Source organism: Staphylococcus sp. 231237_7MaSpsaltlick (genome assembly GCF_043107035.1).
This window is the reverse complement of record NZ_JBICNX010000015.1, coordinates 1-57,671: the sequence shown is the minus strand read 5'-3', so window position 1 is coordinate 57,671 and position 57,671 is coordinate 1. Positions and strand designations below refer to the sequence as shown.

Here is a 57,671-nt window from a genome sequence, read left to right as displayed (position 1 = left end):
AAGTTATATTATGGGTATAAAGGTAATAGTCATATTCACATATCAGGTGGTACATTTGATATGAATGGTTTCAATTATCCATATAATAATACAACGATGTGCATGGGACACGCAGAAGATATTCAAATACAAAATGTAACTTTTAAAGATGTTGTAGGAGGACATTGTTTAGATGCTTGTGGTATCAATGGATTGTATATCAATAATTGTGAGTTTTTAGGCTTTAGAGATTTAGATGGAACGCGATTTTTCTCTGAAGCAGTTCAGATAGATATACAGGTGCCGGGTGCTTTTCCTAAATTTGGTGCTACAGATGGAACGATTACTAAAAATGTAATTATAGAACACTGTTATTTTGGTAATTCAAATACACCAACAATGCAAACTTGGAATCGTGCAATTGGCTCACACGCCAGTCGCTATGATCAATATTATCAAAATATTCATATTCGCTATAATACATTTGATGGCTTGAATCAATATGCACTTACACCGCTGAAATCAAAAGATACATATATTCATCATAATATATTTAAAAATTGTGCAGGTGGTATAAGATTTTTAGCAGTTAAAGATGGTAAAAATGCCAAAGATTTAAAAGGTAAAGAACAGGGGACGCAAGCTGGTAGCAATTTGAATATATATCAGAACAGTTTCATTGGAAAAATGAGTAAAGAGTCAATACGCATTCAAAGTTATAATAATGTGAAACATCAAACCGTGCTCATAGCTGATAATAGTTTTAAGGACTCGTCACAAAGCATACACTTACAAGATATAGCATCATTAATCCTGTTTAATAACAAAGATAGTGATATTAAAATAAAAAAAGTCCGTGTGGAATGATTATATTTTTGAAATAGAATCATAAATATTCTTTATGTAAGTGATTAAAAATACTAACCCTATTTAAAATATATTATGTTATACTCTAATAAATTATTATGAATATTCAGATAATAATTAAAAGGGGGAAGACATCGTGAATGATTTAAATAAAGGGGATATGAGACGATCACAATATTTGACGTTTTTTTCAAATAAAAAGGAAAAGAAGTCATATAATGCAGGCCAATTAACAGGTTTAATATTGGGGCCATTGTTATTTGCTTTAACATTATTGCTATTTCACCCAGATGATTTATCGGTTAAAGGCATTTATGTGTTAGCAATTACACTTTGGATAGCTACTTGGTGGATTACTGAAGCGATACCTATCGCTGCAACCAGTTTGTTACCATTGATTTTATTACCGATAGGGCATGTGTTGAATCCAGAAGAAGTTTCAGCTCAATATGGTAATGATATTATTTTCTTATTCTTAGGTGGTTTTATTTTAGCTATAGCGATGGAAAGATGGAATTTACATACTCGTGTTGCTTTATCTATTATTAATACACTTGGTACAAGTACTGGGAAGATTTTATTAGGCTTTATGATTGCTACTGGATTTTTATCAATGTTTGTTTCTAATACAGCAGCCGTGATGATAATGATACCTATTGGTCTTGCGATTATAAAAGAAGCAAATGAATTAAAAAGCCAAAATACTAAACCGGAAAGTATATCTAAATTTGAACAATCTCTTGTGCTTGCAATTGGTTACGCAGGAACAATTGGGGGACTAGGTACATTGATCGGTACACCGCCTTTGATAATTTTAAAAGGACAATACCAATCAGCATTTGGGGAAGAAATTAGTTTTGCTAAATGGATGATTATTGGTGTGCCAACAGTAATTGTATTACTCTTCTTAGTTTGGATATATATTCGTTATATTGCATTTAAACATGACATGAAAGAATTACCTGGTGGCCAAAAATTAATTAAAGAAAAATTAAGCGAACTAGGTAAAATGAAATATGAAGAAAAAATTGTTTCAGTTGTATTCTTACTTGCAAGCTTTTTATGGATTAGCAGAGAGTTTTTATTAAAGAATTGGTCAGTTACTTCTGAAGTCGCGGATGGCACAATTGCAATGTTTATATCCGTGTTGTTATTTCTTATTCCTGCTAAAAATAAAGAAAAACATAAGAGAATTATAGATTGGGAAGTCGCTAAAGAATTGCCATGGGGTGTTTTAATACTGTTTGGTGGTGGTTTAGCTTTAGCAAAAGGTATTTCAGAAAGTGGATTAGCAAATTGGCTTGGTGAACAATTGAAATTAATCGAAGGCGTAAGTCCATTAATTATTGTCCTTGTAATTACCATATTTGTTTTATTCTTAACAGAAATAACATCTAATACAGCAACGGCTACAATGATTTTACCTATTTTGGCGACACTTTCTGTTGCAGTAAATGTGCATCCATTATTACTTATGGTACCTGCAGCTATGGCTGCTAATTGTGCGTATATGTTACCTGTTGGAACGCCACCAAATGCTATTGTGTTTGGTACAGGTAGGATAAGTATCAAGAAAATGGCATCTGTAGGATTTTGGGTCAATTTATTAAGTATAGTTGTAATTGTTATGGTCGTGTATTTCTTAGTACCACCAGTGTTAGGTATTGATGTTACCAAACCGTTACCATTGAAATAATAAAATAAGCGTCATTTATAACATATAGAAGGCATAGCATATCAAAGTTACTTACTGTAACTTTATGGTATGGTGTGCCTTATTTTTATGACATGTTTATGGTAATTGTATTTAGTTTATAAATGACAACTGTTCAAAATACTGTGAAATAGGCATTACAATATCGATAAAGTCAGAGGAGACGATGTCGATATTGTAATGCCTATTTATTACTGGATAAGTTATTATTTTGAATATAAACAGCTCAGATTAATAGCGTAGTTTTCATAGTCTAATTTAATAATGAATTAGGGAGAGTATTATTCATGAAGTTGTACTAATTCAATTTATTAAATGAACCTATTATAGTAACTTGGAAGTCTAAAGTATTGAGAATTTTAATTACTTTGGATAAATCTTCTGTTATTGGCGTGTCTGCTTGGACAAAAAAATGATACATGCCGAGTTGCGTTTTTAATGGTCTAGACTCTATCCAAGATAAGTTAATATTAAACAAGACAAATGTGTTTAATATACTTGCTAATAACCCTGGTTTATCGAACTGAGGGGTTATTAGTAACATAGTATCGCTAGCATTTTCGATATGACTAGGTTGGTTACTAACAACTAAAAAGCGAGTAACGTTGTGTGGATAATCTTCAATATTTTGTTCTATAGGCGTGTAACCATATGTTTCTCCACTGCCAAGTGGCGCAATAGCGCCGATACCGTTGCTAATCATATCTAAGCTTTTAATTGTGCTATCCACATAATCAATATCGAAACCATGTGATTGGATATATTTACTAGTTTGACTAATGGCAGGTCCAATAGAATATACTGTTGAAATATCGTGAACAGAAGCGCCATCAATACCATATAGTGCAAATTGAATATCTAAATGTAACTCGCCTTGCGCGTAAATATTTTGTTGTGTTAATGCATCTGCGACAATATTAATAGTACCTTCTATTGAATTTTCAATTGGTACAACTGCTACGCTATCGTCATCTTCAGATACAGCAGCGACTACTTCGTATAAATTAGATTTTGATACATAATCTATGTCTGTTTCTGGTTGATATTGTGTTGCAGCTAAATAAGAAAATGTTCCCTTTGGACCTAAATAATAAAGTTTCATTTGACGTGACCCCTTGTTTATATATGTGTGATAGATTCATTAATGAAATGGACAGCCAGTAGCTTCTGTTTTTTTATAAAAGAAGTTAGGTTCTTTCATAATATTTTTATATCCATGATGATAATTAGACGCTAATGTGGGTGACAGGGAAGGAGCTAGCCATGACCATTTGCCAGTAACCTCTCTACCATTTCTTGTTTCATTTAATTCAAATCTTTCAAATTGTTTTGATGCAGTGAGATGATCAACGATAGATACCCCAGATTTTTTAAATGAGTGATAAACCGCATAGTTCAATTCGACAAGTGTGCGATCTTTATTGAAAGAATTATTCTTTAGTGTACCAAATTCAAAAGCTTCTGCAACACTTTCTAATAAATTATAACGATAAGAATCTGTGAAGTTACGTACAGCTATTTCATTTACCATATACCAGCCATTAAATGGTGCAGTTGGATATGTAACACCGCCAATCTTTAAATCCATACTTGATATGATGGGCACCGCGTACCATTTTAATCCAAGCTGCTGTAATTTTGGAAAACGATCATGTTCAATAGCAACTTCTTTAATTAAATGAGATTGATATTCATGATATTTCATTGCACCATCCGGCATTTTATAAATTAAAGGTAAAATATCGAAGTCAGTATGTGAACCGTGCCAGCCAAGACGTTCAGCAAGTTGAGTAACGCTTCTTTCTGCGGGATCGCCCATACCTTCGTAACCTGCATATCTAATTAATTGATTATTAAATATTTGAGGAGGATTATCCTTTGAAAAGATTGTGATATAAGGTTTTATTTTTCCATTATTTGTTGCTGTTGCAATATGATTTTCTATTGCATCAATAAAGTCATTTTCAGATTGTATGTGTCTTGCATCAACAACCGTTAATGAATCCCAAAAAAATCGTCCAATACAGCGATTAGAATTACGCCAGGCCATTTTTGTTCCATAAGTTAATTCTTCAACAGTATGTTCATAAGTACCAGTTGATTCGATGGCATATTCAATTTCTTTAATTCTATTTGAAATACTTTGCTCATCATAGTTTAATTCTTTATACATTGTTTCGATGAATGATTTGGCTTCTTTTAACATATAAACACCTCAATAAAGATTATAAATCATTTTTTAATTTTTATAATCTTATATCATACAAATGTCACGACATTGTCGTTAGCCATGTCACATTTTAAACAAATTTAAATCATATATTAAACTGTATATGTAAAAAATATAATCTTATATTAAATTTTCCAGTATATTTAAGTCCTCTTTCATGTGCTATCAAGCTTTCATTTATGCTAAACTAATGGAAAAGCCGATTGGAGAGATGGTTGTGTACCAATTTGAAGACGATACGTTAGTATTGCATAACGATTTATATCAAATAAATATGGCAGAAAGTTATTGGAATGATGGGATTCATGAACGTATGGCAGTATTTGATCTATATTTTAGAAATATGCCATTTGATAGTGGCTATGCTGTTTTTAATGGATTGAAACGTGTCATCGATTACATTAATAGTTTTCACTTCTCAGAGTCAGATATCGATTATTTAAAATCTATTGGTTACCAACAAGATTTTCTAAGTTATTTGAAAAATTTAAAATTTACCGGCAATATTCGTTCAATGCAAGAAGGGGAACTTTGTTTTGGTAATGAACCATTATTGAGAGTCGAAGCACCTTTAATACAAGCACAGTTAATAGAAACAATGCTTTTAAATATTGTTAATTTCCATACATTGATAACAACTAAGGCGAGTAGAATTAGACAAGTAGCACAAGAAGATATGTTAATGGAATTTGGTACCCGCCGAGCACAAGAAGCGGATGCAGCATTATGGGGAGCTAGAGCTGCCTATATTGGAGGATTTAATTCTACAAGTAATGTACGAGCAGGTAAGCTATTTGGTATTCCTGTTTCAGGAACGCATGCGCATGCCATGGTACAAACATATGGCGATGAATATATTGCTTTTAAAAAATACGCTGAACGTCATAAAGATTGTGTGTTCTTGGTTGATACGTTCCACACATTGAAATCTGGTGTGCCGACTGCAATTAAAGTTGCTAAAGAATTAGCTGACAAAATTAATTTTGTTGGTATTCGTTTGGACTCTGGAGATATAGCATATTTATCGAAAGAAGCACGTCGTATGCTAGATGAAGCTGGTTTCCCTGATGCTAAAATTATCGCTTCAAACGATTTAGACGAGCAGACAATTACGAGTTTGAAATCACAAGGTGCAAAAGTCGATTCGTGGGGCGTCGGAACAAAACTTATTACTGGTTTTGATCAACCTGCATTGGGCGCAGTTTATAAATTAGTTGCAGTTGAAGATAGTAATGGTGAATACGTGGACCGTATTAAACTTTCTAATAATGCTGAAAAAGTTACAACACCAGGCAGGAAAAATGTTTATCGTATTATCAATAAAAAAACAAATAAAGCTGAAGGCGACTATATTACGCTCGATTACGAGGATCCATATGCAGAATCACCTTTAAAACTTTTCCATCCAGTTCATACCTATAAAATGAAATTTATAAAAACATTTACCGCAAAAGATTTACATCATGATATTTTTAAAAATGGCCAATTAGTTTACGAAATGCCAAATGAGAGTGAGGCGCAAGCTTATCTAAAAAACAGTCTTGATTACTTATGGGATGAAAATAAACGTCATTTAAACCCACAAGAGTATCCAGTAGATTTAAGCACAGCGTGTTGGGAAAATAAACACAAACGTATTTTTGAAGTTGCTGAACATGTTAAAGAGATGGAGGAAGAAAATGAGTAACCTACAAGATATCGTTGTTAGAGAAATGAAAGTGAAACCTGAAATCGAAAGTAAACTTGAAACAAAGCAAATCATTCACTTTATAAAAAGTTATGTACAATCCCATTCATTTGTACAAGCATTAATTTTAGGAATTTCAGGTGGTCAAGATTCGACATTAGCTGGAAAGTTATGTCAAATGGCAGCCGAAGAATTAAGAGAAGAAGGCAATCCATGTAAATTTATAGCTGTTAAATTACCTTATGGTGAGCAAAAAGATGCTACAGAGGTTGAAGATGCATTATCCTATATTCAACCTGATGAAATCATAACTGTAAATATTAAACCAGCAGTGGATCAAAGTGTGCAATCGCTTAAAGATGCTGGAATTACTTTGACAGATTTTCAGAAAGGGAATGAGAAAGCTAGAGAGCGTATGAAAGTGCAATTTTCAATCGCTTCTAACAAAAAAGGCATCGTAGTAGGTACAGATCATTCTGCCGAGAATATAACTGGTTTTTACACTAAATACGGAGATGGAGCTGCAGATATTGCACCTTTATTTGGCTTAAATAAAAGACAAGGTAAGCAATTATTAAAATACTTAGACGCGCCTAAACATCTTTATGAAAAAGTGCCGACTGCTGATTTAGAAGAAGATAAGCCTCAGTTACCTGATGAAGAAGCGTTAGGTGTAAGCTATAATGATATCGATGATTATTTAGAAGGTAAATCAGTGCCTAGTGACGCAAAGTCTACAATTGAAAATCACTATATTAAAACCGCACATAAAAGAGAATTAGCATATACGAGGTATACTTGGCCGAAAAATTAAGTGAGTTTCCAATATTTTTAGTGACAAAATAAAAAGATGTTGGTAAAATTACTTGAATTTAATATCAGAAAGGAAAATGGTCATGTCAGTGATAACATCTAATCCATGGTTAATGGTTTTAGCGATTTTTATTATAAACGTTGCTTATGTAACTTGTCTTACAATGAGAACGATATTAACACTTAAAGGTTATCGCTACGTAGCTGCACTTGTCAGCTTTTTAGAAGTTCTTGTGTATGTCGTTGGACTAGGCATGGTAATGTCTAGCTTAGATCAAATTCAAAATGTATTCGCGTATGCATTTGGATTTTCAATTGGAATTATTGTGGGTATGAAAATAGAAGAGAAATTAGCGTTAGGTTATACTGTCGTTAATGTCACTTCATCTGAATATGAATTAGATTTACCACGACAATTAAGAGATTTAGGTTACGGTGTAACGCACTACACAGCTTATGGTCGTGACGGAAATCGCTTAATATTACAAATTTTAACACCACGACGCTTTGAATTTAAGTTAATTGAGACCATTAAACAAATAGATGAAAAAGCATTTATCGTAGCGTATGAACCTCGTACAATTCACGGAGGTTTCTGGGCGAAAGGTGTTAGAAGTAAAAAACTCAAACAATATGATACGGATGAAGTTGAAAGTATATGAAAAAGCAGCAAAAATTTAAAGTCGAAGAAAATGAGACAATCCAAGATTGTTTACAACGCATGAGAAACGCGGGTTACACACCTGTAAAACGCTTCGAAAAACCTGTTTATAAAGAAAATAAAGATGGAACTTTCGAGCTGTATAAACAAGAGATAGAATTTGTTGGTAAAATTTTATAATAAAGATTGGCAAACCGTTATGGGAATACGCGTCCATAACGGTTGTTTTTATTGCCATATAAATTTTTTATGCAGATAATTGAAAAGGTTTATACTTTTCATAGGAATTCTGTTAAACTAATAATGAAAAGGTTAAACACGAACTTTTATTTAAATTTATGTTTTAATGTACATGTTTTAAGGCGTAATATTAACAAAATTTATGTATGATAGGAGCTTATTTCAATGATTGAACGTTATTCTAGAGAAGAAATGTCTAATATTTGGACTGATCAAAACCGCTATGAAGCGTGGTTAGAGGTAGAAATACTTGCATGTGAGGCATGGAGTAAATTAGGAGATATCCCCGCGGAAGATGTAAAAAAAATACGTCAAAATGCTAAAGTTGATGTAGCGCGTGCGCAAGAAATTGAACAAGAAACACGTCATGATGTTGTGGCATTTACTAGACAAGTATCAGAGACACTTGGTGAGGAACGTAAATGGGTCCACTACGGCCTAACATCAACAGATGTTGTAGATACTGCATTAAGTTATGTTATTAAACAAGCGAACGATATTATTGAAAAAGATTTAGAACGTTTTATTGAAGTATTGGCGAAAAAAGCAAAAGACTATAAGTATACATTAATGATGGGACGTACCCATGGCGTGCATGCTGAACCAACAACATTTGGTGTTAAGATGGCATTGTGGTACACAGAAATGAAACGTAATTTAGAACGTTTTAAACGTGTAAGAGAAGAAATAGAAGTTGGTAAAATGAGTGGTGCTGTAGGCACTTTTGCGAATATCCCACCAGAAATAGAAGCATATGTTTGTGAACATTTAGGTCTAGATACAGCGCCAGTTTCCACACAAACATTACAACGTGATCGCCATGCTTATTATATTGCGACGCTTGCTTTAATTGGTTCATCAATGGAAAAATTCGCTGTAGAAATCCGTAACTTACAAAAAACTGAAACTCGTGAAGTAGAAGAAGCATTCGCAAAAGGTCAAAAAGGGTCATCTGCAATGCCTCATAAACGTAATCCAATCGGTTCAGAAAATATTACAGGTATCGCACGTGTGATTAGAGGTTACGTAACAACTGCTTATGAAAACGTACCATTATGGCATGAACGTGATATTTCACATTCATCTGCTGAACGTATTATGTTACCAGATGTTACAATTGCATTAGATTATGGATTAAATCGTTTTACTAATATTGTAGAAAGATTAACGGTATTTGAAGATAATATGCTCGATAATATAGATAAAACATTTGGTTTAATCTATTCACAACGCGTATTACTTGCCTTAATAAATAAAGGTTTGGCTCGTGAAGCTGCATATGATAAAGTACAACCAAAGGCCATGGAATCTTGGGAAACGAAGACACCATTTAGAACTTTAATTGAACAAGATGAGTCAATTACTGAGTTATTAACTAAAGAAGATTTAGATGAATGTTTCAATCCGAAACACCATTTAAACCAAGTAGATACGATTTTCCAAAGAGCTGGTTTAGAATAATTGAATTTTTCAAGTGAAATCGTTACACTTTAATGTATTAGTACGTTAAACTGAGATTAAATTGAAAAATACAGGGGTTGTTTTAAATGCAAATAGAAAAACTAAAAGGGAAAGCATTAGATGAATTATTTGATGCTATTTTAACACTAGAAAATAGAGAAGAATGTTATCAGTTTTTTGATGATTTATGTACTGTTAATGAAATTCAGTCATTATCACAGCGATTACAAGTAGCAAAAATGATTAAACAAGGCTATACGTATGCAACTATTGAACAAGAATCTGGTGCATCAACTGCAACTATTTCACGTGTGAAAAGATCATTACAATGGGGTAATGATGCTTATACGATGATTCTAGAGCGCATGAACATAGAAACGGCCGATTAACGATTTCATAAAGTATAAAATAAAAGAATAGGCTTACAAGAGCTAACGACAAGGATATTTAATACCTTGTCGTTAGTTTTTTTGTTGTTTACTTTGAAACAAAGTAATACGGAAATGTAATAGAAATACCCTCTTTTAAATATACGTATATTTTAAATGTTTATAAAAATAAAGTAGGGTAATTGATAGATAACAACAAAATAAATATAGTGATAGTTATTTGAAAAACTATTGGAATTGAGTGAAAGGAAGTAACTTTATGATTAAAAAATTGTTGTTTGGCCTAATAATGCTATTATTACTAAGCTTTATATTTGGTATTGCTTTGGTAGTATTTTCGAATTCATACACACCATCAATGTCTAATATTGTAAAACCTAAGAATGCCTTGCCAATTATTAATAAAACAGAAGGCGTTACACAGGTGAACGGCCACGTGATTGTCAATAAAAAATATAAACTCCCCCCACAATACCAACCAGGTGAAGATAAAATCGCGAAACGAAATTTTAATAAATTATTAGTTAAAGGTGAAGATGCCCAGTTAGATTTAAAATTTTCTAGTGGTTATAGAAGTTATAAAGAACAACAAAAAGTAATGAAAGACTATGTAGAAAAAGACGGTGAAAAAGTTGCGCGTCAATACACTGCAAAACCAGGAGAATCAGAACACCAAACAGGCCTTGCATTTGATGTTGGTACCAATAAGCCACTAGACGATTTTCATAAAGATTTTGAGAAAACACAAGAAGGTCGATGGATAAAACGACATGCTTCAGATTATGGCTTTATTATTAGATATCCAAAAGGACAATCACATGAAACAGGCTATGCATACGAAGCGTGGCATCTTCGTTACGTCGGTAAAACACTCGCCAAAATTATTGATGAACAAGATACCAATTTAGAAAGTTACTATCGTTTAAATGAAAAATGAAATTAAAATCAACAAATCGCTGCGAAAATTCGGGGCGATTTTTTTACATCATTTTAGAACTCATAGCATAAAAATGATATAATCAAATGTATGCTAAAAGAAGGAGTAACATGTTATGAATGAGATTAAAAAGTGGAAACATATTTTTAAATTAGATCCTGCAAAATCAATCAGTGATAAGGATTTAGAGAGAATTTGTAGATCTGGCACCGATGCTATTATGATAGGTGGTACAGATAATGTTACCGAAGATAACGTTTCACACTTGATGAAAAAAGTTAATGCTCATTCCGTACCGCTAGTTTTTGAATTTTCAAACTTAGAGAGTATCGTGCCAGGGTTTGATTTATATTTTATACCTACAGTGTTAAATAGCAAGGATGTAAAGTTTCATAATGGTATGCTCTTAGAAGCACTGAAAAATTATGGGTATTTAATCGATTTTGAAGAAATAGTGTTCGAAGGTTATGTTGTACTAAATCCCGATTGTAAAGTGGCGACATTAACACAAGCCAACACACATTTAACAACAGAAGATATTGAAGCATATGCCCAAATGATTAATGATATTTATAAATTACCAGTTATGTATATCGAATATAGTGGTGTTTATGGAGAGATTGATATGGTAAAAGCAGCAGCTGATTCATTATCTAATACACAATTATTTTATGGTGGTGGTATTAATGATTATAAAGAAGCAGAAGCAATGGCTTCAGTAGCTGATACAATCATCGTCGGCAACATTATTTATGAAGATATAAACAAAGCACTAAAAACAGTTAAGATAAAGGAGACACATAAATGAATGCATTAGTTAATAAAATGAATGACGAACAAAGCCAGGCAGTACGTACAACAGAGGGCCCATTACTTATAATGGCAGGCGCGGGTTCAGGTAAGACACGTGTCTTAACACATCGTATTGCTTACTTGTTAGATGAAAAGGGAGTGTCTCCGTATAATGTTTTAGCGATTACTTTTACAAATAAAGCAGCTAAGGAAATGAAAGAACGTGTCCAAACTTTAGTTGGTGAACAAGCTGAAGTGATTTGGATGTCAACATTCCACTCCATGTGTGTGAGAATTCTTAGAAGAGACGCAGATCGTATTGGTATTGAAAGAAACTTTACGATTATTGATCCAACTGATCAAAAATCAGTTATTAAAGATGTTTTAAAAAATGAAAATATAGATAGTAAGAAATTTGAACCTAGAATGTTTATAGGCTCAATTAGTAATTTGAAAAATGAATTAAAGACACCTGAAGATGCGCAAAAAGAAGCAAATGACTACCATTCACAAATGGTTGCGACTGTATACAAAGGTTATCAACGTCAACTTTCAAGAAATGAAGCGCTAGACTTTGATGATTTAATTATGGTGACCATCCGATTATTTGAACGTGTTCCAGAAGTGTTGGATTACTATCAAAATAAATTTCAATACATACACGTGGATGAATATCAAGATACGAATAAAGCACAGTACACATTAGTGAAATTATTAGCATCAAAATTCAAAAATTTATGTGTAGTAGGAGATTCTGACCAATCGATTTACGGTTGGCGCGGGGCAGATATCCAAAACATTTTGTCATTTGAAGAAGATTATCCTGAGGCAAAAACAATTTTCTTAGAACAAAATTATCGTTCTACTAAAAATATATTAAATGCAGCTAATGAAGTTATTAAAAATAATTCAGAACGTAAACCTAAGGGATTATGGACAGGCAATACAGATGGCGATAAAATTCATTACTACGAAGCGACAACTGAACGCGATGAAGCAGAATATGTTGTACGTGAAATCATGAAACATCAACGAAATGGCAAGAAATATCAAGATATGGCAATTCTATATCGTACCAATGCACAGTCACGTGTACTGGAAGAAACCTTTATGAAATCTAATATCCCTTATACTATGGTTGGAGGACAAAAGTTCTACGACAGAAAAGAAATTAAAGACTTATTGAGTTACTTAAGAATTATTGCAAACAGTAATGACGATATTAGCTTACGCCGTGTTATTAATATTCCAAAACGTGGCATTGGCCCGTCTTCGGTAGATAAAATTCAAGCTTATGCTGTTCAAAATGATTTGAGTATGTTTGATGCTTTGGCAGAAGTTGATTTTATTGGTTTATCGAAAAAAGTAACACAAGAATGTATTACTTTTTATGATACGATGCAAAATATCATCAAACAGCAAGAGTTTTTAGAAATTACAGAGATTGTAAATGAAGCGTTAGAAAAATCTGGTTATCGCGAAATGTTAGAGCGTGAACAAACATTAGAATCGAGAAGTAGATTAGAAAATATTGATGAGTTCATGTCTGTACCAAAAGATTATGAAGAAAATACGCCGTTAGAAGAACAATCTTTGATAAACTTCCTAACTGATTTATCATTAGTTGCTGATATAGATGAAGCACAAATTGAAAATGGTATAACATTGATGACAATGCACTCTGCTAAAGGTTTAGAATTCCCGATTGTTTTTATAATGGGTATGGAAGAGTCGTTATTCCCGCATATTAGAGCAATTAAAAGTGATGACGAACATGAAATGCAAGAAGAAAGACGTATCTGCTATGTGGCTATTACACGTGCAGAAGAAACATTATATTTAACACACGCAACATCAAGAATGTTGTTTGGTAGACCACAGTCTAATATGGCATCTAGGTTCTTAAGAGAAATCCCTGAAGATTTACTAGAAAATGAAACTAAACGCAACGCTTCTACGCAAAGTCAAGGAAATCGTTTCCAATCAGCTACAAAGCAACCAGCTAAAAGAGCACATAGCCAAAAAACTACTACATCAAGAAAATCTCAAGCAACAACTAATTGGAATGTTGGAGATAAAGTGATGCATAAATCTTGGGGTGAGGGTATGGTTAGTAATGTGAAGGAAAAAAATGGTTCAGTAGAATTAGATATTATCTTTAAATCAGAAGGGCCGAAACGATTATTAGCACAATTCGCACCAATTGAGAAGAAGGGGGAGTAACAAGTGGCTGATTTGCAATCACGTGTAAATGATTTACATGATTTATTAAATCAATATAGCTATGAATATTATGTTCAAGATAACCCATCTGTACCTGATAGTGAGTATGATAAGTTATTACACGAATTAATAGATATTGAAACAACTCATCCTGAATATCGCACAGAGGATTCACCTACAGTGAGAGTGGGTGGAAGTGCACAATCAACGTTTGAGAAAGTGCAACACGACACCCCTATGCTCAGTTTAGGTAATGCATTTAATGAGGAAGATTTAAGGAAGTTTGACCAACGTATACGTGATAACATTGGTGATGTGGAATATATGTGTGAATTAAAGATAGACGGTTTAGCTGTATCATTAAAATATGAAAATGGAAGATTTGTCCAAGGCTTAACACGCGGGGACGGTACTACAGGCGAGGACATAACAGAAAACTTAAAAACTATTCACGCCATCCCTTTAAAAATTAATGAACCTAGAACATTTGAAGTTCGTGGTGAAGCATACATGCCTAGAAAATCATTTTTTAATTTGAATGAAGCTAAAGCAGAAAATGATGAACAGCCCTTTGCAAATCCAAGAAATGCAGCTGCAGGCTCACTAAGACAATTAGATTCAAAACTTGCTGCTAAACGTAAATTAAGCGTCTTTCTATATAGTGTGAATGATTTTACGCAATTTAATGCAGATACTCAGAGTGAAGCATTAGATGAGTTAGATCAATTAGGATTTAAAACAAATCAAGCACGCCAACGTGTACAAACGATAGATGAAGTGCTGGCATATATTGAAAAATGGACAGAGCAACGTGAAGATTTGCCATATGATATTGATGGTATTGTAATTAAAGTGAATGCTTTAGAACAACAAGAAGCACTTGGATTTACTCAAAAATCTCCGCGTTGGGCAATTGCATATAAATTCCCTGCAGAAGAAGTAATAACAGAGCTGTTAGATATTGAGTTAAGCATCGGTAGAACGGGTGTTGTGACCCCAACTGCAATATTAGAACCAGTAAAAGTTGCTGGTACAACTGTTTCCCGCGCTTCGTTACATAATGAAGATTTGATACATGAGAAAGACATTAGAATTGGTGACAGTGTCGTCATTAAAAAAGCTGGAGATATTATCCCTGAAGTTATCAAGAGTGTGCTAGATAGACGTCCTGAAAATGCAGAACAATACCATATGCCGACGCATTGCCCGAGTTGTAATCATGAGTTAGTAAGGATTGAAGGTGAAGTTGCATTACGTTGTATCAATCCGAAATGTCAAGCTCAGTTAGTAGAAGGGTTAATACATTTTGTTTCGAGACAAGCTATGAATATTGATGGTTTAGGAACAAAAATCATTCAACAATTGTACGAAAATGAACTGATTAAAGATGTAGCAGATATTTTCTATCTAACGAAAGAGGACCTAGAGCCACTTGATCGCATGGGTGAGAAAAAAATCGATAATCTGCTTAAAGCTATTGAGCTAGCGAAATCTAATTCTCTTGAACAACTACTATTTGGATTAGGTATAAGACATCTAGGAGTAAAGGCTAGTCAAGTCATTGCAGAGAAATATAGTACAATGGATAAGTTGTTTGATGCTACAGAAGAAGATTTGGTAACAATCCATGATATTGGTCACAAATTAGCACAATCAGTAGTAACTTATTTAGAAAATGAAGATATCCGTGCTCTAATTGAAAAATTAAAAGTTAAAAATGTTAATATGACTTATAAAGGTGTTAAGACAAGTGAATTTGAAGGGCATCCTGAATTTAAAGATAAAACAATTGTCCTTACAGGTAAATTGTATCAAATGACACGAAATGAAGCATCCAAATGGTTGGCGTTGCAAGGTGCAAAGGTAACTAATAGTGTGACTAAAAGTACAGATTTAGTTATTGCTGGTGAGGACGCTGGATCTAAGCTAACTAAAGCAGAAAAATTCGGTACAGTAGTTTGGTCTGAAGAAGACTTTGTTCAGAAACAAAAAGAAATTGAGGGATAGAGGAGATAATGCATGAAAAGAACGATAATATTATTCATTTCAGCAATTTTTGTATTATCAGCGTGTGGTCAAAATGAAGAAAAACCAAAAGAAAAATCTAATGATAATGAACAACAAGAATCGGGTTCTGTAAAAGAAATCGCTACAGACAAAAATGTACAAGGTGATAATTACAGAACAATTTTACCTTTTAAAGAAAGTCAGGCTCGAGGATTATTACAAGATAATATGGCTAATAGCTATAATGGAGAAGACTTTGAAAATGGGCTTCTAGATTTAAGTAAAAGTGTGTTTCCAACAGACGAATATTTATATCAAGATGGCCAATACTTAGATAAAGATACAATTAATGCATTCTTAAGTCCAAAGTATACAAAAGCAGAAGTAGATAAAATGGATGAAGACGAGCGTAAAGAGAAAAAAGCAAATGAGAATTTAGGGCTTAACCCTTCTCATAATGGTGAAACAGACCCTGAAAAAATTGCTAAAAATTCACCAGCCTATTTATCTAATATTTTAGAGCAGGATTTTTATGGTAGCGGTGATACTAAAGGTGAAAAAATTAAAGGCATGACAATAGGCTTAGCTATGAATAGTACATACTATTATCAAAAGGAAAAAGATGGCGAAACTTATAGTAAAGATTTAGATGATAAAGAAATTAAAAAACAAGGTAAGCAAATGGCTGGCGAAATTTTATCTAGAATTCGTGAGCATAAAGAATTGAAAGATATACCAATTCATTTTGCTATATACAAGCAAACTGGTGAAAATTCAATTGTACCTGGCGAGTTTATTACTGGTACAACTGTCGAAGAAGGCAAAACTCGCATCAATGACTGGAAAGATATTAACCAAAAAACAGCCTTATTACCTTCACAAGAAGCAGACGATTTAGATGAAAACTTGAACAACGATTTCAAACAATTTAATGATAATTTACAAACTTATTTTAATAACTTTACTCAAGCAGTAGGAACGGTTAAATTTGATAAAAAAGAAGCAAAACAATTATCTGTCGATGTACCAATCGATTATTATGGTAAAGCAGAAACAATTGGTATCACACAGTATGTGACAGAACAAGCAGAAAAATATTTTGATGATATTGATGAATATGAGATCCATATAAAGGATGGTAATAACCCAAAAGCCTTAATTAGTAAATCAAAAGATGATAAAGAGCCACAAGTTCATATTTATAAAAATAATAATTAGTAAATAGAATATATTGAATTAACGCCCTGCAAGATTGTCAATTTATGTCAATCTTGTAGGGCGTCTTTATATCATATAAATAATTTAAAAGTGTTTATTCTTTAATAATTTGTTTGACCTTATTGAGATCTTTTTCGACAAAATCTCCAGGTTTTTTAGTATATTTACTTACTAGGTAAGTAACAAGCACACTTGCAAAGAAACCAGGAATTATTTCATACATACCGAATATTTCGTTGATAGTAGCTAAAGGTTTTATCCAAGCAATCCAAATAATAACGACTACTGCGCCTGTAATCATTCCAGATAAAGCCCCTGCATGTGATAAACCTTTCCAGTATAACGAGAAAATAACTAAAGGACTGAAAGCAGCGCCAAATCCTGCCCAAGCATTTCCAACTAAATTTAAAATAGTATCGTTTGGAGACCAAGCAATCCAAATAGCAACAATAGCTACTAATAATACAGATAATCTGCCAACTAGAACGAACTCCTTTTCATGTTCTTTAGCTTTATCTTCGCCGCGAATTAATTTATAAAAATCTTCAGTTAATGAACTAGAAGTTACAAGTAATTGAGATGATATTGTACTCATGATTGCTGCCAATATCGCTGCTAATAAGAAACCACCTACAAGTGGGTGGAATAAAATCTGACTCATAACTATAAATAGCGTTTCAGGGTCTTCTAATTGAATATTGCGTTCAGAAATAAAGGCAATACCAGTAAGTCCAACTGCGACAGCGCCTAACAAACCTATAACCATCCAACTAATTCCAAGTCGTCTTGCTTTAGGTAATAGTTTATGTGTCTTAATAGACATAAACCTAACGATGATATGTGGCTGGCCAAAATAACCTAAGCCCCAAGCAAACAATGAAATAATACCTAATACTGTCGTACCTTTAAATAAATTCATATTTGTCGGTTTCATTTCAGCTACTTGTCTAAACGTATCTAAACCGCTGAGCTCTATAAGAGCAACAATCGGTACCATAACCATAGCAATTAACATGATAACTCCTTGGAAGAAGTCTGTAATAGAAACAGCTAAATAACCTCCAAAGAAAGTATAAAATATGACAATAGCTGCTACTATAATAAGCCCCCAATGATAGTTCATGCCAAAAGCGCTTTCGAATAATTTGCCACCTGAAACAAAACCTGAGTGTGTATATAAAGTGAAAAAAACTACGATAATTAAACCAGAAATAATTTTTATATAATTATTTTGGTCATTAAGCCTATTTTTGAAAAAATCTGGCAAAGTAATCGCATCACCTGCGAGTTCAGTATAAACTCTCAACCTAGGGGCTACGACAAAGTAGTTCACATATGCGCCTAAAGATAGACCAATTGTTATCCACATTGCTGAAAGACCAGTGCTATACACAGAGCCAGGTAACCCCATAATCATCCAACCACTCATATCCGATGCACCTGCTGAAAGAGCAGTGACATAAGGACCAATACTTCTGCCTCCAAGCATAAATTCACTTAAATTTCCTGTAGACTGTTTATATCCATAGTAACCAATAACGAGTAGTATAATGAAATATATTACAATCATAATATAAGTCTGCCAACTCGCCTGAACTTGGTTGGCTAATGAAGTGCCCAAAATCAGCATGGTTCATCATCTCCCTTTGTCTTTATCTATTAATTTGTTGTACATGAATGATTATACAATAAAATTTATAAATAGAGTAGTGCTATTTTAAATTATAACAATATATTGCTTTTCACAATATATTGTTAAGCGCTTACAAATTTGTATTGTAATGATACACTTACTATAAATTTTTGTGATTTATTATGCATTCTAAATATAAGGAAAGTATAGATAAGGTAAATGAATATATTGAAAATTAGATATTAAATAGCACAACTAGAGAAATTAAATCGCTTTAATTTGCGTATATTGTTGAAAAACTTAGATTTTTGGGCGGAATTTTGGTACAATTTTGTAATGAATGAGTAAAAAGGAGGCTTTTATTAATGGCTAAAGTTACACGAGAAGAAGTTGAACACATCGCTAATTTAGCAAGACTTCAAATTACTGAAGATGAATCTGCAGAAATGCAAAACACTTTAGAAAGTATTTTAAACTTTGCTAACCAAATAGATACAGCGGATACAAGTAACATTGAACCAACATATCATGTACTAGATTTACAAAATGTGTTACGTGAAGATAAAGCAATCGAGGGCATTCCCCAAGAACTTGCATTAAAAAATGCTAAAGAGACGGAAGATGGACAATTCAAAGTACCATCTATCATGAATGAGGAGGACGCTTAAGATGACGATCCGTTATGAATCTGTGGAGAATTTAATCAGCTTAATCAAAAACAAAGAAATAAAGCCATCACAAATTGTTAGTGACATTTACGATGCAATTGAAGAAACGGATCCAACTATTAAATCATTTCTTGCGTTAGATAAAGAAAATGCAATTAAGAAAGCACAAGAACTTGATGAATTACAAGCTAAGGATCAAATGGAAGGTAAGTTATTTGGTATACCTATGGGAATTAAAGATAACATTATCACCGAAGGCGTGGAAACAACTTGTGCTAGTAAAATGCTAGAAGGATTTGTACCGATTTATGAATCAACTGTAATGAATAAATTACATAATGAAAATGCGGTGCTTATCGGTAAATTGAATATGGATGAATTTGCAATGGGTGGTTCAACAGAAACATCTTATTACAAAAAAACAGTAAATCCATTCGACCATACTGCGGTTCCAGGTGGTTCATCTGGTGGCTCAGCAGCAGCAGTGGCAGCAGGTTTAGTACCTTTTAGTTTAGGATCAGATACTGGTGGCTCAATCCGTCAACCAGCTGCGTACTGTGGTATCGTAGGTCTGAAACCAACATACGGACGAGTGTCTCGTTTTGGTCTTGTTGCATTCGCATCGTCATTAGATCAAATTGGCCCATTAACACGTACGGTAAAAGATAATGCATTAGTGTTAGAAGCTATTACAGGCGTTGACGAAAATGATTCAACAAGTGCTCCAGTTGAAGATGCTGATTATACAGCTGATATAGGAAAAGATATAAAAGGACTTAAAGTAGCTTTACCAAGTGAATATTTAGGTGACGGCGTATCTAATGAAGTTAAAGCTTCAGTAAAGGAAGCGGTCGAAACACTTAAATCATTAGGTGCAACAGTTGAAGAAGTTTCCTTACCTAATACGAAGTATGGTATTCCATCTTATTATGTTATTGCATCATCAGAAGCATCATCAAACTTATCTCGTTTTGATGGTATAAGATATGGTTATCATTCACCTGAAGCTAATTCATTAGAAGAGTTATATAAAATGTCTAGAAGTGAAGGGTTCGGTGACGAAGTTAAACGTCGTATCTTTTTAGGTACATTTGCATTAAGCTCAGGATATTATGATGCTTTCTACAAAAAATCACAAAAAGTTAGAACTTTAATTAAAAATGACTTTGATCGTATTTTTGAAAATTATGATGTTGTAGTAGGCCCTACTACACCAACTACTGCATTTAATTTAGGTGAAGAAATTGATGATCCACTTACAATGTATGCAAATGATTTACTAACAACTCCTGTAAACTTAGCAGGATTACCGGGTATCTCTGTACCATGTGGACAATCAAATGGTCGACCAATTGGCTTGCAATTTATCGGTAAACCTTTTGATGAAAAAACATTGTACCGTGTCGCTTACCAATACGAAACACAATTCAATTTTCATAATGAATACGAAAAATTATAAGGAGTGGAAATCATGCATTTTGAAACAGTTATTGGGCTAGAAGTCCATGTTGAGTTGAAAACAGATTCTAAAATGTTCTCATCATCACCAGCGCATTTTGGAGCGAAACCGAACTCAAATACAAATGTAATTGACCTTGCATATCCTGGTGTCTTGCCAGTAGTAAATAAACGTGCAGTTGATTGGGCTATGAGAGCATCAATGGCATTAAATATGGAAATTGCTACGGAATCAAAATTTGACCGTAAAAACTATTTCTATCCAGATAATCCAAAAGCATATCAAATATCTCAGTTCGACCAACCAATTGGTGAAAACGGCTATATTGATATCGAGGTTGATGGAGAAACAAAACGTATTGGTATCACACGTTTGCACATGGAAGAAGATGCTGGTAAATCAACTCATAAAGATGGTTATTCTTTAGTAGATTTAAATAGACAAGGTACACCATTGATTGAAATTGTATCTGAACCAGACATTCGTTCTCCGCAAGAAGCGTATGCATATTTAGAAAAATTACGTTCTATTATTCAATACACAGGCGTTTCTGATTGTAAGATGGAAGAAGGTTCGCTACGTTGTGACGCTAATATTTCTTTACGTCCATATGGCCAAGAAGAATTTGGTACAAAGGCAGAACTTAAAAACTTAAACTCCTTTACATATGTCCGTAAAGGTTTAGAATATGAAGAAAAACGCCAAGAAGAAGAATTATTAAACGGTGGAGAAATCCTTCAAGAAACGCGTAGATTTGATGAATCAAATGGTAAAACATTATTAATGCGAGTTAAAGAAGGTTCTGATGATTATCGTTACTTCCCTGAACCAGACATTGTTCCTTTATATGTTGATGATGAATGGAAAGAACGTGTGCGCCAAACAATTCCAGAATTACCAGATGAAAGAAAAGAAAAATATGTTAACCAATTTGGTTTACCAGCATATGACGCGCATGTACTTACACTTACTAAGGAAATGTCAGATTTCTTCGAAGGTGCTGTAGCACAAGGTGCTGACATCAAATTGACTTCTAACTGGTTAATGGGCGGGGTGAATGAGTATTTAAATAAAAACCAAATTGAGTTATTAGATACTAAGTTAACTCCTGAAAACTTAGCTGGTATGATTAAATTAATCGAAGATGGCACAATGAGCAGTAAAATTGCTAAAAAAGTATTCCCAGAACTTGCTGAAAATGGCGGAGATGCCAAACAAATTATGGAAGATAAAGGTTTAGTCCAAATCTCTGACGAGGCGACACTTCTTAAATTTGTAAATGAAGCATTAGATAATAATGAGCAATCAATTGAAGACTATAAAAATGGTAAAGGTAAAGCGATGGGCTTCTTAGTTGGTCAAATTATGAAAGCTTCAAAAGGTCAAGCAAATCCACAATTAGTTAATCAATTATTGAAACAAGAATTAGATAAAAGATAATAGTTAGCACATAAGTGTTTATAATTACTAAATTATTATGTGTGTTAAAACTATGACTAGCAGTACAGGCTGAGACAATTTAATTGTCTCAGCCTTAATCATTATATTGGTAGTAACTTAAAGTTCCACTCCCAATTTATAAATACTTCGTTCTATATTTTCTTTAAAATTTAACCTAAAATGCTTTTATCATCTATGTAAATCATTTAATATAGGTAATGAGTATACGAAGTTGAGGGATAAATTATGAGAAAACGAGCTAGAATCATTTATAACCCAACATCTGGAAAAGAACTTTTTAAACGTACATTACCAGATGTTTTAATTAAATTAGAAAAAGCAGGCTTTGAAACAAGTGCTTATGCAACTGAAAAAGTCGGAGATGCTACAACAGAAGCGACACGTTGCTTAGAACAAAATTACGATGTACTTATAGCTGCAGGAGGCGATGGCACTTTAAATGAAGTCATTAATGGTATAGCAGAAAAAGCCAATAGACCGAGTTTAGGTATCATTCCAATGGGCACTGTTAATGATTTTGGTCGTGCGTTACATTTACCTACTGACATAATGAGCGCCATTGACGTCATCATTGAAGGTCACATTACGCGTGTAGATATAGGGAAAATGAATAGTCGCTATTTTATTAATTTAGCTGCAGGAGGACAATTAACCCAAGTCTCATATGAAACACCGAGTAAATTAAAATCCATCGTTGGACCGTTTGCATATTATATAAAAGGTTTTGAAATGTTACCGCAAATGAAAGCAGTAGATATCCGCATTGAATATGATGATGAATTATTTCAAGGCGAAGCGCTTTTATTTTTACTTGGCCTGACAAATTCGATGGCAGGTTTCGAGAAATTAGTACCCGATGCGAAATTAGATGATGGTTATTTTACTTTAATTATCGTTGAAAAAGCGAACCTTGCAGAGCTTGGTCATATAATGACTTTAGCATCTAGAGGTGAGCATACAAAACATCCAAAAGTCCATTATAAGAAAGCGAAATCTATAAGCATTTCATCCTTTACTGATATGCAACTTAATGTAGACGGTGAGTATGGTGGCAAATTACCCGGTAACTTCTTGAATTTAAAACAACACATTGAAGTGTTTACACCGAGTGACATACAGAACGAAGAAATAGTTGAACAATAAAATATATAATAAACTACGAGGTTAGGTCAGTCTATAAATATTCCTAACCTCTTTTAGTGTGGGGTGAAATAATGAACGCAATTCAAAAAAACGAAGTCGTAGAGGGGAAAGTTGTAGATTTAACACATGAAGGTCATGGTGTTGTTAAATTCGATCGTTATCCTGTTTTTGTTCCTAATGCGTTAATTAATGAAGTAATTGAATTTAAAGTGATTAAAGTGAAAAAGAATTTTGCTATAGGTAAATTAATAACTATTAAAGAACAAAGTGAATCTCGGGTAGAACCACCATGTATATATTATTATAAATGTGGTGGTTGCCAATTACAGCATATGACTTATCAAGCGCAATTAGATATGAAAAAAGAACAAGTAATAAATTTATTCCAACGTAAAGCAGGATTTAAAGATGTTGTGATACATGATACAGTCGGGATGGATAATCCTTGGTATTACAGAAATAAATCCCAAATTCCAGTAGGTAAAAATAATGAGCATGAAGTAATAACCGGATTTTATCGTCAACGTAGTCATGACATAATCGATATGGATGAATGTTTAATACAGGACAGTTTACATCAAGACGTAATAAACAAGGTTAAAGCATGGTTTAATGAACTTAATGTTAGCGTTTATAATGAACGTCAAAAACAAGGCTTAATGCGACATGTTGTCATTAGGACTGGGCACCACTCAAGAGAATTAATGGTTATATTTGTCACAAACGGTAAAAAATTTAAACAAAGTGACATCATAACAGATAGATTAATTGCTACCTTTCCGGAAATTGTCAGTATTAAACAAAATATAAATACGACACATTCTAATGTGATTATGGGAAATGACTCATATACTTTATATGGAAAAGATGAGATTGAAGATACATTATCTGATGTTACATTTAAAATAAATGACCAATCATTTTATCAAATTAATTCAATACAAACTGAAAAATTATATCAACGCGCTATAGAATATGCAGAACTACAAGGTGAAGAAGTTGTGCTTGATACGTATTGCGGGATTGGAACTATTGGATTATACATGGCTCCGAAAGCGAAACATGTTTATGGTGTTGAAGTTGTTCCTGAGGCAATTAAAGACGCACAGTTAAATGCGACTATAAACCAATTCGAAAATACTACTTTTGTCTGTGGCAAAGCTGAAGAAGTTATCTTAAAATGGGAATCGGAAGGAATTAAACCAGATGTAGTAATGGTTGATCCACCTCGCAAAGGGTGCGACGAAACATTTTTGGAAACATTATTAGAATTAAAACCCAAAAAGATTGTCTATATTTCCTGCAATCCATCCACACAACAACGCGATGCTCAATTACTAGCACAACATTATAAATTAACGCAAATCACACCAGTAGATATGTTCCCACATACGACACATGTTGAAACTGTTGCACAATTTGAACGACTTTAAGTTTAACCCATTAGATTAATGTGATGTTTTGTTATATATAGTAATTGTGAAATTAATTAATTAGTTGTTTACTGAGTATTGCAGATTATTGCAAGTTGAGTAAGTTTGTTAAAATTTAATTACAAGCAACTAACTTTCTTGAAAAGCCCTTTATTAGTGGAGATAATCGTTGTATACTCTAGGTAATAACGAATGACATGGAGGGTTGACTGATGTTCAAAATTGATTTGTTTTCGAGCAAAAAGGCGCTTGAAGGCTTTATCTTATTTCAATTTACAATTGTGATGATTAGCATTTTAGTATCTTATAAATTGGCTTATTCAATGACACATATTATTGAACAGAATATTGTTTTAAATTTGCTGCTTGGTATAATAGGTTTTGCAGTTGTATACTTCTTACATGAATTTATTCACAACGTTATGTTTCGAATATTTTCAAAAGGTAATAAACCTACATATCGTATTCGGTTAGGTTTAATGACAACACATATGCCAAATGTTTATTTCAAAAAATGGCAGTACATCAGCATCATGTTAGCTCCATTAGTCATCATTACAAGTGCATTATTAATACTATTTTCTTTCTTTGCATATTCATCACTTATATTTATTGCATGTTTCCATATAGGATATTGTGTGTTGGATTTGTACTTTCTATCAGGCGCATTCAATAAAAATGTGCAATTGATTGAAGACACCGAAGATGGTATTATATTTTACACTAAAGCTTCAGTCCAGGAGTTACAAACAGAAGCAAAATAGCATATATTTAATATAAATCATTTTTAATTAAAGAGTTAGGATTCTAGTATTAAAATATATATTGACGATACGTTCAGTATTTATTTCAATAACTAGGACTAGCTCTTTTTTAATGAGCAAATTTGAAGAATTAAAATATAGTAAATTGTAAGATATAAGTAATAGAAAGAATTAATACTAGCATAAAAAGAGGAGGTGAGGTAATTGTCAGAGAGAAGAATTATTCATATTGATATGGACTATTTTTTTGCGCAAGTTGAAATGAGGGATAACCCTAAATTAAAAGGGAAACCAGTTATTGTAGGTGGTAAAGCAAGTGGTAGAGGCGTTGTTTCTACAGCATCTTATGAAGCAAGAAAATATGGTGTCCATTCTGCAATGCCCACCGCTCAGGCACATAAACTTTGTCCTAACGGATATTACGTGACGCCTCGATTTGAAGCTTATAGAGAAGCATCAGAACTAATTATGAATATCTTTAAAAGTTATACTGACATAGTTGAACCACTTTCATTAGATGAGGCCTATCTAGATATTACACACCTTGTTAGACCGGATTTACCTGCTTCTCATATTGCACAATATATACGGAGAGATATTTTTGAAGCGACACAACTTACTTCTTCAGCAGGTGTTTCTTACAATAAGTTTCTAGCAAAGTTGGCTAGTGGAATGAACAAACCGAACGGCTTAACTGTAATTGATTACCACAATGTACACAAGATATTAATGGAGTTAGACATTGGTGACTTCCCAGGTGTTGGAAAGGCTTCGAAGGGAAAAATGCATGAGCATAATATATATACGGGACAGGATTTGTATGATCAAAGCGAGCGAGAACTGATTAGGCTGTTTGGTAAAAGAGGTCATGGTTTATATAACAAGGCAAGGGGCATAGATCATAATCCAGTTAAATCAACGAGAATTAGAAAGTCTGTTGGTACTGAACGAACGTTTGCTACTGATATGAACGATGATGAAGAAATATTACAAAAAGTTTGGGAGTTAAGTAATAAAACAGCAGAACGGTTAGCTAAATTGCATAAATCAGGTAAAACAGTAACTGTTAAAATAAAGACATTTAAATTTGAAACATTATCTAAGCAACGTAGCTTACGTGATCCTGTTCGGAACGAGACGGATATCTATAATATTGCTTATAGTTTATATACTGAATTAAAAGATTCCGATACACCTATTAGACTTATAGGGGTGACTGTTGGGAACCTAGAAAAAGCCACATTCGAAAACATGACAATTTATGATTATATTTAAAGGTGTTTATTGTTATATAGTTTCATCAAATTATATGTCTTAATAATATTTAGTCTTTATCTCTAAGATCTTTACCATATACCTTAAGCATACTTGGTAAATTGTCATAGTGTTTTAGAAGTCTAAATGTGATCATAGCACAAGCTTTAGCGTCATTTAGTGCATCATGGTGTCCGTGAAAGTCTAAATTGTAATATTGCATCATATAATTTAAACCATAACGGTGGTTATGAATTGTTCTTCGTGATAATTGAAGTGAACAAAAATAAGTCATGCATGGTGTTTCAATTCCCAATGCTCTAATACTTTCGTGTAACACAGTCATATCAAAAGCCGCATTATGCGCTACTACTGGTAAATCACCTATAAATTTCAACATGTATGGATACACAGTTTTAAAAGTAGGGGCATCTGCAACTTCCTCGGGATGAATACCGTGTACTGCAATATTTTGTTGTGAAAAGAAGTCATTAGGATTAATAAGGGTGTTAAACGTTTCTGTTATTTGATGGTTAATAACTTTAACCATACCAACCGAACAAATACTCGTTCGTTTCCCATTTGCTGTTTCAAAATCTAAAGCAATAAAGGCATCTGAAGTCATTTTATATGGTTCCTTTCTTAATATTAATATGTAATGACTTTATATAAATATGCTTAACTAGTCAAGTTAATAAGACTATTCGAAGTGGCATTAATAGTTTGTTTAAATATTACTAATTGTGGAAAGATATAAAAAAGAGGGATTAGCATAAAAATCATTTTAACAAAAATTGATTCTTAGACTTTTCCCTTTTATGATGTGCCAAAGTTAGGCATGGAGTATAAAAATAAGATATTTATGCTTGAATAATATCGTGGCACAAATATCTTACTTACTGTTTAATGTCCAAGAAAGTTTAAGCGTTCTCGTTGAAAGAACGTGCAGCTAATTCTTTTTCGTATAAGTAAAGTGTATTACTGTCATCACCGATACGATTTAAATAATCGATATGTGTTTCAAACATAGCTTCCTCTTCAACTTGTTCATCTAAGAACCAATTTAAGAAAGAAATTGTTGCGTAGTCTTTATCTTTATTAGCTAAATCAGATAAATTATAAAATCTACGCGTTACATCTTGCTCTTGCGCTAAACCATCTTTAAACGTTTCTAAAATACTTGAGAACTCTGTTTTTGGTGCAGGAATAGAACTGAAGAGCGCATGGCCACCACGATCATTAATGTAGTCGTATATTTTTTTACCGTGGAAACGTTCTTCTTTCGCTTGTTGGATATAGAAGTTAGCAAATCCTTCATAAGAATTGTCATCACAGAAAGCAGCCATAGCCATATATGCATGAGCTGCGTAAAATTCATGATTCATTTGTTCATTTAACGCATTCAATAAGTCTTCATTTAACATAATTAATAAGCCTCCAATGCTTTTTTTTAAGTATATCAAAACTATTCATAGTAGTAAATTATACGTAACACAGATAGTAAAAATGCTATAGTAATTTAGATTTAGAATTGTTTGGAATACAACATAATCATGTTATAATATTCTAGTGAAGAGTAGAGGAGGAAGTATATGAGACATTGGACTGCAACCCGATTAGCAAAAATGGCTAGGCAAGCGAGTAGAGTAGCCGGTAAAAAAGGTACAGATTTGCCAGGTCAAGTTGCTAGAAGAATAGATAAAAATATATTACGAAAATTAGCTTCTCAGGTTGATGAGATTGTCTTCATTAGTGGAACAAATGGGAAAACGACGACATCGAATTTAATCGGTCATACATTAAGAGCTAATGATATTGAAATTATACATAATAATGAAGGCGCAAATATGGCTGCTGGCATAACGTCAGCTTTTATTTTGCAAAATAATAAAGATACAAAAATTGCAGTTATTGAGATAGATGAAGGGTCAATTCCAAGAGTGCTTAATGAAGTAACACCGACAATGATGGTTGTTACGAATTTCTTCCGAGACCAAATGGACCGTTTTGGCGAAATCGATATTATGGTCAATAATATAGCAAACGCAATTAATAATAAGGGAATTAAGTTGCTGTTAAATGCGGATGATCCATTTGTAAGTAGGTTAAAAATAGCTAGTGATACAGTTGTTTATTATGGGATGAAAGCACACGCACATGAATTTGAGCAAAGTACAATGAATGAAAGTCGTTATTGTCCAAACTGTGGCCGCTTATTACATTATGATTATGTACAATATAATCAAATTGGACACTATCATTGTGAATGCGGATTTAAACGTGAAGATACAAAATACGAAGTATCTCAGTTTACACTTACGCCATTTATTAATTTAGATGTAGGAACTACTACATTTAATATGAAAATAGCTGGTGATTTTAACGCGTATAACGCGATAGCAGCATACACAGTCTTAAGAGAATTAGGTTTAGATGATGAAGGTATACGACAAGGTTTTGAAACTTATACTTCTGACAATGGCCGTATGCAATATTTTAAAAAAGATAGCAAAGAGGCAATGATTAATCTTGCCAAAAACCCTGCTGGAATGAATGCAAGCTTATCTGTGGGAGAACAATTAACTGGTAGTAAAGTTTATGTATTGAGTTTAAATGATAATGCTGCCGATGGTAGAGATACATCATGGATATATGATGCTGATTTTGAAAAATTAACCAGACAGCAGATTGAAGCAATTATTGTGACAGGTACGCGTGCTGAGGAATTGCAATTAAGATTGAAACTTGCTGGTGTTAATGTTCCAATCATTTTGGAAAAAGATATATATAAAGCTACGGCTAAAACAATGGATTATAAAGAAAGTTTCACCGTGGCAATTCCAAATTATACTTCACTTGCACCAATGCTAGAACAATTAAACCACTCATTTGAGGAGGTCAAAGTGAAATGAATGAATTAACGATTTACCACTTTATGCCAGACAAATTAAACTTATATAGTGATATAGGTAACATTATAGCATTAAAGCAACGTGCCAAATTAAGAAATATTAAATTAAATGTTGTAGATGTTAATGAAACAGAAGGTATCACCTTAGATGGTTGTGATATATTCTTTATCGGTGGTGGAAGTGATAGAGAACAAACTCTTGCAACAAAAGAGTTAAGCAAAATTAAAAATGCTTTAAAAGCAGCAATAGAAGATGGTATGCCAGGTCTAACGATTTGTGGAGGGTATCAATTTTTGGGAACTAAATATATCACTCCTGATGGTACAGAACTCGCTGGCTTAGATATATTAGACTTTTATACAGAATCACAAAAAGAACGTCTAACTGGTGATATCGTTATACAAAGCGAGACTTTTGGTACAATTGTTGGCTTTGAAAATCACGGCGGGCGCACGTACCATTCCTATGGCACTTTAGGGAAAGTAACACATGGTTACGGTAATAACGATGATGAAGCGGCAGAAGGTATACATTACAAAAATCTCTTAGGCACGTATTTGCATGGTCCAATTTTACCAAAAAATCATGAAATTACAGATTACTTGTTAGAGAAAGCTTGTGAGCGCAAAGGTATAGAATTTGAGCCTAAACAAGTGGATAATACAGAAGAAGAAGCTGCTAAACAAGTCATTGTTGAGCGTGTACAGAAAAACAATTAATTAAACGTTTATAGTAATGCGATAGGGTAGACTACAAATTATGCAAAAAAGAGTGGTACAGAAATCATTTTAGTCAAAAACGATTTCTGTACCACTCTTTTTATATGTATAATTAGCTGAATACTCACGCTATCGTATAATGATTAACTAATTATAATTTATGAGGCAAAACGATGGTCTAAGATTCGATAAATTAATAATATCTCATAGATGATATGACTTTTAATTTGATTTTCATCAAACTCATCTAAACCTTTGACTGATGTTTTGAGTAATGAAGCGTGGCGTGGTTGGCGTTCAAAATGGCCAGTCGTATAGATATTATTTATACTTTGTGCAATATATAAGATGGCCAATTTTTCATCGTGCGTAAATGTTACAATAGTATCTTTTGGTAAGTACACTAAATTGGACAAATGAGTTATAAATAATCTGTTTGTGTGTGATCTAGTTGTTAATGACTTTAGCCGTAACCAGTCAGAGTCATTATGCTTATGGTAACTAAGTTCATCTTTTTGGTAAGCCAATAACGTTTCTACTTTTTGGTTGATGTCGACCAAAGCATTTAATTGACGATAAGGTGCGCTTTTGGTGAATTTACCAAGTAAAAGTTGCCGCATTCTTAAATCAAAAAGAGCATACATTTTACGTTCAGAAGTATTTATTGAAGATTCTAACTGATCATAATATTTCGGAGGTAAAATAATAAAGTTCACAAGACCTGCAGTTACAAGGCCTATTATGGCTGTTAAAAGTCTGGAAAAGAAATTAAAGAAATAAGCATCGTGAATACCTGGAATCATGGCCATTGCAGTTAGTGTAGCGACAGTTGTACCCACGTGTAAGTTTAACTTGGTACATAAAATGATTGTGAATGTTGCACTAAAAGCATAAGCAAAAGGTGATTGATCACCGAAGATAAAAGTAAATATTACGGCAAATAATGCGCCAATAATAGTTGCTGGCAGTCTTCGATAACCTTTTTTCAGAGAAGCTTTAGCAGTTGGTTCAATTGTAACAATTGCCGTTAAAATTGCAAAAATAGGGTTTAAATCTAAGGCTAAGCAGAAAAATGCAGTTAAAAATGTAGCTAATCCTGTTTTGATTGTTCGTGCACCGATAATCTTTTTATACCAAATGTCATTCATAGAAAAACTCCTAATGGTATGTATAGTAGCCAAATCAATATGAAATATTAAAAGTAGTCATGTCATTCTTTCCATAAAATGTTAAACTATACATGTTAAAATTTTCTAATTTATTATATCAAAAAAATTCTGCTATAATAAGGGAGAATATAATTTATAAAAAGGAACGGGATAATATGATCGTAAAAACAGAAGAAGAATTAACAGCTTTAAAAGATATTGGTTACATATGTGCTTTAATTAGAGATAAAATGCAAGCTGCTACTAAACCCGGTGTAACTACTAAAGAGTTAGATGACATAGCAAAAGTATTGTTTGAAGAACATGGTGCAATCTCAGCACCAATCCACGATGAAAACTTCCCAGGCCAAACATGTATTAGTGTAAATGAAGAAGTTGCACACGGCATTCCTGGTAAACGTAAAATAAACGAAGGTGATTTAGTGAATATTGATGTGTCTGCCTTGAAAAACGGTTATTATGCAGACACAGGTATTTCATTTGTTGTTGGTGAAGCCGATAATCCATTGAAACAAAAAGTTTGTGATGTAGCATTAGAAGCTTTTGAAGCAGCTATGACAAGAATTAAACCTGGCGCAAAACTTAGCCAAATTGGTAAAGCAGTGCATGCAACAGCCCGTAAAAACAACCTTACTGTAATAAAAAACTTAACTGGGCACGGTGTTGGACAATCATTGCATGAAGCGCCAAACCACGTGATGAACTATTATGAACCAAAAGACAAAACATTACTAAAAGAAGGTACAGTCATAGCAGTAGAGCCATTTATTTCTACAAAGGCAACTTATGTTACTGAAGGGAAAAATGAATGGGCGTTTGAAACCAAAGATAAAAGTTTTGTGGCTCAAATTGAACATACTGTCATTGTGACAAAAGATGGACCAGTATTAACTACTAAAATAGATTAGATAGTGTTTCGGTCTAAAGTCCTAATATAAGATGGTTCCGGAGCCTATATTAAAGGTTCCGGATGTTTTTTATAATAGAATTTAATCAATCATGAGGTGATTCTATGAATTATATTAAGACTTACTTAGAAAAAATGACTAAAAACACTTTTTACACTAGTTTAGTAGAATATAGACAATATTTAGATAGAAAATTAAGAAGTATTGAAATGTACATAAATTATTTAATCGAAAGAAAAGTTTATGTAGGAAAATTAATTGATAATTTAACTTTATCATTAGAAAACAAATATATTGAAATGATAGATGAAGATTACATTTATTGCGCTCAAGAGATTGAGGATATCGAAATAGATAGAATAAAAAACGACTTAAATGAAATGGAAGCAGACTACGCTCGAATCGAATCCGATCTATCACAACAAGCAGTTGAAAGAGCAAATATTGAAACTGAGTGTGATTTAATCAAACGCATTAGTTTAGTCGCTTGAAGAAAGGTGGCGAAACATGACTCATAAATATATATCGACAGAGATGCTTATTGTTTTTACAGCATTGATGATTATTGCCAATTTTTACTATATTTTCTTTGAAAAAATTGGCTTTTTACTTGTCTTATTACTTGGTTGTATTTTAGTTTATGTAGGTTATATTTATTTTCATAAAGTACGTGGACTACTCTCGTTTTGGATAGGGGTATTATTGATTGCGTTTACGTTACTTTCAAATAAATACACAATTATAATTTTATTTGTATTTTTAATTGTATTAATCGTAAGATATATTATTTATAGATTTAGACCATTGAAGATTACTGCTACTGAAGAAGAGGTAGATACGCCAGATTTTATAAAGCAAAAATGGTTTGGTGAACAACGTACGCCTGTATATGTTTATAAGTGGGAAGATATTCAAGTACAACATGGTATTGGAGATATTCATATTGATATGTCAAAAGCTGCTAATATTAAGGAGAATAATACTCTAGTTATCCGTCATATTATTGGAAAAGTACAAATTATCGTACCATTGAACTACAATATAATCTTACATTTCACAACGTTGTATGGTAATGCCTATGTAAATGAAACGTCTTACAAAGTTGAGAATAATAATATCAAGATTGTTGAGGAGACTAAAGAAGATAATTATGCTGTGAACATTTATGTTTCGTCCTTCTTGGGCGATGTTGAGGTGGTTTATAAATGAATCACTACATTAGAGCAATAGGTTCAATGTTGATATTAGTTTATAGTACGTTTTTTGCTATATTTTTTATAGATAAAGTATTTGTTAACATCATGTACTTTCAAGGTATGTTTTATACGCAAATATTTGGGATTCCCGTCTTACTATTTCTAAACTTAATGGTTATTTTACTGTGTATTATTGTAGGTTCTGTATTAGCCTATAAAATTAATCAACAAAACCATTGGTTAAAAGACCAGATAGAAAGATCAATAGAAGGGCAAACTGTAGGTATAAATGACCAAAATATTGAATTGTACAATGAAACTATCGAGTTATATCAAACGTTAGTTCCTTTAAATCAAGAAGTACATAAATTAAGGATGAAAACGCAAAATTTAACTAATGAATCATATAATATTAATGACGTAAAAGTTAAAAAAATTATTGAGGATGAACGACAAAGGTTGGCACGTGAATTACATGATTCCGTGAGCCAACAGTTGTTCGCAGCTAGTATGATGTTATCAGCAATAAAAGAAACAAAATTAGAAGCACCATTGGATCAACAAATCCCAGTGCTAGAAAAAATGATACAAGATTCTCAATTAGAGATGAGAGCTTTATTACTACATTTAAGACCTATAGGTTTGAAAGATAAATCACTTGGTGAAGGTATCAAAGATTTAGTTGTAGATTTACAGAAAAAAGTACCGATGAAAGTTGTATATGATATAGAGGAATTTAAAGTGCCTAAAGGCATTGAAGACCATTTATTTAGAATTACACAAGAAGCTATATCTAATACATTAAGACATTCAAAAGGAACTAAAGTGACTATAGAGTTATTCAATAGAGATGATTACTTATTATTAAGAATACAAGATAATGGTAAAGGCTTTAATGTAGATGATAAAGTAGAACAAAGTTATGGCTTGAAAAATATGCGTGAACGTGCACTTGAGATTGGTGCCACATTTCATATTGTATCGTTACCTGACGCAGGTACTAGAATTGAAGTTAAAGCCCCATTAAATAAGGAGGATTCATATGCCGATTAAAGTTTTATTTGTGGATGATCATGAAATGGTCCGAATTGGAATATCTAGCTATTTATCAACACAACCAGATATTGATGTTGTAGGAGAAGGGAAGTCCGGAAAGGAAGCAATTGAAAAGGCACACCAATTGAATCCAGATTTAATATTAATGGATTTATTAATGGATGATATGGACGGTGTTGAAGCAACCGAACAAGTGAAAAAAGATTTACCTCATATGAAAGTAGTCATGCTTACAAGTTATATAGAAGATAACGAAGTATATCGTGCGCTTGATTCAGGAGTGGATAGTTATATTTTAAAAACAACAAGCGCTAGTGATATTGCAGAAGCAATCAGAAAAACCTATAATAATGAGTCGGTTTTTGAAGCGGAAGTTTTAGTTAAGATGAGAAATAGGATGAAACAACGCGCAGAATTATATGAAATGCTAACAGAGCGTGAGATGGAAATATTATTGTTAATTGCAAAAGGCTATTCAAACCAAGAAATTGCAAGTGCTTCACATATTACAATTAAAACGGTTAAAACACATGTAAGTAATATTTTAAGTAAATTAGAAGTGCAAGATAGAACGCAAGCTGTTATTTACGCTTTTCAACATAACTTAATTCAATAAGTTATAAAGTATTTAATAAATAAAGGCTAAAACAGAAACGTAATCATTTAATACGTCATGTTTTAGCCTTTATTTTTATATAACACAGATTTCTGTCAGTTCCTATAAATTTAGCTATTGTAGAATTGTCAAAACTTATTGATTATTATTTTTGCTATTGTTCGAATCAGCATCTAAGTTTACATCTTCTGAATTTTGTTCTGGTTTTAATTCTTGTTGTTCAGAAGTAGCATGGTTTTGCTTGATTTCCTCAAAAGTTTCTTCTTCAGGTGTCTTACCAATCACAACTTTTCGTTGGTGGAAAATTGCATTGATTTCAGCACCTATAATGATAATGAAACCAGTAATATATAACCAAAGCATTAATATAATAATGCCGGCAATACTACCGTATGTTCTAGAATAGTTGGAAAAATTAGATATATAGATACCAAATAAGTATGAACCAGCTAAGAAAACTACTGTTGCAAAGATAGCACCAGGTATTACAGACATTAACTTAATTTTAACATTTGGAGCTAAGGTATATAAGACCATGAAAGCAATCAATACGACAATTACTGGAAGAACAAAACGAATCGTATCAAACACCCATTTTACTTGCTCTCCAAGTCCTAGGGGACCAAATAATAAGTCACCGATTTGTTGGCCAAATGTTGGTAATACAAGTGCTACTGGCATAACAATTATCATTGCTAATGTAAATAAAACGCTAAGTAATTTTGAAACGATAAAATTTCTACTGTCTTCAACGTCATAGGCAACATTAAATGAATTCATTAATGCAGTCATTCCATTTGATGCTGACCATAATGCTAAGATCAAACCTACAGATAAAATACTGCCGCTGGCATTACCCATGATATCCCCAATGATGTCAGCTACCTGTGAAGCATAAGCAGGTGGCACATGATCTTTAATTATATCTCTAATAGTAGATTGTTTTACACCAACTACAGGAACAATTGATAGTAAAAATAATAGCATTGGGAATAGAGATAACATGAAATAATAAGACAGTTGTGCAGATAAGCCAGATGCGTCATCCTTACCTATTCTATACACCAAATAAGAGAAAAAATTAGAATCTTTGGTATATTTTGCTGGTTTATTAATACGGGATACAAAGAACGCTTGATTGTCCTTTTTGGGCGATTTAGATTTGAATTCGTCAGGTGTAATATATGTACGATCACGCTTAATCTGTTCACCATTCTTTTCGGACGAGTTCTTTTTTTCCAGCTCTTTAGCGGAATTTAAAAAGTTAGAATTAGTTTTTTCTTTTTTAGACATATCAAAACTCCTTATGTATTTATATTTTTAATATACTTTAAAATGATAATAAGGTAAATATGTGTTGCCATATTCTTACTATAAAAGAGAAAATAATAGTTTTAGATAATATTGTAAATTATAAAATAATATAAAAAAGGGCGAGACATAAATCAAAATTTTAATTTGATTTCATGTTTCGCCCTGATTTAGGCTTATTGATATCTAAAAAATTAAAATAAATAATACTTAGTATTTTAATATCAATTATTACTATGCGTTGTATCAATATAAAATTACTAACTTTGAATTTTAGTTTTCATTAATAACCAATCAACATGCAATACCTAAATGTTTAATTCAGAGACTTTATTAGCCGTTTAAACGATTGTTTTTACGTTCAACAAATGTGTTTTTAGCGTCTTTTATTGAGCGTTCTAATTCAGGATTGTTGCGTCTGATTTCTTCAACAACATCTTTCCAATAAAACACTTCATCTTTTATATTATTAATTGCAGATGGTTTTTGAGAACGGTTGCCTTCTTTTCTATCTTTGATAGATTGTTTTAAAGACTGTCTAGTTGATTTATCTGCTAATGTTGCTGCGCCTCCGATGACGGCACCTATTAATACTCCTGGAATTAATTTGTTTTTCATTATATTTTACCCCTCTCTTAAATTTGCATCTTTAATTATAAAATTAATTAAATTATCACAAGATGATTGTACCATTTTATAAACACCTTCGAAATTATTTGTATAATAAGGGTCTGGCACATCAGTTTCGTCCATATCACTAAAGTCTAATAGTTTGTATAATTGACCTTTAATGTTAGGGTTGATTTGTTTAATGTTCTCTACGTTACTTTGATCCATTGCAATGATATAGTCAAAGTCATCAGTAGGTTGAAACAATTCGCTAATCATACCGTCAAACGGTATATTATGCGAGTTTAGAATTGCCTGAGTACCTTCATGAGGAGGTTCTCCTAAATTCCATTTTCCTGTACCTTTAGAGGATACATTAATATCTTGAATGTTTCTATCAAGTAACTTTTGACGCATAATGGCTTCTGCCATGGGTGAGCGACATATGTTACCTAGACATACAAATGCTACAGTTGTCATACGAGTACCTCCAAATTTATATAATCCTCATTCCCATTTTAAAGCTTTTTCAATCATTTCTAAAGGGGTAATTATTATAAAAGTTTTACAAGGTAGTTAAATTTGATAAAATGAATAAAAAAGAGGTGAATAATTTGGCAAATAGTAATGAACAAATGATAGATGAAATAAGAGGACGCTTAAATCTTGTGAATCAAAGTGTGATTGATCCTGAAAAGTTTAAAACAGCAGATGAACAAGAAATTCGTGAAATTTATGATTATGTAACATCAAAGGCATCATTTACGCCAAGTGAAGCATCGGCTATCGCAGAGGCTCTTGGTCAGATTCGTCAATAAGAATGGAGTGAGTACATATGACTCAATTACAAGATAAACTTAAACAATATGCCGAACTTTTAGTAGGTGTAGGTATGAATGTTCAAAAAGATCAACCAGTATTTATTCGCTCGAGTGTTGATGCACTTGAACTAACACATTACATAGTAGAAGCTGCTTATAAACGTGGTGCGTCTGATGTTAAAGTAGAATACAGTGATGATAGATTATCACGCTTGAAATTTGAGTATGAGACGGTACAACATTTTGAGGAAAATGAAGTTAAATCTTATGAAGTGGAAAAGCGTATGGATTATGTGAAAAGAGGCGCGGCAAATCTTGCTCTAATTACTAAAGATCCTGATTTATTAAATGGTATAGATGGTGATAAACTATCTGCATTTCAAAGACAGTACTCAATGGCATATAAAGGTTATATGGAAGCGAGTCAAAAAAATCAATTTCCTTGGTGTGTAGCAGCATATCCATCTAAAGCATGGGCAAAACGTGTCTATCCAGAATTATCTGAGTCAGACGCATACAGTAAATTTATTGATGAAGTGTTAGATATTGTGCGTGTAGATGGTAACGACCCAGTCGTGAATTGGCAAACACACGTCGATAATTTAAGTCAACATGCTGAAAGGTTGCAGCTAAAAAACTATAAAGCGCTTCATTATGTGTCAGAAGGTACGGATTTAGAGATTGGTTTACCTGATGGTCATATTTGGGAAGATGCTACAAGTTATACAAGCGATGGCCAAGCATTTGTAGCAAACATACCTACAGAAGAAATTTTTACCGCGCCACATCGATTGAAAGTTAATGGCTATGTTACTAATAAATTGCCTTTAAGTCATAATGGTAATATTATTGATAATTTCACGTTAACGTTTAAAGATGGCGCTGTAGTTGACTTTAAAGCCGAGAAAGGTGAGTCAGTACTACGTGATTTATTAAATACTGATGAAGGTGCAAAACGTCTAGGAGAAGTAGCACTTGTACCTGATGATTCACCAATTTCAAATAGAAACACGATTTATTATAACACTTTATTTGATGAAAATGCTTCTTGTCATATTGCTTTAGGGGCGGCATATGCTTTCAATGTTGAAGGCGGTACAGAAATGACAACGGATGAAAAAATTGAACGTGGACTTAATGATTCGTTGATTCATGTCGACTTTATGATTGGTGGGCCTGATTTAACAATTTATGGAATTACCCAAAATGATGAAGAAGAACTAGTATTTGAACAAGGAAATTGGACGAAGTAACATACAATGTTGAATAAATAAATTTACAGTGTTTTGATGTAATTTCAGAACACTGATTTTTATTAGTTAAAAGCAAAGGAATGGATTATATTATGGGAAATGTAAAACGTAAATCAATGTCGGAATCAAGAAGTATAAAGGAACGACAAGTGTTTCCACAAGATACAAATCATTTACACACAATGTTTGGTGGTATGTTGATGGCAAACGTGGACGAAATTTCTGCAATAACTGCAACTAAGCATAGTAATTCTCAAGTAGTTACAGCTTCAACAGATTCCGTAGACTTTTTAAAACCAATTAAGACTGGTGATATTGTGTCATACGAAGCTATGGTGTCATATGCAGGCAAATCATCTATGGAGGTTTGTGTACAAATCATTATAGAAGATATTATAAGAAATGAGCGACATTTAGCAGCGTTAAGCTTTTTAACTTTTGTTGCATTAGATGAGGATGGTAAACCACAAGAGGTACCTCAAGTTTATCCAGAGACACAAACTGAAATGTGGTTTCATGACACAGCGCTTGCACGAGTGAAACGTAGAAAAGAACGTAGAAATGAAAGTAAAGAAACGATAGCATTCTTAGCAAAAGCACAAAGTATGAAATAGGGATTGGAACGACGAAATCTAATATAACGATTAAAAAACGGCTAGGATCATTAAAGATCCTAGCCGCTTTTTGATCATATTAGTATAACTTGAGTTCATCACATTTTTTAATTGAATTAAAACAATACGATACATTTGATTAGTATTTAAAGCATTGTGTGTAATGTGTGCATCTCTTTTTCTTTTTCTTTAAAATCAGTTTTTGGATAATACATGTTTTTTACAAGAACATTAGGACCAAGACAACTAAATGATGAACAATGACAGTTGAGTGATTGTGCCAGTGAAGAGTTTAGCCAATGGCTAAACACATCGGGTAATTTATCATTTTTAATATTTGAAATAGTGCCGTTTTCGTCACCAAAATCTGTGACGATAACATTACCTGTAAACACATTAACATTTAATCTGTTTCTACCATCCGGATCATTACGCATAGTAACATTTGGCGTATCACGTAATCGTTGTAGTAATGCTTGGTCATTTTCGTCATTGATACATGGATAAATTGGTAGTGTACCAAATAGCATCCATAAGTCTGGGTCGCGTAAATCTAAAAGTTGGTGTATCGCTGTTTTCATGTCTTTAAGTGATAATACATCTAATTGACTTGCAAAATCTGCAGGATACATAGGGTGAATCTCATGTCTTTTACACTTCATGTCATTAACGATTTCTTTATGAATTTTTTCAAGATGTGGCACAGTACTTTGATTTAACATCGTTTCTGCTGAAATAAACATACCTTGATCAGAAAGCGTGCTAGAATTAGTAAGCATTTGATCATATAATTTAAGTTTCGCTTTTAAAGGTGGTTGTTTATCCATGGCTCCAAAACCTACATCTGTAAATTCATCGATGGTACCCCAATTGTGGGAAATATGCATGACATCTATATATTCAGCGATATCTAAATAACGGTCTAGTGGTAATGTTAGATTCGAATTCATTTGTGTATATATACCACGGTCATAAGCATATTTTAATAATGGTTTAACCACATTTTTAATTGATTTCTTAGAAAACATAGGCTCACCACCTGTGATGGATATCGTCTTAAGATCTGGTATTTCATCAAGGCGACGATAAATTAAGTCCATAGGTAATGGATCAGGGTCAGTTGTTTGCAGTGTATAACCAACAGCACAATGACTACAACGCATATTACATAAATTAGTCGTCGTGAATTCTATATTACTTAACGTCAAACGATTGTGTGCTTGTATATCATTATAAGCTTCCCACGGGTCGTTAGTGATTGAAATTGGTTTCTTTGAATTAGTAGCGTGTAAATTTAGCATAAATTAAACTTCCTTTTTATTAACTTTGTACTTGGGGTAATTGAAAATGAATATATTAGTAATTGAATCATAGCATAATAAATCAATTGTTTTACAGGTAGTAGTGTGGTTTACAAAATAAGTTATACATGATTATTTTGAGGAATAAAAACGTAAAATAAACCAAACATTCAATTTAATATTATTAAGACTATACCAAAATTTGTCAAATCCATGTTAGGATATAACTATCATAAAAAAAGGAGTCATTTTTAAAATGGATGAAAATCAAACAATTGATCAAATAAAAGCGAGATTAGAAAAATTTATAGATGACATTGACCATGTTAATCCAGATGAAGTTAAAGTGGAAGATATTGATGAGTGGATTGGCTTACTCGATCAACTAGAAGAAAAGGTTAAAACTGTCTCAAACACTTCAGACTCAAATAAAGCATAAATAAATGAAAATAAAAAAATATGTTTAAAACCTAGTTGTTTAGTCTATATTAAATGTAGAACCTAAATAGAGAAAGGTGATTAAACATGGCGAAAAAAGTAGCAATCATAGTAACAAATGAATTTGAAGATAGCGAATTAACAAGTCCTAAAGAAGCAATTGAAGAAGCGGGACATGAAACTGTTGTAATTGGCGATGAAGCAAATAGTGAAGTAGTCGGTAAACACGGCGAGAAAGTTACAGTAGATTTAAGCATTGCTGATGCCAACCCTGAAGATTACGATGGATTATTAATTCCTGGCGGATTTTCACCTGATCACTTGCGCGGAGATTCTGAAGGAAGATATGGTACATTTGCTAAATACTTTACTAAAAATGACGTTCCAACTTTCGCAATTTGCCACGGACCACAAATTTTAATAGATACAGATGATTTAAATGGCCGTACATTGACTGCAGTATTAAATGTACGTAAAGATTTAGCTAACGCTGGAGCGCAAGTCGTTGACGAATCTGTAGTTGTAGATAATAATATTGTTACAAGTCGTACACCAGACGATTTAGATGATTTCAATAGAGAGATTGTAAATCAACTTAATGACTAAACGACTAAGAGTAGCATTAATTCAATAAATTGAAGTTTTAATCTTCCGTAACTGGAAAAATATAGAGAACACGTATTGAAAAGTGATATTTTAAAATTTATCACGAAGTAATATGTAAGTATCTTTGTTTTTCCAGTTTTTATTTTGTGAAAATGTAGGATGTCATAAGTGGTTTGGTAATAATGTAAAACTTCATATTGAGTATGGCATACACCCTTGGACTGATTTTTACAATTAGCTCTAGATAAACATTTCATCTATTGATAAACTCACTTATAATGATATGAGAGCAACATAAAGGAGCTACCGCATGAAAAGAAGCGATCGATATAAAGAAAATAAACAATATAAAGCAAAAGGTTCGAATATACCGTATCACAATACTTACTCCCAACCTGTGAATAAACCAAAGAAAAAGAAAAAAGGTATAGGACTGTTATTTAAATTATTAATGCCAATCATTATCATATTAGGTATTTTTGTTGCTGCGATGTATGCTTTGTCTTTAAGGGCAAATGTTGATGAATTAAAAACAATTGAAGATAAGGAAAGTTTTGTTGCCGCTTCAAATATGCCTGATTATACAAAAGGTGCATTTATCGCTATGGAAGATGAACGATTTTATAAACATCACGGATTTGATTTCAAAGGTACTTCAAGAGCGCTTTTCTCAACATTAAGTGATAAGAGTGTTCAAGGAGGCAGTACCATCACACAACAAGTAGTAAAAAATTATTATTACGATAATGAACAGTCTTTTACTAGGAAAGTCAAAGAATTATTTGTCGCGCATAGAGTTGAAAAAAATTATGATAAGAATGAAGTATTGAGTTTTTATATGAATAATATATATTTTGGCAGTGATCAATATACTGTCGAATCTGCAGCGAATCATTATTTTGGCGTAACAACAGATAAAAATAACCCTAATTTACCACAAATATCAGTATTACAAAGTGCAATTTTAGCAAGTAAAATCAATGCACCAAGTGTATATGATATAAATGACATGTCAGATAATTTTATTAATCGAGTTAAAACGGATTTGGAAAAAATGAAACAACAAGATTATATAACAAATGAACAATACGAAAATGCTATTCAAGAATTAGGGGTTTAACAAAATAAAGCAGCAATATGAAATCTAGAAATAAAATGGATATCATATTGCTGTTTTTTATGTTTGGGGAGCTAATAGAAAACTGATTTATGTTGTTGTTAAAATTTGTTTCGTTTTATGGTATAACATAAATTTCTTCATGTTATTAATGCTATAATTTAGTAATACATATTATGAATTAAAATTAATTTTAAATATACTAGACACTATAATTCCATTCATAAACAATATAAGTTATCCTAAGAAGTGGAGTGAGGACTATGCCGAAAATAACTAAAATAGAAGTACAGAAAAAGAATAAAGAGCGTTTTAATTTATATTTAGATGGTGAATTTGAAATGGGTATAGATATGGATACATATATTCATTTTAATCTAAAAAAAGATCAGATTGTCGAAGCGCAAGATATGGAAAAAATACAAAATTATGATCAATATAGACAAGCTGTAAATACAGCTATTCAATATATATCTTATCGGAAGAGAACAGATCATGAAGTTATAAAACATTTACAGAAGAAAGAAGTTTCAGAACTTGTAATAGCAAAAGTTATAGAATACTGTCATGATCAACGTCTGATTGACCATAATGATTATGCAAATAGTTTGAAGAATACTATGATTCTAACTACTGACAAAGGGCCTGGTATCTTCAAAGAAAAATTACGGGAAGCTGGTGTAGAACAAATCATTATAGATGATTATGTGGAACGATATGAAGCAGAACAACCATTGGAAGCTATTGTTAAAGTAGCGAATAAAATTTTAAGGCAAAAAAAGGGACCAATTGTAAAAAGAAAAGAAAAATTAACTCAGTCATTGATACAAAAAGGTTACTCATTTGAAAAAATTAAAGAAGTTATGGATGAAATGGATTTTTCTCAGCCAGAAGAAGAATTAGATGGTTTGCTACAACAGGAATTAGAGAAAGTATATAATAAACATTCAAGAAAATATTCGGGCAGAAAATTGATTAATAAAACCATTGAAGGCCTTATGAGAAAAGGTTACAAATATGATAAAATTAAAGGTAAATTAGAAGAGAGTGGTATCGTCGATGGAACAGAAGAAATTGAGTGAAATGAGTGAAGTAGAATTACGACACGAAATTCAAGGGTATAAAGAAAAAATGAGAAAAGCAGAAATGAATGGTATTTTAAATGAATATGATGTCTATCAAAGTAAAGTGATAATTGCAGAAAGTTACTTGGTCGATAGAACAAAAATTGAACTAGGCAAAATATACAAATTAAATGATGGTACAGAAAATTACTTTAAGGTTGAAAGATTAAAAGGTGTATTTGCATGGGGCTTTAGAATTAAAAGTACAGAACCTGAAGAAGGTTTACCTATTGCATTATTAAAATTATAGAAGGATGAAGATAGGATGGGTAGTTCAATTATATTAAAGTTACTTAATGTGACGCATTATTATAGAAATAGAAAATCCAAAAAATGGTATCAACCCTTTGGTTATGATGCAGAAGATATAGAATTGAATAATATTAACCTACATATCTATCAAGGTGAAGCCTTAGGTATAATTGGTGAAGTTGATTCCTCTAAATCATTGATAGGTCGTTTATTGAGCGGTGAAATTAAACCGGATAAGGGTAGAGTTGTGAGAAAGACAGATATGTTTTTCGCGGATATTGAAGATAAACCATTGTTATCTTTATCTGTTAATGATTATGTAAAAAATGCAATTACATTGTTTCAATATGACACGTCTGAACACAAAGTAGAACAAATAATAAAGTTTTCACATCTAGATAACGAAACTAATGAACCAATTAATTCCTTAACAGATCAACAGTTTGCTCAATTGCAATTTACATTGGCTAGAACATCCAAAGCTAACATTATTATTATGAATCAAATCTTACATAATTTGGATGAAAGTTATTTTGAAAAAGCAATTGAATTAACAGATGAATACATAAATAATAACTTAACTATCGTTATGATAGATGATAATGTGGAACGTATTTCAAAGGCTAGTAATTATTTAGCATGGATTTCTCATGGACAATTAAGAATGGAAGGTTCAATTAAGCAAGTATTGCCTATGTTTAAAGAACATGAAAAAGATAGACAGTCATTAAATAGTGAAGAAGAGAAAGCTAATTTTGATGTAGACTGGAAAAAGAATAGAACAAGAATTCCAGAATTGACTTATAATTTTAGAAGAATTGAACGTTATAAACATGCAAAACCACCCGTGGCGTTGGTCCGTTTTTGGACTTTATTTACTATTTTCTTTATGGGGCTTTTATTTATGGCATTATTGATGTTCAATGACTTAGGTAAACTTGAGATTGGTGAAAATCAAGATCAGGCTTCTATTCAAAACCAACAGAAAAATCCATACGAAGAGAAACTGGCGTACGGCATTGTATTGAATGATGCTGTTAATTTAGAAAATATGAACAATAGTAAGAAAATAAATGCAGATCAATATTCATTTGTAACAATTACTGGCGAAAATTCAAAAAATTATCGTGTCGTGGTCGATAATAACAATTATAAAATTGCCAAAAATAAATTACGCTATTTTGATCCAGCGGGATTATTTGAAGAGCATAGCTTGAAATCATTAGCACCGTATATGCATACAAATTACAGTAATTACAATGAATTTTTTAATAGTCATTTGCATAAAAAACATAATAAAGTAACAGATTCACTTGTACCTGAAAGTGGGAAAGATAACCGATTTAATGTGCCAATTGTACAACAACCAATTTCTATGATTTTTGATGATCAAAATAAATTAACTGGTTTCACTTTCCCTATTAAAGATAAAAAAGAATTGAAAGACAAATTTGATATTGAAAATAACTTCTGGATTACTAAATCAGGGGATGGTTATTTCATGGCAGATTTAAAGAATAATAAATGGATTTATATTGAATTGTAGGTGTAAAAGATGATTGATAGTATGATTAGCTATTTTAAAAACACGCCATACCTAATGAAACATGCATATCATCGTTTGAAATCAAAATGGATGTGGCTAGCAGCGCCTTTCGTGGTAAGTATTGCTCTGTTACTTATAATGATGTTGATATTTCATTTAAGTGGTACAGAAGAAATTAAGCAAGCACGCGGTTATTTTAGATTAACTTCATTAGTATGCTTTGCATTTATTTGGATTGCGATTTATCAAAGTTATAATACATTTAAAACTGATTATTTCATAGGGAAATTATTTAATTTAAACCCAGTTTTTCAAAACATCCTTATTTCGATTGTTATAAGTATAACAATGTTTATAACACTCATAATTATTATCTTAGCAACGCCTGTTAATATTGAAAGTTCAATCTACTCGGCATTATTTTTTGTAGTTATGACTATGCTGTTTATAATAATTATTTCTACATTCTTAGGATTGATTTCAATCATACAAAGTAAAATTAATACCATATTCTATGTCGTTACGTTCATTATGTTCTTTACTTTACCAATTATTTTTATTCCTAATAGTGATACTTCCATATTGTTACATATTTTAATGTTGAATCCTTTGTTCTATTTGGTTGAAGGTATTTCTCAATCAGTAGTACTAGGAACTTTGAGTTTGAACAACATCCCATATCATTTATATTTTGTTTTATTTTTAGCGATCATGGGCGTGCTTATCTATGCTTTGTATAGAATTGTAGCACATAAAAAATATGACTATGTGAAAACAAATTCACACACGGAAGAGACAACAGAAGCAAATCCGCAAAATAATAACGTTCAACATACAGCAGAGTAATTAAAAAACTATAGTAATATATAAATACGAAACAGAAAACTGGAGGCAACCGTTAAAAGATAACGCGTGCCTCCAGTTTTATTAATGAAATATTGATTTTTACTTCGCAAATAATTTACGTTGCAACTTATCTTCGCTAAACACCCAGCCAATATATGAATGGTCTATTTGCATATCTTTATCCAAGTGGGCAATTGCTACAAAAGAATAGTGACCGTTTTTTAAATAACGTAAATCAACCAATCTTATTTCGGTAGTACCGTCATCTAATGTTTTGGCTTGCCAACGATAAATAGAAGAAAAATTAAGGAAAGTTCTTATATTTTTATCACCTTTTACATATTGCATTAAATCATCATTAGCAAATGATTGGCGTTTACCTTTATCACTAAATACAATATTACGACCATAACTTCTTCCCACATAATCATGTTCTTCAGTTTGAATAGCCACTCGCCATTGCATAAATCGAATAGTTGGGGCTACAAAAACTTTTACGGGATTATGTTCTTGCTTAATTTGTTTCAATGCTTGTTGCTTAATTATAGCTTGCATTCTAAAGCGAATCATATAATATACTACAAGGATAGCAATAATAGGGAAGAAAGCGACATATGGATGTATACCAATTAACCAAAATATTATCCCAACACACCATAATATGAAAATAATAGGATCGAAGGTGTTGATTACGCTTAATTGAATCCATTTGTTAGTAATGGGTCTAAGTGCTTGTGTACCATAAGAATTGAAAATATCTACAAATACATGAAGAAACACAGCAAGTTGTGCCCATAGCCAAACGTGTGTTGTATCTACGTTTTTGAAAAATGTAAATATGAAAAGCGTGATTAATAAAGGCCACAGAATTGTAAAAGGTATTGAATGTGTTATCCCTCTATGATTGGATATATACGTAGCATTATCTTTTAATTTAAAAACTGTGTCACCATCAGGTATTAATGAACCAACTACTAATGTTGTAGCTGTTGCTGCAAAAGATCCTGCCATAGCGGGGTCTTGGGTAGCTAGTGCAGTGAGTCCGATACCCATGACTATATGTGTTCCTGTATCCATAAGTATTCACTCATTTCATGTCAATATTATATTCATTATAATCGAATATGCACAATATTAAAAATAACATACTATGTTTATCATAAAAAACTTTTACAAAACTAAAGAAAGAGATGTGGAAAATGTTTAATGAACCGAAATTTAAAAACAATCTTGTGACTTGGTTTGAAACAAATCAACGCGAAATGCCTTGGAGAGAAACTTCAAATCCTTATTATATCTGGTTAAGTGAAGTCATGTTACAACAAACACAAGTAAAAACAGTTATAGATTATTATAATAGATTTATTAACCGTTTCCCCACAATTGAAGATTTAAGTAATGCAGAAGAGGATGAAGTGCTTAAGTATTGGGAAGGCTTAGGTTATTATAGTAGAGCGAGAAATTTTCATACTGCAATTAAAGATGTTCATTCGAACTACCATGGACAAGTGCCTGATTCACCACAAATATTCGGTAAGTTGAAAGGTGTTGGGCCTTATACCCAAGCTGCAGTGATGAGCATCGCATTTAATTTACCGTTAGCAACTGTGGATGGGAATGTTTTTAGAGTATGGTCAAGATTAAATAATGATACTAAAGATATTAAACTGCAATCAACAAGAAAGACATATGAAAAAGAATTACAGCCATATGTTGAACAAGACGCTGGCACGTTTAATCAGGCAATGATGGAATTAGGGGCCTTAGTTTGTACTCCTAAAAATCCATTGTGTTTATTTTGTCCTGTACAAGAAAACTGTGAAGCATTTGAAAAAGGGACTGTCGAGGATTTGCCTGTAAAAACAACTAAAACAAAAAAGAAACATGTAAAGCAGCATGTATATATCATTAGAAATGAAGATAATCAATTATTAATAGAAAAAAGAATGCAAAAATTGTTGAATAATATGTGGGAGTTTCCAATGTATGAAGCGGATGAAGTAGAAAATATTAATACAAAATTGGAAACAGATATTCGATTTTCAGAAACACCTGTCTATAAGTTGAAGCATCAATTTACTCACATTACATGGGACATTGAAGTATACTTAGCAGATAAAGTAATTAATAAAATAGATGTTGATTTACCTGAAAATATGACATGGATGCATGTTAATGAGAAAGAAATGTTTAATTTTCCTGTGAGTATGTCGAAAATATTTAAATTTATTTCAACACATGGTTAGACTCGTTGTTGAATCCATAATTATGTTATAATTTATATTGTGAAATTAAGAAAAGGTGGTGTGGAGCATGGTAAAAGAATCCATACCTAAAGAAGGTCAGACAATTAAGATTCAAAGTTATAAACATGATGGTAATATACATCGTGTTTGGTCTGAAACTACTATATTAAAAGGTACGGAACATGTTGTAATTGGTGGAAATGATCATACGCTTGTTACTGAAAGTGATAGTCGCACATGGATAACTAGAGAACCAGCAATTGTTTATTTTCATTCTGAATATTGGTTTAATGTAATATGTATGTTTAGAGAAGATGGTGTGTATTATTATTGTAACTTATCATCGCCATTTGTATGTGATGAAGAAGCGCTAAAATATATTGACTACGATTTGGATATTAAAGTTTATCCGAACGGCAAGTACCATTTATTAGATGAAGACGAGTACGAACAACATATGAAACAAATGAATTATTCATCAGATATTGATGTGATATTAAGACGTAACGTTGATATTTTACAACAATGGATTGAACAGAAGAAAGGTCCGTTTGCTCCCGATTTTATAAAAGTTTGGCGTGAACGATATAAAAAAATTAGAAATTATTAAGCACATTTAATGTTTTTAATTACATTATCATTTATAGTGATATGCGTTGAGCTATTTAGGCATGGCAAAACATGTTTAATATAAATAACCGTATGCGCGAATGAAATGATAAACAAACTAAGATAACGCGTTTACAACAGCCTCGTTGATAGCTCAACGTAGGCTGTTTCATTTGCTATAAAGTTTGGGGGAGGAATAAATTTATGATTCGTAGATATTTACAATTTGTAAAACCATATAAATGGCGAATCATTGCTACGATACTTGTTGGTATTTTAAAATTTGGGATTCCGATGTTGATTCCATTATTAATAAAATACGTTATTGACGATATTATTAATAATAATTCAATTTCAGTTGAAGAGAAATTTACAAGATTAGCTATTGCTTTGGGAATTGCTGTATTTATTTTTGTGATTGTAAGACCACCAATTGAATTTTTAAGACAATATTTAGCACAGTGGACAAGTAATAAGATTTTATATGATATACGTAGAAGACTTTATAATCATCTACAAGCATTAAGTTCTAGGTTCTATGCAAATAACCAAGCTGGACAGGTTATATCTAGAGTGATTAATGATGTCGAGCAAACAAAAGATTTTATTTTAACGGGATTAATGAATATTTGGCTAGACTGTATCACAATTGTGATTGCACTATCCATCATGTTCTTCTTAGATGTTAAATTAACGTTAGCAGCGCTTGTAATTTTCCCGGTGTATATATTAACTGTTTACTTTTTCTTCGGTCGTCTAAGAAATTTAACAAGAAAGAGATCTCAAGCATTAGCTGAAGTTCAAGGCTTTTTGCATGAACGTGTACAAGGCATGTCTGTTATTAAAAGTTTTGCTATTGAAGATAATGAAGCACAAAACTTTGATAAACATAATCGAAACTTCTTGCAAAGAGCATTTAATCACACACGTTGGAATGCTTATTCCTTCTCTGCGATTAATACGGTAACTGATATAGGACCACTGATTGTTATTGGTTCAGGTGCATTTTTAGCTATCAATGGATCGATAACTGTTGGGACATTAGCGGCTTTTGTTGGCTATTTAGAGCAATTATTTGGTCCGTTACGTCGACTTGTATCTTCATTTACAACTTTGACACAAAGTTTTGCTTCAATGGACCGTGTTTTTCAACTAATGGATGAAGGTTATGACATTAAAAATAAAAAAGGTGCATTACCAATTGAAATTAATGAAGGTCATATAGAGTTAAACGATGTAAGTTTTAAATATAACTCAGACGAATCAACAATTTTAAATAATATAAACTTAGAGATTAACCAAGGTGAAACAGTAGCATTCGTTGGAATGAGTGGTGGAGGGAAATCTACTTTAATTAATTTAATTCCAAGATTCTATGATGTAACAGAAGGTGAAATTAAAATTGATGGTACAAATATCAAGTCATATTTAACAGGAAGTTTAAGAAATCAAATAGGCTTAGTCCAACAAGATAACGTCTTATTTTCAGACACGATTAAAGAGAATATCTTATTAGGCCGTCCTGATGCTACAGACGAAGAAGTGATTAAAGCTGCCAAAATGGCCAACGCGCATGACTTTATTATGGAATTATCTGAAGGCTATGATACAGAAGTTGGCGAAAGAGGCGTAAAACTTTCTGGTGGACAGAAACAACGTGTTTCAATCGCACGTATCTTCTTAAATAATCCTCCTATTATAATTTTAGATGAAGCTACAAGTGCGTTAGATTTAGAAAGTGAATCTATTATCCAAGATGCATTAAATATTTTAAGTGAAAATCGTACGACATTGATAGTTGCTCATAGACTTTCAACTATTACACACGCTGACAAAATTGTAGTAATGGAAAATGGAGAGATTGTAGAAACAGGAACACATGAAGCGTTATTAGCTAAAAGAGGCGCTTATGAACATCTTTATAGCATACAAAACTTGTAATTTGATACGATTCTGTTTCTTTTAAATAAATGACATAAAAAATCCCCGAGAGTGTTGTAATAACACAATCTCGGGGTTTTTTATAAATCGAAATCTTCATCTAATATATCGATTTCATTGTCATTATTATGATATGAGAAGAAACTAATGCGAAGTCTGTCTAAGTGTTCTAGCGTGTAACGATATTCTTCTATTGCAGATATAATTTGCATAATATTCGCATAAGAGTATACCGTTTGATATGGATTTTTAATTATTTCTTTTTGGAAGGCATCCATAAGTTCTTTTTTCTGTGGATTTTCTATTTGATTGTCGAATTGACTTACATCATATTTAGCTTTTTTAGAAAGGCTTATAAATATTTGTTCATGATATGCAATTAGTGTATCTATTTCCAATTTAATCTGAAGTAGTAATTCGTGATTTAAATTGTGTAAATCGTTTTGATAACGATTCATTTTTTTTAATACTTCATATGCGTGTCGAGTACTGCGAACGACTTCTTTAAAAAGTATCTTTTTGCGATTTTGCGCATATACTTGTTTTTTAGTAAATGGTCGTTCTTCTTCATAGTAACTAAATGTCTGTTCAAGTCTCTTAATGCGATCACTTATTACGCCTCTATCTTCTTTTATGTGGTGATATTCTGATGTATCGTTTAATACAAGTTTAAACCAGACAAATATATCGGAACATATATTCAATGAGTTGTAATAAATTTTTGATTCAAATTTTGGTGGTAAAAATAATAGATTAACTGTTGATGAACTAATTACACCAATCATAACTAGTACAAATCTATAAAATGCAGAAACATAAAAATCTCCTGAGTGCTGTCCCATAATAATTAACGCTGTTACACTCGCTAATGTAGCAACATGTGCTAAATTGAAACGGAAAAGTATAGCAATTAAAAGTATGACAGTAACACCCATAATTATGACATTGTCTCCAAATACCGTAACCATTGCTACAGCAAGCAATGCACCAACGACATTACCAAGCGCTTGGTCAGAAACAGTTTTTATAGATCGAAAAACGCTTGGTTGCATAGCAACGACTGCACTGACCCCAGCGATTGCTTTTAAACCAGCTTCATCAGGTAATAGAGAAGCGATAAACAAAGCAAGTATAATGGCTATACCTGTCTTGAGAATACGGGCTCCTAATTTCAAATATACCGCTCCTTAATAAATGTATTTATACTTGTTATACAATGATTGGAGCTAAAATTCAAGTTTATTTCATTTGACTAAAAGCGTAATCGGCTGCTTTTAATGTTGTATCTATTTCTTCTTCAGTATGTTCTGTTGTTAAGAACCAAGCTTCGAATTTAGAAGGGGCTAAATTTATACCTTGATTTAACATAAGTTTAAAGAATTTAGCGAAGGCTTCACCGTCAGAATTTTCCGCTTGATCATAGTGGACTACAGTTTCTTCTGTAAAATAGAGTGTAAGTGCACCATATACTCTATTAACTGTTGCTGTAATATTATGCTTTTCTATTAATGAAAGTAATCCATCTTCTAAACGTTTACCTAAGGCATCTAACTTTTCATAAACACCTTCTTGTTCTAGTACTTCTAATAATGCAATACCAGCTTTCATAGACAACGGATTTCCAGCCATTGTACCAGCTTGGTATGCAGGGCCTAATGGTGCGACCTGTTCCATAATATCTTGTTTACCACCGTATCCACCAATTGGTAGACCACCGCCGACAATTTTTCCAAATGCAGTTAAATCAGGATAAACATTATACAAATCTTGAGCTCCACCAAAATGGAATCTAAATGCAGTTATCACTTCATCATATATTACTAAACTACCATTGTTATGTGATATTTCATTCACTTGTTCTAAGAAGTTAGGTTGTGGTTTTACCATACCAAAATTTCCGACAATTGGTTCAACAAGAACTGCAGCAATTTCATCACCCCAATAATCTATAGCTTCTTTATAAGCGTCGATATCATTATATGGGACAGTAATAACTTCTTGTGCAACACTTAAAGGTACACCAGCGGAGTCAGGCGAGCCTAATTGTGATGGGCCGCTACCAGCAGCTACTAATACTAAATCTGAATGTCCGTGATATTGCCCAGCAAACTTGATAATCTTAGTCCGGTTTGTATAAGCACGTGCGACACGTATAGTAGTCATCACAGCTTCCGTTCCAGAGTTAACAAATCTAATTTTTTCTAATGAGGGAATCGCGCCACGTAATTTCTTGGCAAATTCAATTTCTAACTCAGTAGGTGTGCCATATAACACGCCTAATGCTGCCTGTTCTTGAATCGCTTTAGTGATATGTGGATGTGCATGGCCAGTGATGATTGGACCATATGCCTGTAAGTAATCAATGTATTTATTTCCATCGACATCATAAAGATACGCGCCTTGACCAGAACGCATCATTACAGGTGCTCCACCGCCAACTGCCTTATATGAACGAGACGGTGAATTAACACCACCTAAAATATATTCATCGGATAATTTCTGAAGTTTTTCACTTTCAGTAAATTTCATAGTTATCAACCTCTTTTTATTTAATATTTACGACTATTATCGTATCATAAAATAAAGAATAAAAAGAAATAGGGTGAATGAAATGTTAAAAAAAGGAAGTCAGTTTCCTAAATTTGAATTAGAAAATCAAAATGGTGAATTAGTATCTAATGAAAGTATTAAAGGTAAAAAGGCTGTGCTTTATTTTTACCCGAGGGATAATACACCGACATGTACAACGGAAGCTTGTGATTTTAGAGATAATCTTGAAATGTTCGATGAATTAAATGTAAGTGTTTATGGAATAAGTGGAGATAGTAAAAAGAAACACCAAAACTTTAGCAATAAATTGGATTTAAATTTTGATTTATTGGTAGATGAAGATTATAAACTTTCTGAAGAAGTTGGCGTATATCAATTGAAGAAGTCTTTTGGTAAAGAATCTATGGGGATTGTAAGAACTACTTTTATTTTAGATGAAAATGGGACTATTATAGATGTAATTGAAAAAGTTAAAGTGAAAACTCAAATAGAAGAAATAAAAGATATATTAGGTGATTTGAAATGAAAGCTGTAAGTTTAATGAAGCTAGGTGACCTAGAAACTGAGTTAATTGAACGATTTCCTACTGTAGAATTCGTATTTACAACTGGTGTTTCTAATATCGATAAAGAAGATAAACAAACTTTAGATATATTGTTTGGTTACGACAGTAACTTAGATACTACGTTTTTAAGTGATTGCCCAAATTTAAAATGGCTGGCATGGTACTCTACGGGGGTGAACAAACTCCCATTAAAATATATTAGCGACAACAATATAAAACTAACAAATGGTAAAGGTGTTCATGCAAAACAGATGTCAGAGTTTATCTTTGCATATATCTTGGATGATTATAAAAAAATGAGGACTTCTTATATAAACCAAATTAAAAAGCATTATAACTCAAAAATGAGTGGTAAAAGGTTAAGTGGTCAACGCTTATTATTCTTAGGTACAGGTAGCATTGCACAAAATACGGCGAAAATAGCTAATACTATGAATATGGAAGTGTTTGGCATAAACACAACTGGTCATGATGTAAATGGTTTTAGTGAAACATATGCCATAGAAGATTTAAAAGAAGTTATATCTAAAGCGGACATCATTGTTAACACACTTCCTGAAACAAATGAAACGATACATCTACTAACAAAATATCATTTCGAATTGATGAAAAACGAATTGTTATTTATTAATGTAGGTAGAGGGAGTATTGTAAAAGAAGAAGTATTAGTCGAAGTCTTAAAAGAAAAAATAATAAGACATGCATATTTAGATGTATTTGAAAATGAACCGTTAACAGCAGATAATCCACTATATGAATTAGAAAATGTTACAATTACAGCTCATATTACTGGTAATGGGGCAGAAAATAAAGCAGAAGTAACAGAGATTTTTAGCAAAAATTTAGAATCGATTCTCAATAATGATGACCTAATTGAGAATGTAGTTGACCCAAAGAACGGATATTAATGAGTTTAGACTAAGAATATTGACATTTCACCGTTTTAACAGTTATATTAATATTAAGTAATAATAATTCTTAAATAGAAAGATGGTGAGGGAAATGAGTGCAGAGATGGAAACAGTTGAACATCAACTAGAAGATTCAATTGCATCTTTAAGAAATAACGGCGTGAGAATAACTCCACAAAGACAAGCAATCCTTAAGTTCTTAATTGCTTCAGAATCACATCCTACAGCCGATGAAATTTATCAAGCACTTTCACCTGATTTTCCAAATATAAGTGTTGCTACTATATATAATAATTTACGTGTCTTCAAAGAAATAGGGATAGTTAAAGAATTACCTTACGGAGATTCATCAAGTCGTTTTGATTTCAGTACACATAATCACTACCATGTTATATGTGAAGATTGTGGGAAAATCGTAGACTTTCATTATCCACAGCTAGATGAGGTTGAACAATTGGCCCAGCACGTAACAGATTTTAATGTAACGCATCATCGTATGGAAATTTATGGTTTATGCAAAGATTGCCAAGATAAAAATGAATAATTGAAACCATAGTCGAAGCAATGATAAATTTAATAGTTATTAACTAACAAACCCAAAAAGGTAAAACATATAAACATATGTTTTACCTTTTTGGGTTAAACAATGCTAATTATGATTGAATTAGATGTATAACTTAGCTAAGTCTTTTATATTAGAAACTGTTATTTACAAAGAAGAGACAATTAAGTTCAACATACGCTAACTAACTATAAACTGTATAATGTTAGAACCCAAGATCTTCAATATCTTGGGTTTTTTGTTTTCAATTCTTTCTATAGTAGGAACAAGTATAATTAAAAATATATAATTATTTAAAATATGGAGGAAAGATTGTATATAAAAATGCTTTTACTTACCAACTAAAACAAAAAATTGGAACAAAATGAGTAAATAGTTATGTAACGTTATTACACAATTTTAAAAAACTGTACATCTATTTACTAAATAGTGAATAGAAAGGTAAAATTCAACTAAAAAGATTCACGATAATTATTGACGATATAGAATAATCTTGATACTATATAAAAGTCGTCAAAACAAGACGCACTGCAATATTGATTGAAAAAAATGAATTTTAAAAAGTGTAAAATTAACGCTTGTGAATCTCATTTGTAAGTTATATAATAGTAAATGTTGAGTTGAGAAAAACGAAACAGACTTAATAAAAAAATTAAAAATTTATCATTGACTTAACAAAAACTTAATGATAAAATAATTTCTTGTAACACATTAATGAACATTGAAAACTGAATTGCAATATGTCAACGTTAATTCCGAACACAACATTAAATTGTTGGTTCAAAACAGTGTTAGAGATAACACAAATTAGTATTTTATGAGCTAATCAAACATCATAAT

The 57,671-nt window shown here is 32.3% G+C and carries 56 protein-coding genes (1 of these 56 running past the window's edge); 43 read left to right on the top strand and 13 right to left on the bottom strand.

Annotated features, from left to right (window positions below; translation table 11 throughout):
• Both ACF91D_RS21855 and ACF91D_RS21850 read left to right on the top strand, forming a co-directional pair.
• A protein-coding gene (locus ACF91D_RS21855) for a glycosyl hydrolase family 28-related protein (RefSeq protein WP_327621052.1) crosses the window boundary here: on the top strand, positions 1-846 show its 3' portion. Its footprint begins 243 nt before the window's first position; the window shows 846 of its 1,089 coding nt (coding positions 244-1,089); its start codon lies beyond the left edge, outside the window; it ends in the stop codon at positions 844-846.
• 160 nt (positions 847-1,006) lie between these two features.
• Positions 1,007-2,542 carry an SLC13 family permease gene (locus ACF91D_RS21850; protein ID WP_119585200.1) on the top strand — a complete coding sequence of 512 codons (1,536 nt, stop codon included), beginning with the start codon at positions 1,007-1,009 and terminating at the stop codon, positions 2,540-2,542.
• A gap of 316 nt (positions 2,543-2,858) precedes the next feature.
• Here the strand turns inward: ACF91D_RS21850 and ACF91D_RS21845 are convergent, their stop codons facing one another.
• Together ACF91D_RS21845 and ACF91D_RS21840 are read right to left on the bottom strand one after the other, a co-directional pair.
• The gene (locus ACF91D_RS21845) at positions 2,859-3,662 is read right to left on the bottom strand and encodes a prephenate dehydratase (RefSeq protein ID WP_039068984.1); all 804 of its coding nucleotides are present in this window, start codon (positions 3,660-3,662) and stop codon (positions 2,859-2,861) included.
• A gap of 39 nt (positions 3,663-3,701) precedes the next feature.
• Positions 3,702-4,766: a nitric oxide synthase oxygenase gene (locus ACF91D_RS21840; RefSeq protein ID WP_327621051.1), complete on the bottom strand. Its 1,065-nt coding sequence runs from the start codon at positions 4,764-4,766 to the stop codon at positions 3,702-3,704.
• Between the two features lie 241 nt (positions 4,767-5,007).
• Between ACF91D_RS21840 and ACF91D_RS21835 the strand changes: the two genes are divergently transcribed.
• The 11 genes from ACF91D_RS21835 (at position 5,008) to ACF91D_RS21785 (ending at position 17,218) form a co-directional block, all read left to right on the top strand.
• Positions 5,008-6,477 (top strand): nicotinate phosphoribosyltransferase, encoded by a 1,470-nt coding sequence (locus ACF91D_RS21835; protein WP_039068986.1) that lies wholly within the window; start codon positions 5,008-5,010, stop codon positions 6,475-6,477.
• On the top strand, positions 6,470-7,291 hold the full coding sequence (gene nadE / locus ACF91D_RS21830; RefSeq protein ID WP_039068988.1) for an ammonia-dependent NAD(+) synthetase: 822 nt from the start codon (positions 6,470-6,472) through the stop codon (positions 7,289-7,291). The genes ACF91D_RS21835 and nadE overlap by 8 nt, the downstream gene beginning before the upstream one ends.
• An 82-nt stretch (positions 7,292-7,373) precedes the next feature.
• A complete protein-coding gene (locus ACF91D_RS21825) occupies positions 7,374-7,952 on the top strand; it encodes a DUF2179 domain-containing protein (protein WP_101051216.1) in 579 nt (192 codons plus the stop codon).
• Entirely contained in the window at positions 7,949-8,131 is a 183-nt protein-coding gene (locus tag ACF91D_RS21820; RefSeq protein ID WP_039068990.1) for an NETI motif-containing protein, read from the top strand. The genes ACF91D_RS21825 and ACF91D_RS21820 overlap by 4 nt, the downstream gene beginning before the upstream one ends.
• 225 nt (positions 8,132-8,356) lie before the next feature.
• Positions 8,357-9,652: an adenylosuccinate lyase gene (gene purB, locus ACF91D_RS21815; RefSeq protein WP_039068991.1), complete on the top strand. Its 1,296-nt coding sequence runs from the start codon at positions 8,357-8,359 to the stop codon at positions 9,650-9,652.
• A gap of 86 nt (positions 9,653-9,738) precedes the next feature.
• Positions 9,739-10,041, top strand: a complete 303-nt coding sequence (locus ACF91D_RS21810; protein WP_017723471.1) for a YerC/YecD family TrpR-related protein — start codon at positions 9,739-9,741, stop codon at positions 10,039-10,041.
• Positions 10,042-10,300: 259 nt separating this feature from the next.
• Entirely contained in the window at positions 10,301-10,978 is a 678-nt protein-coding gene (locus tag ACF91D_RS21805; RefSeq protein ID WP_327621050.1) for a M15 family metallopeptidase, read from the top strand.
• A 115-nt stretch (positions 10,979-11,093) separates the two neighbouring features.
• Positions 11,094-11,786 carry a heptaprenylglyceryl phosphate synthase gene (pcrB, locus tag ACF91D_RS21800; RefSeq protein WP_039068994.1) on the top strand — a complete coding sequence of 231 codons (693 nt, stop codon included), beginning with the start codon at positions 11,094-11,096 and terminating at the stop codon, positions 11,784-11,786.
• The gene (gene pcrA, locus ACF91D_RS21795) at positions 11,783-13,993 is read left to right on the top strand and encodes a DNA helicase PcrA (RefSeq protein WP_327621049.1); all 2,211 of its coding nucleotides are present in this window, start codon (positions 11,783-11,785) and stop codon (positions 13,991-13,993) included. Before pcrB ends, pcrA begins: the two co-directional genes overlap by 4 nt.
• A 3-nt stretch (positions 13,994-13,996) precedes the next feature.
• Positions 13,997-16,000, top strand: a complete 2,004-nt coding sequence (gene ligA, locus ACF91D_RS21790; RefSeq protein ID WP_327621048.1) for an NAD-dependent DNA ligase LigA — start codon at positions 13,997-13,999, stop codon at positions 15,998-16,000.
• Positions 16,001-16,012: 12 nt separating this feature from the next.
• Complete coding sequence (locus ACF91D_RS21785) at positions 16,013-17,218, top strand: CamS family sex pheromone protein (protein ID WP_039068999.1); 1,206 nt, start codon at positions 16,013-16,015, stop codon at positions 17,216-17,218.
• 94 nt (positions 17,219-17,312) lie between these two features.
• On the opposite strand, the gene putP is transcribed toward ACF91D_RS21785, so the two are convergent.
• Complete coding sequence (gene putP / locus ACF91D_RS21780; protein WP_327621047.1) at positions 17,313-18,848, bottom strand: sodium/proline symporter PutP; 1,536 nt, start codon at positions 18,846-18,848, stop codon at positions 17,313-17,315.
• 368 nt (positions 18,849-19,216) lie between these two features.
• Between putP and gatC the strand changes: the two genes are divergently transcribed.
• The 7 genes from gatC to dinB all read left to right on the top strand — a co-directional run bounded on the left by gatC (position 19,217) and on the right by dinB (position 27,054).
• Complete coding sequence (gene gatC / locus ACF91D_RS21775) at positions 19,217-19,519, top strand: Asp-tRNA(Asn)/Glu-tRNA(Gln) amidotransferase subunit GatC (RefSeq protein ID WP_039069002.1); 303 nt, start codon at positions 19,217-19,219, stop codon at positions 19,517-19,519.
• A 1-nt stretch (position 19,520) separates the two neighbouring features.
• On the top strand, positions 19,521-20,978 hold the full coding sequence (gene gatA, locus ACF91D_RS21770; RefSeq protein ID WP_039069003.1) for an Asp-tRNA(Asn)/Glu-tRNA(Gln) amidotransferase subunit GatA: 1,458 nt from the start codon (positions 19,521-19,523) through the stop codon (positions 20,976-20,978).
• Positions 20,979-20,990: 12 nt separating this feature from the next.
• The gene (gene gatB / locus ACF91D_RS21765; RefSeq protein WP_039069004.1) at positions 20,991-22,418 is read left to right on the top strand and encodes an Asp-tRNA(Asn)/Glu-tRNA(Gln) amidotransferase subunit GatB; all 1,428 of its coding nucleotides are present in this window, start codon (positions 20,991-20,993) and stop codon (positions 22,416-22,418) included.
• Between the two features lie 246 nt (positions 22,419-22,664).
• A complete protein-coding gene (locus tag ACF91D_RS21760; protein WP_017723481.1) occupies positions 22,665-23,582 on the top strand; it encodes a diacylglycerol kinase in 918 nt (305 codons plus the stop codon).
• 71 nt (positions 23,583-23,653) lie between these two features.
• Positions 23,654-25,015, top strand: a complete 1,362-nt coding sequence (gene rlmD / locus ACF91D_RS21755) for a 23S rRNA (uracil(1939)-C(5))-methyltransferase RlmD (RefSeq protein ID WP_107549562.1) — start codon at positions 23,654-23,656, stop codon at positions 25,013-25,015.
• Positions 25,016-25,227: 212 nt separating this feature from the next.
• Positions 25,228-25,779: a DUF3267 domain-containing protein gene (locus tag ACF91D_RS21750; RefSeq protein ID WP_069792523.1), complete on the top strand. Its 552-nt coding sequence runs from the start codon at positions 25,228-25,230 to the stop codon at positions 25,777-25,779.
• A 204-nt stretch (positions 25,780-25,983) separates the two neighbouring features.
• Positions 25,984-27,054 (top strand): DNA polymerase IV, encoded by a 1,071-nt coding sequence (dinB, locus tag ACF91D_RS21745; protein WP_039069007.1) that lies wholly within the window; start codon positions 25,984-25,986, stop codon positions 27,052-27,054.
• Between the two features lie 49 nt (positions 27,055-27,103).
• On the opposite strand, the gene ACF91D_RS21740 is transcribed toward dinB, so the two are convergent.
• Both ACF91D_RS21740 and ACF91D_RS21735 read right to left on the bottom strand, forming a co-directional pair.
• Positions 27,104-27,658, bottom strand: coding sequence for a 3'-5' exonuclease (locus tag ACF91D_RS21740; RefSeq protein ID WP_039069008.1), 555 nt, complete (start codon positions 27,656-27,658; stop codon positions 27,104-27,106).
• Positions 27,659-27,953: 295 nt separating this feature from the next.
• Positions 27,954-28,457: a ferritin gene (locus ACF91D_RS21735; protein WP_327621045.1), complete on the bottom strand. Its 504-nt coding sequence runs from the start codon at positions 28,455-28,457 to the stop codon at positions 27,954-27,956.
• Between the two features lie 168 nt (positions 28,458-28,625).
• Between ACF91D_RS21735 and murT the strand changes: the two genes are divergently transcribed.
• Together murT and gatD are read left to right on the top strand one after the other, a co-directional pair.
• Entirely contained in the window at positions 28,626-29,945 is a 1,320-nt protein-coding gene (murT, locus tag ACF91D_RS21730) for a lipid II isoglutaminyl synthase subunit MurT (protein ID WP_039069011.1), read from the top strand.
• Positions 29,942-30,664 carry a lipid II isoglutaminyl synthase subunit GatD gene (gatD, locus tag ACF91D_RS21725; RefSeq protein ID WP_069792525.1) on the top strand — a complete coding sequence of 241 codons (723 nt, stop codon included), beginning with the start codon at positions 29,942-29,944 and terminating at the stop codon, positions 30,662-30,664. The genes murT and gatD overlap by 4 nt, the downstream gene beginning before the upstream one ends.
• Before the next feature lie 158 nt (positions 30,665-30,822).
• Here gatD and ACF91D_RS21720 read toward each other — a convergent pair whose 3' ends face one another.
• Entirely contained in the window at positions 30,823-31,812 is a 990-nt protein-coding gene (locus ACF91D_RS21720; RefSeq protein ID WP_039069014.1) for an FUSC family protein, read from the bottom strand.
• A 176-nt stretch (positions 31,813-31,988) separates the two neighbouring features.
• On the opposite strand from ACF91D_RS21720, the gene map reads away from it, so the two are divergent.
• The 5 genes from map to vraR all read left to right on the top strand — a co-directional run bounded on the left by map (position 31,989) and on the right by vraR (position 35,609).
• A complete protein-coding gene (gene map / locus ACF91D_RS21715) occupies positions 31,989-32,741 on the top strand; it encodes a type I methionyl aminopeptidase (protein WP_039069016.1) in 753 nt (250 codons plus the stop codon).
• Between the two features lie 104 nt (positions 32,742-32,845).
• The gene (locus tag ACF91D_RS21710; RefSeq protein ID WP_327621044.1) at positions 32,846-33,232 is read left to right on the top strand and encodes a hypothetical protein; all 387 of its coding nucleotides are present in this window, start codon (positions 32,846-32,848) and stop codon (positions 33,230-33,232) included.
• 16 nt (positions 33,233-33,248) lie between these two features.
• Positions 33,249-33,950: a cell wall-active antibiotics response protein VraT gene (gene vraT, locus ACF91D_RS21705; protein WP_039069018.1), complete on the top strand. Its 702-nt coding sequence runs from the start codon at positions 33,249-33,251 to the stop codon at positions 33,948-33,950.
• Positions 33,947-34,990, top strand: coding sequence for a sensor histidine kinase VraS (gene vraS, locus ACF91D_RS21700; protein WP_069792526.1), 1,044 nt, complete (start codon positions 33,947-33,949; stop codon positions 34,988-34,990). Before vraT ends, vraS begins: the two co-directional genes overlap by 4 nt.
• The gene (gene vraR / locus ACF91D_RS21695; RefSeq protein ID WP_017723494.1) at positions 34,980-35,609 is read left to right on the top strand and encodes a response regulator transcription factor VraR; all 630 of its coding nucleotides are present in this window, start codon (positions 34,980-34,982) and stop codon (positions 35,607-35,609) included. Before vraS ends, vraR begins: the two co-directional genes overlap by 11 nt.
• A gap of 135 nt (positions 35,610-35,744) precedes the next feature.
• On the opposite strand, the gene ACF91D_RS21690 is transcribed toward vraR, so the two are convergent.
• The 3 genes from ACF91D_RS21690 to ACF91D_RS21680 all read right to left on the bottom strand — a co-directional run bounded on the left by ACF91D_RS21690 (position 35,745) and on the right by ACF91D_RS21680 (position 38,009).
• Complete coding sequence (locus ACF91D_RS21690) at positions 35,745-36,902, bottom strand: YihY/virulence factor BrkB family protein (protein ID WP_039069020.1); 1,158 nt, start codon at positions 36,900-36,902, stop codon at positions 35,745-35,747.
• A gap of 351 nt (positions 36,903-37,253) precedes the next feature.
• Complete coding sequence (locus ACF91D_RS21685) at positions 37,254-37,538, bottom strand: hypothetical protein (protein WP_069792527.1); 285 nt, start codon at positions 37,536-37,538, stop codon at positions 37,254-37,256.
• A gap of 6 nt (positions 37,539-37,544) precedes the next feature.
• The gene (locus tag ACF91D_RS21680) at positions 37,545-38,009 is read right to left on the bottom strand and encodes a low molecular weight protein-tyrosine-phosphatase (RefSeq protein WP_039069024.1); all 465 of its coding nucleotides are present in this window, start codon (positions 38,007-38,009) and stop codon (positions 37,545-37,547) included.
• 134 nt (positions 38,010-38,143) lie between these two features.
• Between ACF91D_RS21680 and ACF91D_RS21675 the strand changes: the two genes are divergently transcribed.
• The 3 genes from ACF91D_RS21675 to ACF91D_RS21665 all read left to right on the top strand — a co-directional run bounded on the left by ACF91D_RS21675 (position 38,144) and on the right by ACF91D_RS21665 (position 40,217).
• Positions 38,144-38,347 (top strand): DUF1128 family protein, encoded by a 204-nt coding sequence (locus ACF91D_RS21675; protein WP_039069025.1) that lies wholly within the window; start codon positions 38,144-38,146, stop codon positions 38,345-38,347.
• A 17-nt stretch (positions 38,348-38,364) separates the two neighbouring features.
• Entirely contained in the window at positions 38,365-39,603 is a 1,239-nt protein-coding gene (locus ACF91D_RS21670; RefSeq protein ID WP_039069026.1) for an aminopeptidase, read from the top strand.
• A gap of 92 nt (positions 39,604-39,695) precedes the next feature.
• Positions 39,696-40,217, top strand: a complete 522-nt coding sequence (locus tag ACF91D_RS21665; RefSeq protein WP_039069028.1) for an acyl-CoA thioesterase — start codon at positions 39,696-39,698, stop codon at positions 40,215-40,217.
• Positions 40,218-40,363: 146 nt separating this feature from the next.
• Here the strand turns inward: ACF91D_RS21665 and yfkAB are convergent, their stop codons facing one another.
• Positions 40,364-41,518: a radical SAM/CxCxxxxC motif protein YfkAB gene (yfkAB, locus tag ACF91D_RS21660; protein ID WP_069792529.1), complete on the bottom strand. Its 1,155-nt coding sequence runs from the start codon at positions 41,516-41,518 to the stop codon at positions 40,364-40,366.
• A 256-nt stretch (positions 41,519-41,774) separates the two neighbouring features.
• Here yfkAB and ACF91D_RS21655 point away from each other — a divergent pair, with 256 nt between their 5' ends.
• From ACF91D_RS21655 to ACF91D_RS21625, 7 genes are all read left to right on the top strand, one after another.
• Positions 41,775-41,957, top strand: a complete 183-nt coding sequence (locus tag ACF91D_RS21655) for an SE1561 family protein (RefSeq protein ID WP_039069031.1) — start codon at positions 41,775-41,777, stop codon at positions 41,955-41,957.
• Between the two features lie 86 nt (positions 41,958-42,043).
• Complete coding sequence (locus ACF91D_RS21650) at positions 42,044-42,562, top strand: type 1 glutamine amidotransferase domain-containing protein (protein ID WP_029378988.1); 519 nt, start codon at positions 42,044-42,046, stop codon at positions 42,560-42,562.
• A 310-nt stretch (positions 42,563-42,872) separates the two neighbouring features.
• Positions 42,873-43,682 carry a monofunctional peptidoglycan glycosyltransferase SgtB gene (gene sgtB, locus ACF91D_RS21645; RefSeq protein ID WP_069792530.1) on the top strand — a complete coding sequence of 270 codons (810 nt, stop codon included), beginning with the start codon at positions 42,873-42,875 and terminating at the stop codon, positions 43,680-43,682.
• Positions 43,683-43,942: 260 nt separating this feature from the next.
• The gene (gene recX, locus ACF91D_RS21640) at positions 43,943-44,761 is read left to right on the top strand and encodes a recombination regulator RecX (RefSeq protein WP_069792531.1); all 819 of its coding nucleotides are present in this window, start codon (positions 43,943-43,945) and stop codon (positions 44,759-44,761) included.
• Positions 44,739-45,053, top strand: a complete 315-nt coding sequence (locus ACF91D_RS21635; protein ID WP_039069034.1) for a YfhH family protein — start codon at positions 44,739-44,741, stop codon at positions 45,051-45,053. Before recX ends, ACF91D_RS21635 begins: the two co-directional genes overlap by 23 nt.
• 15 nt (positions 45,054-45,068) lie before the next feature.
• Positions 45,069-46,601: an ATP-binding cassette domain-containing protein gene (locus ACF91D_RS21630; protein WP_101051229.1), complete on the top strand. Its 1,533-nt coding sequence runs from the start codon at positions 45,069-45,071 to the stop codon at positions 46,599-46,601.
• 9 nt (positions 46,602-46,610) lie between these two features.
• On the top strand, positions 46,611-47,447 hold the full coding sequence (locus tag ACF91D_RS21625; protein ID WP_107548950.1) for a sugar ABC transporter permease: 837 nt from the start codon (positions 46,611-46,613) through the stop codon (positions 47,445-47,447).
• 99 nt (positions 47,448-47,546) lie between these two features.
• Here ACF91D_RS21625 and ACF91D_RS21620 read toward each other — a convergent pair whose 3' ends face one another.
• Positions 47,547-48,524 carry a metal-dependent hydrolase gene (locus tag ACF91D_RS21620; protein ID WP_039069037.1) on the bottom strand — a complete coding sequence of 326 codons (978 nt, stop codon included), beginning with the start codon at positions 48,522-48,524 and terminating at the stop codon, positions 47,547-47,549.
• Positions 48,525-48,646: 122 nt separating this feature from the next.
• On the opposite strand from ACF91D_RS21620, the gene mutY reads away from it, so the two are divergent.
• From mutY to ACF91D_RS21605, 3 genes are all read left to right on the top strand, one after another.
• Complete coding sequence (gene mutY / locus ACF91D_RS21615) at positions 48,647-49,693, top strand: A/G-specific adenine glycosylase (protein WP_107548952.1); 1,047 nt, start codon at positions 48,647-48,649, stop codon at positions 49,691-49,693.
• A 67-nt stretch (positions 49,694-49,760) separates the two neighbouring features.
• Positions 49,761-50,303: a nucleoside tri-diphosphate phosphatase gene (gene ntdP, locus ACF91D_RS21610; protein WP_039069040.1), complete on the top strand. Its 543-nt coding sequence runs from the start codon at positions 49,761-49,763 to the stop codon at positions 50,301-50,303.
• Between the two features lie 203 nt (positions 50,304-50,506).
• On the top strand, positions 50,507-52,243 hold the full coding sequence (locus ACF91D_RS21605; protein WP_208182309.1) for an ABC transporter ATP-binding protein: 1,737 nt from the start codon (positions 50,507-50,509) through the stop codon (positions 52,241-52,243).
• Positions 52,244-52,323: 80 nt separating this feature from the next.
• Here the strand turns inward: ACF91D_RS21605 and ACF91D_RS21600 are convergent, their stop codons facing one another.
• Complete coding sequence (locus tag ACF91D_RS21600) at positions 52,324-53,418, bottom strand: FUSC family protein (RefSeq protein ID WP_039069042.1); 1,095 nt, start codon at positions 53,416-53,418, stop codon at positions 52,324-52,326.
• 64 nt (positions 53,419-53,482) lie between these two features.
• Positions 53,483-54,772, bottom strand: coding sequence for a glutamate-1-semialdehyde 2,1-aminomutase (locus tag ACF91D_RS21595; RefSeq protein WP_069792534.1), 1,290 nt, complete (start codon positions 54,770-54,772; stop codon positions 53,483-53,485).
• A gap of 82 nt (positions 54,773-54,854) precedes the next feature.
• On the opposite strand from ACF91D_RS21595, the gene bcp reads away from it, so the two are divergent.
• The 3 genes from bcp (at position 54,855) to perR (ending at position 56,813) form a co-directional block, all read left to right on the top strand.
• A complete protein-coding gene (gene bcp, locus ACF91D_RS21590; protein ID WP_107549955.1) occupies positions 54,855-55,319 on the top strand; it encodes a thioredoxin-dependent thiol peroxidase in 465 nt (154 codons plus the stop codon).
• On the top strand, positions 55,316-56,266 hold the full coding sequence (locus ACF91D_RS21585; RefSeq protein WP_107549227.1) for a phosphoglycerate dehydrogenase: 951 nt from the start codon (positions 55,316-55,318) through the stop codon (positions 56,264-56,266). The genes bcp and ACF91D_RS21585 overlap by 4 nt, the downstream gene beginning before the upstream one ends.
• Before the next feature lie 94 nt (positions 56,267-56,360).
• Complete coding sequence (gene perR, locus ACF91D_RS21580; protein WP_039069047.1) at positions 56,361-56,813, top strand: peroxide-responsive transcriptional repressor PerR; 453 nt, start codon at positions 56,361-56,363, stop codon at positions 56,811-56,813.
• Positions 56,814-57,671: the final 858 nt, after the last annotated feature.

Coding starts and splice junctions, on each gene's coding strand:
- ACF91D_RS21750 (WP_069792523.1), top strand. CDS start 25,228: ATGTTCAAAATTGATTTGTTTTCGAGCAAAAAGGCGCTTGAAGGCTTT.
- yfkAB (WP_069792529.1), bottom strand. CDS start 41,518: ATGCTAAATTTACACGCTACTAATTCAAAGAAACCAATTTCAATCACT.
- ACF91D_RS21850 (WP_119585200.1), top strand. CDS start 1,007: ATGAGACGATCACAATATTTGACGTTTTTTTCAAATAAAAAGGAAAAG.
- ACF91D_RS21710 (WP_327621044.1), top strand. CDS start 32,846: ATGAATTATATTAAGACTTACTTAGAAAAAATGACTAAAAACACTTTT.
- ACF91D_RS21785 (WP_039068999.1), top strand. CDS start 16,013: ATGAAAAGAACGATAATATTATTCATTTCAGCAATTTTTGTATTATCA.
- sgtB (WP_069792530.1), top strand. CDS start 42,873: ATGAAAAGAAGCGATCGATATAAAGAAAATAAACAATATAAAGCAAAA.
- rlmD (WP_107549562.1), top strand. CDS start 23,654: ATGAACGCAATTCAAAAAAACGAAGTCGTAGAGGGGAAAGTTGTAGAT.
- vraS (WP_069792526.1), top strand. CDS start 33,947: ATGAATCACTACATTAGAGCAATAGGTTCAATGTTGATATTAGTTTAT.
- ACF91D_RS21735 (WP_327621045.1), bottom strand. CDS start 28,457: ATGTTAAATGAAGACTTATTGAATGCGTTAAATGAACAAATGAATCAT.
- ACF91D_RS21635 (WP_039069034.1), top strand. CDS start 44,739: ATGGAACAGAAGAAATTGAGTGAAATGAGTGAAGTAGAATTACGACAC.
- recX (WP_069792531.1), top strand. CDS start 43,943: ATGCCGAAAATAACTAAAATAGAAGTACAGAAAAAGAATAAAGAGCGT.
- ACF91D_RS21670 (WP_039069026.1), top strand. CDS start 38,365: ATGACTCAATTACAAGATAAACTTAAACAATATGCCGAACTTTTAGTA.
- ACF91D_RS21650 (WP_029378988.1), top strand. CDS start 42,044: ATGGCGAAAAAAGTAGCAATCATAGTAACAAATGAATTTGAAGATAGC.
- ACF91D_RS21625 (WP_107548950.1), top strand. CDS start 46,611: ATGATTGATAGTATGATTAGCTATTTTAAAAACACGCCATACCTAATG.
- pcrA (WP_327621049.1), top strand. CDS start 11,783: ATGAATGCATTAGTTAATAAAATGAATGACGAACAAAGCCAGGCAGTA.
- ACF91D_RS21680 (WP_039069024.1), bottom strand. CDS start 38,009: ATGACAACTGTAGCATTTGTATGTCTAGGTAACATATGTCGCTCACCC.
- putP (WP_327621047.1), bottom strand. CDS start 18,848: ATGCTGATTTTGGGCACTTCATTAGCCAACCAAGTTCAGGCGAGTTGG.
- ACF91D_RS21620 (WP_039069037.1), bottom strand. CDS start 48,524: ATGGATACAGGAACACATATAGTCATGGGTATCGGACTCACTGCACTA.
- ACF91D_RS21760 (WP_017723481.1), top strand. CDS start 22,665: ATGAGAAAACGAGCTAGAATCATTTATAACCCAACATCTGGAAAAGAA.
- ACF91D_RS21690 (WP_039069020.1), bottom strand. CDS start 36,902: ATGTCTAAAAAAGAAAAAACTAATTCTAACTTTTTAAATTCCGCTAAA.
- pcrB (WP_039068994.1), top strand. CDS start 11,094: ATGAATGAGATTAAAAAGTGGAAACATATTTTTAAATTAGATCCTGCA.
- gatB (WP_039069004.1), top strand. CDS start 20,991: ATGCATTTTGAAACAGTTATTGGGCTAGAAGTCCATGTTGAGTTGAAA.
- gatC (WP_039069002.1), top strand. CDS start 19,217: ATGGCTAAAGTTACACGAGAAGAAGTTGAACACATCGCTAATTTAGCA.
- vraT (WP_039069018.1), top strand. CDS start 33,249: ATGACTCATAAATATATATCGACAGAGATGCTTATTGTTTTTACAGCA.
- purB (WP_039068991.1), top strand. CDS start 8,357: ATGATTGAACGTTATTCTAGAGAAGAAATGTCTAATATTTGGACTGAT.
- ACF91D_RS21740 (WP_039069008.1), bottom strand. CDS start 27,658: ATGACTTCAGATGCCTTTATTGCTTTAGATTTTGAAACAGCAAATGGG.
- ntdP (WP_039069040.1), top strand. CDS start 49,761: ATGGTAAAAGAATCCATACCTAAAGAAGGTCAGACAATTAAGATTCAA.
- ACF91D_RS21825 (WP_101051216.1), top strand. CDS start 7,374: ATGTCAGTGATAACATCTAATCCATGGTTAATGGTTTTAGCGATTTTT.
- vraR (WP_017723494.1), top strand. CDS start 34,980: ATGCCGATTAAAGTTTTATTTGTGGATGATCATGAAATGGTCCGAATT.
- mutY (WP_107548952.1), top strand. CDS start 48,647: ATGTTTAATGAACCGAAATTTAAAAACAATCTTGTGACTTGGTTTGAA.
- bcp (WP_107549955.1), top strand. CDS start 54,855: ATGTTAAAAAAAGGAAGTCAGTTTCCTAAATTTGAATTAGAAAATCAA.
- ACF91D_RS21585 (WP_107549227.1), top strand. CDS start 55,316: ATGAAAGCTGTAAGTTTAATGAAGCTAGGTGACCTAGAAACTGAGTTA.
- ACF91D_RS21820 (WP_039068990.1), top strand. CDS start 7,949: ATGAAAAAGCAGCAAAAATTTAAAGTCGAAGAAAATGAGACAATCCAA.
- ACF91D_RS21685 (WP_069792527.1), bottom strand. CDS start 37,538: ATGAAAAACAAATTAATTCCAGGAGTATTAATAGGTGCCGTCATCGGA.
- map (WP_039069016.1), top strand. CDS start 31,989: ATGATCGTAAAAACAGAAGAAGAATTAACAGCTTTAAAAGATATTGGT.
- murT (WP_039069011.1), top strand. CDS start 28,626: ATGAGACATTGGACTGCAACCCGATTAGCAAAAATGGCTAGGCAAGCG.
- ACF91D_RS21805 (WP_327621050.1), top strand. CDS start 10,301: ATGATTAAAAAATTGTTGTTTGGCCTAATAATGCTATTATTACTAAGC.
- ACF91D_RS21840 (WP_327621051.1), bottom strand. CDS start 4,766: ATGTTAAAAGAAGCCAAATCATTCATCGAAACAATGTATAAAGAATTA.
- ACF91D_RS21810 (WP_017723471.1), top strand. CDS start 9,739: ATGCAAATAGAAAAACTAAAAGGGAAAGCATTAGATGAATTATTTGAT.
- ACF91D_RS21720 (WP_039069014.1), bottom strand. CDS start 31,812: ATGAATGACATTTGGTATAAAAAGATTATCGGTGCACGAACAATCAAA.
- ACF91D_RS21665 (WP_039069028.1), top strand. CDS start 39,696: ATGGGAAATGTAAAACGTAAATCAATGTCGGAATCAAGAAGTATAAAG.
- gatD (WP_069792525.1), top strand. CDS start 29,942: ATGAATGAATTAACGATTTACCACTTTATGCCAGACAAATTAAACTTA.
- ACF91D_RS21845 (WP_039068984.1), bottom strand. CDS start 3,662: ATGAAACTTTATTATTTAGGTCCAAAGGGAACATTTTCTTATTTAGCT.
- ACF91D_RS21655 (WP_039069031.1), top strand. CDS start 41,775: ATGGATGAAAATCAAACAATTGATCAAATAAAAGCGAGATTAGAAAAA.
- ACF91D_RS21630 (WP_101051229.1), top strand. CDS start 45,069: ATGGGTAGTTCAATTATATTAAAGTTACTTAATGTGACGCATTATTAT.
- perR (WP_039069047.1), top strand. CDS start 56,361: ATGAGTGCAGAGATGGAAACAGTTGAACATCAACTAGAAGATTCAATT.
- ACF91D_RS21605 (WP_208182309.1), top strand. CDS start 50,507: ATGATTCGTAGATATTTACAATTTGTAAAACCATATAAATGGCGAATC.
- ACF91D_RS21595 (WP_069792534.1), bottom strand. CDS start 54,772: ATGAAATTTACTGAAAGTGAAAAACTTCAGAAATTATCCGATGAATAT.
- gatA (WP_039069003.1), top strand. CDS start 19,521: ATGACGATCCGTTATGAATCTGTGGAGAATTTAATCAGCTTAATCAAA.
- nadE (WP_039068988.1), top strand. CDS start 6,470: ATGAGTAACCTACAAGATATCGTTGTTAGAGAAATGAAAGTGAAACCT.